At 60.7% G+C, this 49,366-nt stretch carries 55 protein-coding genes and 1 riboswitch (1 of these 56 cut by a window edge); of the genes, 31 read left to right on the top strand and 24 right to left on the bottom strand.

Going from position 1 to position 49,366, the window contains the following annotated elements; all coding sequences use genetic code 11:
* A partial coding sequence (locus RhoBH5_RS14060; protein ID WP_270008433.1) for an acetyl-CoA C-acyltransferase occupies positions 1-686 on the top strand: 686 nt, incomplete at its 5' end.
* Between the two features lie 72 nt (positions 687-758).
* Here RhoBH5_RS14060 and RhoBH5_RS14055 read toward each other — a convergent pair.
* On the bottom strand, positions 759-974 hold the full coding sequence (locus tag RhoBH5_RS14055) for a BldC family transcriptional regulator (RefSeq protein ID WP_003945782.1): 216 nt from the start codon (positions 972-974) through the stop codon (positions 759-761).
* A gap of 111 nt (positions 975-1,085) precedes the next feature.
* On the opposite strand from RhoBH5_RS14055, the gene RhoBH5_RS14050 reads away from it, so the two are divergent.
* Entirely contained in the window at positions 1,086-1,493 is a 408-nt protein-coding gene (locus RhoBH5_RS14050) for a RidA family protein (protein WP_047269303.1), read from the top strand.
* Positions 1,494-1,515: 22 nt separating this feature from the next.
* Here the strand turns inward: RhoBH5_RS14050 and RhoBH5_RS14045 are convergent, their stop codons facing one another.
* Positions 1,516-1,785, bottom strand: coding sequence for a DUF4235 domain-containing protein (locus RhoBH5_RS14045; RefSeq protein ID WP_064112966.1), 270 nt, complete (start codon positions 1,783-1,785; stop codon positions 1,516-1,518).
* A gap of 187 nt (positions 1,786-1,972) precedes the next feature.
* Between RhoBH5_RS14045 and RhoBH5_RS14040 the strand changes: the two genes are divergently transcribed.
* Positions 1,973-2,188, top strand: coding sequence for a hypothetical protein (locus tag RhoBH5_RS14040; protein WP_003945874.1), 216 nt, complete (start codon positions 1,973-1,975; stop codon positions 2,186-2,188).
* A 7-nt stretch (positions 2,189-2,195) separates the two neighbouring features.
* Here RhoBH5_RS14040 and RhoBH5_RS14035 read toward each other — a convergent pair whose 3' ends face one another.
* From RhoBH5_RS14035 to RhoBH5_RS14020, 4 genes are all read right to left on the bottom strand, one after another.
* Complete coding sequence (locus tag RhoBH5_RS14035) at positions 2,196-3,353, bottom strand: AI-2E family transporter (protein ID WP_042453495.1); 1,158 nt, start codon at positions 3,351-3,353, stop codon at positions 2,196-2,198.
* A gap of 64 nt (positions 3,354-3,417) precedes the next feature.
* Complete coding sequence (locus RhoBH5_RS14030) at positions 3,418-3,894, bottom strand: hypothetical protein (protein WP_003945539.1); 477 nt, start codon at positions 3,892-3,894, stop codon at positions 3,418-3,420.
* A 135-nt stretch (positions 3,895-4,029) separates the two neighbouring features.
* A complete protein-coding gene (locus RhoBH5_RS14025; RefSeq protein ID WP_003945564.1) occupies positions 4,030-4,185 on the bottom strand; it encodes a DUF6131 family protein in 156 nt (51 codons plus the stop codon).
* Positions 4,186-4,349: 164 nt separating this feature from the next.
* The gene (locus RhoBH5_RS14020) at positions 4,350-4,751 is read right to left on the bottom strand and encodes a nuclear transport factor 2 family protein (protein ID WP_270008432.1); all 402 of its coding nucleotides are present in this window, start codon (positions 4,749-4,751) and stop codon (positions 4,350-4,352) included.
* A 101-nt stretch (positions 4,752-4,852) separates the two neighbouring features.
* Between RhoBH5_RS14020 and RhoBH5_RS14015 the strand changes: the two genes are divergently transcribed.
* Positions 4,853-6,193, top strand: a complete 1,341-nt coding sequence (locus RhoBH5_RS14015; RefSeq protein ID WP_270008431.1) for a DUF1254 domain-containing protein — start codon at positions 4,853-4,855, stop codon at positions 6,191-6,193.
* 50 nt (positions 6,194-6,243) lie between these two features.
* Here RhoBH5_RS14015 and RhoBH5_RS14010 read toward each other — a convergent pair whose 3' ends face one another.
* Together RhoBH5_RS14010 and RhoBH5_RS14005 are read right to left on the bottom strand one after the other, a co-directional pair.
* A complete protein-coding gene (locus tag RhoBH5_RS14010) occupies positions 6,244-7,035 on the bottom strand; it encodes an SDR family NAD(P)-dependent oxidoreductase (protein WP_054187942.1) in 792 nt (263 codons plus the stop codon).
* A 166-nt stretch (positions 7,036-7,201) separates the two neighbouring features.
* Positions 7,202-7,360, bottom strand: a complete 159-nt coding sequence (locus RhoBH5_RS14005; protein ID WP_155419158.1) for a hypothetical protein — start codon at positions 7,358-7,360, stop codon at positions 7,202-7,204.
* A 156-nt stretch (positions 7,361-7,516) separates the two neighbouring features.
* Between RhoBH5_RS14005 and RhoBH5_RS14000 the strand changes: the two genes are divergently transcribed.
* From RhoBH5_RS14000 to RhoBH5_RS13980, 5 genes are all read left to right on the top strand, one after another.
* On the top strand, positions 7,517-8,374 hold the full coding sequence (locus RhoBH5_RS14000; protein WP_270008430.1) for a siderophore-interacting protein: 858 nt from the start codon (positions 7,517-7,519) through the stop codon (positions 8,372-8,374).
* A gap of 41 nt (positions 8,375-8,415) precedes the next feature.
* A riboswitch (cobalamin riboswitch) is annotated at positions 8,416-8,596 on the top strand.
* 58 nt (positions 8,597-8,654) lie between these two features.
* A complete protein-coding gene (locus RhoBH5_RS13995) occupies positions 8,655-9,668 on the top strand; it encodes an ABC transporter substrate-binding protein (RefSeq protein ID WP_042452430.1) in 1,014 nt (337 codons plus the stop codon).
* Positions 9,669-10,421 (top strand): class I SAM-dependent methyltransferase, encoded by a 753-nt coding sequence (locus tag RhoBH5_RS13990; RefSeq protein WP_042452433.1) that lies wholly within the window; start codon positions 9,669-9,671, stop codon positions 10,419-10,421.
* Positions 10,418-11,458, top strand: a complete 1,041-nt coding sequence (locus RhoBH5_RS13985) for a FecCD family ABC transporter permease (protein ID WP_042452436.1) — start codon at positions 10,418-10,420, stop codon at positions 11,456-11,458. Before RhoBH5_RS13990 ends, RhoBH5_RS13985 begins: the two co-directional genes overlap by 4 nt.
* A complete protein-coding gene (locus RhoBH5_RS13980; protein WP_007734693.1) occupies positions 11,455-12,228 on the top strand; it encodes an ABC transporter ATP-binding protein in 774 nt (257 codons plus the stop codon). The genes RhoBH5_RS13985 and RhoBH5_RS13980 overlap by 4 nt, the downstream gene beginning before the upstream one ends.
* 15 nt (positions 12,229-12,243) lie before the next feature.
* Here the strand turns inward: RhoBH5_RS13980 and RhoBH5_RS13975 are convergent, their stop codons facing one another.
* Positions 12,244-14,604 carry an arylsulfatase gene (locus RhoBH5_RS13975; protein ID WP_118605155.1) on the bottom strand — a complete coding sequence of 787 codons (2,361 nt, stop codon included), beginning with the start codon at positions 14,602-14,604 and terminating at the stop codon, positions 12,244-12,246.
* A 177-nt stretch (positions 14,605-14,781) separates the two neighbouring features.
* Here RhoBH5_RS13975 and RhoBH5_RS13970 point away from each other — a divergent pair, with 177 nt between their 5' ends.
* The 3 genes from RhoBH5_RS13970 to RhoBH5_RS13960 are packed head-to-tail and all read left to right on the top strand — an operon-like array spanning position 14,782 to position 17,107.
* Complete coding sequence (locus RhoBH5_RS13970; protein WP_270008429.1) at positions 14,782-15,759, top strand: HAD family hydrolase; 978 nt, start codon at positions 14,782-14,784, stop codon at positions 15,757-15,759.
* Positions 15,760-15,771: 12 nt separating this feature from the next.
* Positions 15,772-16,638, top strand: coding sequence for a hypothetical protein (locus RhoBH5_RS13965; RefSeq protein ID WP_162114352.1), 867 nt, complete (start codon positions 15,772-15,774; stop codon positions 16,636-16,638).
* A 55-nt stretch (positions 16,639-16,693) separates the two neighbouring features.
* Complete coding sequence (locus tag RhoBH5_RS13960; protein ID WP_162114351.1) at positions 16,694-17,107, top strand: PPOX class F420-dependent oxidoreductase; 414 nt, start codon at positions 16,694-16,696, stop codon at positions 17,105-17,107.
* 18 nt (positions 17,108-17,125) lie between these two features.
* Here RhoBH5_RS13960 and RhoBH5_RS13955 read toward each other — a convergent pair whose 3' ends face one another.
* Complete coding sequence (locus RhoBH5_RS13955; protein WP_054825821.1) at positions 17,126-18,502, bottom strand: WS/DGAT/MGAT family O-acyltransferase; 1,377 nt, start codon at positions 18,500-18,502, stop codon at positions 17,126-17,128.
* 369 nt (positions 18,503-18,871) lie between these two features.
* On the opposite strand from RhoBH5_RS13955, the gene RhoBH5_RS13950 reads away from it, so the two are divergent.
* The 3 genes from RhoBH5_RS13950 (at position 18,872) to RhoBH5_RS13940 (ending at position 21,267) form a co-directional block, all read left to right on the top strand.
* Positions 18,872-19,744: a hypothetical protein gene (locus RhoBH5_RS13950; RefSeq protein WP_007734676.1), complete on the top strand. Its 873-nt coding sequence runs from the start codon at positions 18,872-18,874 to the stop codon at positions 19,742-19,744.
* Between the two features lie 70 nt (positions 19,745-19,814).
* Positions 19,815-20,603, top strand: coding sequence for a hypothetical protein (locus RhoBH5_RS13945; protein ID WP_021333197.1), 789 nt, complete (start codon positions 19,815-19,817; stop codon positions 20,601-20,603).
* Between the two features lie 49 nt (positions 20,604-20,652).
* Entirely contained in the window at positions 20,653-21,267 is a 615-nt protein-coding gene (locus tag RhoBH5_RS13940; RefSeq protein WP_047269291.1) for a hypothetical protein, read from the top strand.
* Positions 21,268-21,392: 125 nt separating this feature from the next.
* Here the strand turns inward: RhoBH5_RS13940 and RhoBH5_RS32680 are convergent, their stop codons facing one another.
* Positions 21,393-21,851, bottom strand: a complete 459-nt coding sequence (locus RhoBH5_RS32680) for a MarR family winged helix-turn-helix transcriptional regulator (protein WP_174519521.1) — start codon at positions 21,849-21,851, stop codon at positions 21,393-21,395.
* A 62-nt stretch (positions 21,852-21,913) separates the two neighbouring features.
* Between RhoBH5_RS32680 and RhoBH5_RS13930 the strand changes: the two genes are divergently transcribed.
* Positions 21,914-22,789 (top strand): haloalkane dehalogenase, encoded by an 876-nt coding sequence (locus RhoBH5_RS13930; RefSeq protein ID WP_007734671.1) that lies wholly within the window; start codon positions 21,914-21,916, stop codon positions 22,787-22,789.
* Between the two features lie 168 nt (positions 22,790-22,957).
* A complete protein-coding gene (locus tag RhoBH5_RS13925; protein WP_037132380.1) occupies positions 22,958-23,596 on the top strand; it encodes a PAS and ANTAR domain-containing protein in 639 nt (212 codons plus the stop codon).
* Between the two features lie 139 nt (positions 23,597-23,735).
* Here RhoBH5_RS13925 and RhoBH5_RS13920 read toward each other — a convergent pair whose 3' ends face one another.
* On the bottom strand, positions 23,736-23,882 hold the full coding sequence (locus RhoBH5_RS13920; protein ID WP_164490549.1) for a hypothetical protein: 147 nt from the start codon (positions 23,880-23,882) through the stop codon (positions 23,736-23,738).
* Positions 23,883-24,063: 181 nt separating this feature from the next.
* Between RhoBH5_RS13920 and RhoBH5_RS13915 the strand changes: the two genes are divergently transcribed.
* The 4 genes from RhoBH5_RS13915 (at position 24,064) to RhoBH5_RS13900 (ending at position 27,297) form a co-directional block, all read left to right on the top strand.
* Positions 24,064-25,251 (top strand): zinc-dependent alcohol dehydrogenase, encoded by a 1,188-nt coding sequence (locus RhoBH5_RS13915; protein WP_270008428.1) that lies wholly within the window; start codon positions 24,064-24,066, stop codon positions 25,249-25,251.
* A 112-nt stretch (positions 25,252-25,363) separates the two neighbouring features.
* On the top strand, positions 25,364-25,891 hold the full coding sequence (locus RhoBH5_RS13910) for an SRPBCC family protein (protein WP_270008427.1): 528 nt from the start codon (positions 25,364-25,366) through the stop codon (positions 25,889-25,891).
* A gap of 51 nt (positions 25,892-25,942) precedes the next feature.
* Complete coding sequence (locus RhoBH5_RS13905; protein WP_007734655.1) at positions 25,943-26,530, top strand: TetR/AcrR family transcriptional regulator; 588 nt, start codon at positions 25,943-25,945, stop codon at positions 26,528-26,530.
* Positions 26,527-27,297: a glucose 1-dehydrogenase gene (locus tag RhoBH5_RS13900; protein ID WP_007734653.1), complete on the top strand. Its 771-nt coding sequence runs from the start codon at positions 26,527-26,529 to the stop codon at positions 27,295-27,297. Before RhoBH5_RS13905 ends, RhoBH5_RS13900 begins: the two co-directional genes overlap by 4 nt.
* Before the next feature lie 13 nt (positions 27,298-27,310).
* Here RhoBH5_RS13900 and RhoBH5_RS13895 read toward each other — a convergent pair whose 3' ends face one another.
* From RhoBH5_RS13895 to RhoBH5_RS13880, 4 genes are all read right to left on the bottom strand, one after another.
* On the bottom strand, positions 27,311-28,060 hold the full coding sequence (locus RhoBH5_RS13895) for an enoyl-CoA hydratase/isomerase family protein (RefSeq protein ID WP_099696961.1): 750 nt from the start codon (positions 28,058-28,060) through the stop codon (positions 27,311-27,313).
* 23 nt (positions 28,061-28,083) lie between these two features.
* On the bottom strand, positions 28,084-29,331 hold the full coding sequence (locus tag RhoBH5_RS13890; protein ID WP_007734649.1) for a CaiB/BaiF CoA transferase family protein: 1,248 nt from the start codon (positions 29,329-29,331) through the stop codon (positions 28,084-28,086).
* A gap of 38 nt (positions 29,332-29,369) precedes the next feature.
* On the bottom strand, positions 29,370-30,968 hold the full coding sequence (gene mhpA, locus RhoBH5_RS13885) for a bifunctional 3-(3-hydroxy-phenyl)propionate/3-hydroxycinnamic acid hydroxylase MhpA (protein ID WP_042920183.1): 1,599 nt from the start codon (positions 30,966-30,968) through the stop codon (positions 29,370-29,372).
* Positions 30,969-31,129: 161 nt separating this feature from the next.
* The gene (locus RhoBH5_RS13880) at positions 31,130-31,819 is read right to left on the bottom strand and encodes a DAPG hydrolase family protein (protein WP_054187957.1); all 690 of its coding nucleotides are present in this window, start codon (positions 31,817-31,819) and stop codon (positions 31,130-31,132) included.
* Positions 31,820-32,001: 182 nt separating this feature from the next.
* Here RhoBH5_RS13880 and RhoBH5_RS13875 point away from each other — a divergent pair, with 182 nt between their 5' ends.
* The gene (locus RhoBH5_RS13875; RefSeq protein WP_082654944.1) at positions 32,002-33,237 is read left to right on the top strand and encodes an MFS transporter; all 1,236 of its coding nucleotides are present in this window, start codon (positions 32,002-32,004) and stop codon (positions 33,235-33,237) included.
* A gap of 113 nt (positions 33,238-33,350) precedes the next feature.
* Here RhoBH5_RS13875 and RhoBH5_RS13870 read toward each other — a convergent pair whose 3' ends face one another.
* From RhoBH5_RS13870 to RhoBH5_RS13855, 4 genes are all read right to left on the bottom strand, one after another.
* Positions 33,351-34,088, bottom strand: a complete 738-nt coding sequence (locus RhoBH5_RS13870) for an IclR family transcriptional regulator (protein WP_042452480.1) — start codon at positions 34,086-34,088, stop codon at positions 33,351-33,353.
* A 2-nt stretch (positions 34,089-34,090) separates the two neighbouring features.
* Positions 34,091-34,498 (bottom strand): nuclear transport factor 2 family protein, encoded by a 408-nt coding sequence (locus tag RhoBH5_RS13865; protein ID WP_042452483.1) that lies wholly within the window; start codon positions 34,496-34,498, stop codon positions 34,091-34,093.
* Positions 34,495-35,502: a DUF3500 domain-containing protein gene (locus RhoBH5_RS13860; RefSeq protein ID WP_270008426.1), complete on the bottom strand. Its 1,008-nt coding sequence runs from the start codon at positions 35,500-35,502 to the stop codon at positions 34,495-34,497. The genes RhoBH5_RS13865 and RhoBH5_RS13860 overlap by 4 nt, the downstream gene beginning before the upstream one ends.
* Before the next feature lie 251 nt (positions 35,503-35,753).
* On the bottom strand, positions 35,754-36,473 hold the full coding sequence (locus RhoBH5_RS13855; RefSeq protein WP_231782999.1) for a FadR/GntR family transcriptional regulator: 720 nt from the start codon (positions 36,471-36,473) through the stop codon (positions 35,754-35,756).
* A 99-nt stretch (positions 36,474-36,572) separates the two neighbouring features.
* Here RhoBH5_RS13855 and RhoBH5_RS13850 point away from each other — a divergent pair, with 99 nt between their 5' ends.
* Positions 36,573-37,424, top strand: a complete 852-nt coding sequence (locus RhoBH5_RS13850; RefSeq protein ID WP_058228150.1) for a fumarylacetoacetate hydrolase family protein — start codon at positions 36,573-36,575, stop codon at positions 37,422-37,424.
* A 31-nt stretch (positions 37,425-37,455) separates the two neighbouring features.
* Here RhoBH5_RS13850 and RhoBH5_RS13845 read toward each other — a convergent pair whose 3' ends face one another.
* Positions 37,456-38,010, bottom strand: coding sequence for an RNA polymerase subunit sigma (locus RhoBH5_RS13845; RefSeq protein ID WP_270008425.1), 555 nt, complete (start codon positions 38,008-38,010; stop codon positions 37,456-37,458).
* 384 nt (positions 38,011-38,394) lie between these two features.
* Here RhoBH5_RS13845 and RhoBH5_RS13840 point away from each other — a divergent pair, with 384 nt between their 5' ends.
* From RhoBH5_RS13840 to RhoBH5_RS13830, 3 genes are all read left to right on the top strand, one after another.
* A complete protein-coding gene (locus RhoBH5_RS13840) occupies positions 38,395-39,282 on the top strand; it encodes a class I SAM-dependent methyltransferase (RefSeq protein WP_270008424.1) in 888 nt (295 codons plus the stop codon).
* 184 nt (positions 39,283-39,466) lie between these two features.
* Positions 39,467-40,873, top strand: a complete 1,407-nt coding sequence (locus tag RhoBH5_RS13835) for a serine hydrolase (protein ID WP_270008423.1) — start codon at positions 39,467-39,469, stop codon at positions 40,871-40,873.
* A 1,165-nt stretch (positions 40,874-42,038) separates the two neighbouring features.
* Positions 42,039-43,217, top strand: coding sequence for a carboxylate-amine ligase (locus tag RhoBH5_RS13830; RefSeq protein ID WP_064074098.1), 1,179 nt, complete (start codon positions 42,039-42,041; stop codon positions 43,215-43,217).
* On the opposite strand, the gene RhoBH5_RS13825 is transcribed toward RhoBH5_RS13830, so the two are convergent.
* Positions 43,211-43,366 (bottom strand): DUF6131 family protein, encoded by a 156-nt coding sequence (locus RhoBH5_RS13825; RefSeq protein WP_003945912.1) that lies wholly within the window; start codon positions 43,364-43,366, stop codon positions 43,211-43,213. The two genes, RhoBH5_RS13830 and RhoBH5_RS13825, sit on opposite strands and share 7 nt — an antisense overlap.
* 145 nt (positions 43,367-43,511) lie before the next feature.
* On the opposite strand from RhoBH5_RS13825, the gene RhoBH5_RS13820 reads away from it, so the two are divergent.
* The 3 genes from RhoBH5_RS13820 to RhoBH5_RS13810 all read left to right on the top strand — a co-directional run bounded on the left by RhoBH5_RS13820 (position 43,512) and on the right by RhoBH5_RS13810 (position 46,111).
* Positions 43,512-43,715 carry a hypothetical protein gene (locus RhoBH5_RS13820; RefSeq protein WP_003945456.1) on the top strand — a complete coding sequence of 68 codons (204 nt, stop codon included), beginning with the start codon at positions 43,512-43,514 and terminating at the stop codon, positions 43,713-43,715.
* A 77-nt stretch (positions 43,716-43,792) separates the two neighbouring features.
* Complete coding sequence (locus RhoBH5_RS13815) at positions 43,793-44,875, top strand: M48 family metallopeptidase (protein ID WP_042452503.1); 1,083 nt, start codon at positions 43,793-43,795, stop codon at positions 44,873-44,875.
* Positions 44,876-45,076: 201 nt separating this feature from the next.
* Positions 45,077-46,111: a baeRF2 domain-containing protein gene (locus RhoBH5_RS13810; RefSeq protein WP_007734628.1), complete on the top strand. Its 1,035-nt coding sequence runs from the start codon at positions 45,077-45,079 to the stop codon at positions 46,109-46,111.
* Between the two features lie 40 nt (positions 46,112-46,151).
* Here RhoBH5_RS13810 and RhoBH5_RS13805 read toward each other — a convergent pair whose 3' ends face one another.
* Positions 46,152-47,318 (bottom strand): MinD/ParA family ATP-binding protein, encoded by a 1,167-nt coding sequence (locus RhoBH5_RS13805; RefSeq protein ID WP_003945525.1) that lies wholly within the window; start codon positions 47,316-47,318, stop codon positions 46,152-46,154.
* Positions 47,319-47,627: 309 nt separating this feature from the next.
* A complete protein-coding gene (locus RhoBH5_RS13800) occupies positions 47,628-48,335 on the bottom strand; it encodes a hypothetical protein (protein ID WP_064112938.1) in 708 nt (235 codons plus the stop codon).
* A gap of 220 nt (positions 48,336-48,555) precedes the next feature.
* On the opposite strand from RhoBH5_RS13800, the gene RhoBH5_RS13795 reads away from it, so the two are divergent.
* Both RhoBH5_RS13795 and RhoBH5_RS13790 read left to right on the top strand, forming a co-directional pair.
* On the top strand, positions 48,556-49,086 hold the full coding sequence (locus RhoBH5_RS13795) for a hypothetical protein (protein WP_270008422.1): 531 nt from the start codon (positions 48,556-48,558) through the stop codon (positions 49,084-49,086).
* Positions 49,087-49,194: 108 nt separating this feature from the next.
* Positions 49,195-49,366, top strand: the start of a protein-coding gene (locus RhoBH5_RS13790; protein WP_007734624.1) for a PepSY-associated TM helix domain-containing protein. The gene runs 1,259 nt beyond the window's last position; only the first 172 of its 1,431 coding nucleotides appear in the window; its start codon is at positions 49,195-49,197; the stop codon falls past the right edge of the window.

Genomic DNA, 49,366 nt, shown 5'->3' with positions numbered 1-49,366 from the left:
CCCACATCACCCGCGCCGAGCAGGACGCCTTCGCCGCCGCCTCACACCAGAACGCGGCCCGCGCCTGGAAAGACGGCCTCTTCGACAACGAAGTCGTCCCCGTCTCCATCCCCCAACGCAAGGGCGAGCCCATCGTCTTCGCCCAGGACGAAGGCATCCGCGCCGACACCACCACCGAATCCCTCGGCAAACTGCGTCCCGCGTTCAGCAAGGACGGCACCATCACCGCCGGCTCCGCCTCCCCGATCTCCGACGGCGCCGCCGCCGTGATCGTGATGAGCAAAACCAAAGCCGAAGAACTCGGCCTGACCTGGATCGCGGAAATCGGCGCCCACGGCGTCGTCGCCGGACCCGACTCCACCCTCCAGTCCCAACCCGCCCGGGCCATCGCCAAAGCCTGCGCGAAGGAAGGCATCGACCCCACCGACCTCGACCTCGTCGAAATCAACGAAGCATTCGCCGCCGTCGGGATCGCCTCCACCCGCGAACTCGGCCTCGACCCCGCCAAGGTCAACGTCAACGGCGGCGCCATCGCCGTCGGCCACCCCCTCGGCATGTCCGGCGCCCGCATCGCCCTGCACCTCGCCCTCGAACTGCAACGCCGCGGCGGCGGCATCGGCGCAGCCGCACTCTGCGGCGGCGGCGGACAAGGCGACGCACTCATCGTCCGCGTCCCCAAGGCCTGATTACTTTCTGCTGACCAGACAGGTCGCCGAGCCCTCATCATGCTCGGCGACCTGTCTGTTTCGTGCCGGAGGTTATTGGTGATCGAGCGTCGTCGAGCGGTTACGCAGCAACGTCTCGATCTCCGATCGCCGGTACCTCCGATGCCCGCCAAGCGTTCTCAGAGTGCCGACTTTGCCCTCCCTCGCCCATCTGGACACCGTGGTCCTGTCGACGTGGAACAGTGCTGCAACCTGTTTGGTCGTCAGCCACTCGTCGACAGGTGCTGTGTGCTCTTCTTCTCGGCTCATTGGCAGTCATTCGTAGCTGCCGACTGAATGGATGGGTCCGACGATGAATTGGCAACCCCTGGCGTGCTGTGAAAGACTCGCTGCAAAACTTTACTATTCCTTGGGGAAATAATGTCGAAGTCGGTAACTCTGATCCGTTCCACGTCACTCTCTTCGGTGGCTGAATATGCCTATGCAGCAACGGCTCCCGCCGATGCACGGCTGATCTTCCTGGCCGGATCCTGTCCTCTGAACGCGGACGGCTCTACTGCCGCCATCGGTGACTACGCAGGACAGGCAGCCAAGGCCGTCGACAACCTGAGAACAGCTCTCTCGGACGCGGGCGCGTCCATCACCGACGTGATCAACACCCGCGTCCTCGTGGCGTCGAGCAATCAAGCCGACCTGGTTGCGGCGTGGGAGGTAGTCCGCGACGCGTTCGGTGATCACGACGCCCCGAGCACTCTGATGGGTGTGACCGTTCTCGGTTACGACGATCAACTGGTCGAGATCGAGGCAATCGCGGCCGTCGTCGACTGAACTCGAACCGAACCGGGCGTTCCTACCGAGGATCTTCATGAGCAAGGGCCCGGTAGCCCTTTGCCCCCGCACGATCCACTGCGGCTCGCACAACAGCGAAGATGGCTCCCTGCAGGGCTGCGGCGATCAGGACTTCCTTGCTCGACCTGCTCAAGTCTTTGGGCTCGGGCGCATTCTTGTCGTCACCGATGCGCTTCCACACCTGTTGGAAGACAGCGCCGGCCACGATGCCGCCCAGGACGCTGGTCGCCAGTGAGAGTGGCTTGTACATCGCTTTCGATACTGCGCTCATTGCGCGGATCCTCCGTGGTTCGATACGTACCGCCTGAGCGGCTGACCGACTCTCACTACCCAGCAGGCGAGGTGTCGAAACATTGCACCGGCAAGGCACGAAGACGACTGTCGCACGTTGTGTTCCACGGGTTTGCCACTTCTCGAGCCGGGTAGGATCGTCTTAGCGAAAGAAGGTTGTGTAAGTCATGGAAAACTACAGAATCGAACTACCGGACGGTACAACGGTGATGGAAGATTTCGTCTCGGATCGCGCCGCAATCGCATACGCGGTCGATCTGAATCACGGTTGTAGCGAGAAAGTCTCGGTATTCCGTATCACCGCCGAGGGAGAAACCATCCCGACTCGGATGTGCCCCAAGCCGAATCCTGGTTCTCGGCGTCGCGCGCGAAGCGTCCGATAGAAGCCGGTCAAGAAGCGTCGAGGCGCGGAAAGAGCGTCTCCCTTGCAAGCAGCAGCAAGGCCGCAGCGACCGGAATCGCCAGCAACGCACCGACAATACCGAGCAACGCTCCACCCAACAGAACCGCGACAACGGTCACCAGTGCCGGGACCGCCACCGTCTTCCCGATGATCTTCGGAACGAGCAGGTAGTCCTCGAGCAGACGTAACGCAATGAAGAACGCAACTGTCGCCAATGCCGTTGGGACAGAGACTGTCAGGGAGACCAGGGCGACGACAACCCCTGCGATCGTGGAACCGACTATCGGGATCAGATCGAGCAGAGCGACCAGCAGCGCCAGGATCAACGGATACGGCACGTCGAAGATCAACAACCACGCGAAGGTGCACACTGCGGTGATCACGGAGATCAGAACATTGCCGAGGACGTACCCACCCACACCTGCCAGTATCTGATCACCGATGGCGATTGCTCGTGGCCGCCGCGAATGTGGCACCAGCCGATACAGATTCGTGCGGATTCGTGGATAGTCGATCAAGAAGTACGTCGTCAGTACCGCAACGATTCCAGCGTCGGCGACTGCGCTGAACACCGCGCGCCCCGCTCCGAGCAAACCCGTCGCGAGCGCAGACCCCGAACCGTCCAGTTGGGTGGTGAGGTGCTCCTCGAGGTGATACTTCTCGTCGAGGTCGCTGACGATCGGATACCGGTCACGAATGTGTGTCAGAAGTTCGGGAGCGTGCGATGCGAACTGACGTCCCTGCTCGACCAGCGGAGTGATCGCAGCAACGAGAAACAGCGCGAGCATCACCGCAATTCCGAGGAGTACCACGGTGACCGCGATCCAGCGCCGGAAATGTCTCCGCTCAAGCCAGACGATCATCGGTTCGATGCCCACCGCGAGAAACAGCGCGACCACGATCAGGATCAGCATGCCTCGCGCCGCCAGGAGCACTTCGATCACCGCGTACGTCACGGCAACACCGGCCGCCGCGCTCAGACCGATGAAGAACGGTGAACGACGATCGAACCTCGGCCCCGGTTCGCCCAGCGGCCGGACGGGCGTCGCCAATGCTGCGGCTTCACGTTCGGCTTCCGCCATCGGATCTGCAGCTTTGACTTCACTGTCGGAATCCGGTGAGGTGTCCGCGGAACTGGGATCCATTCAAGCCACCTCACGATCCGCGCGACTTCCCGGCACGGGAGTGAGTACCCGTGCCGTGGCCGGATCAACCTCGAGGCTTCTCCGCTCCGCTTCGGGTCAGCGCGAGACCGGTTCCTACCACTCCGATAATCGACACAGCGATGGCGATGCTGGGCCAACCGTCGCTCTGCCAGTAGACGTCGTCGAGAGTGATCAGTAACGCAGCCTCGTCGACGATGAGCCCGAGTGCGATGCCCAACGCGATGCCCATCCATGTTCTTGCGCGAGGGCTTCGGTCTACGAGTCCGAAGATCGCCACCCCGGCCAACAGCAGAATTCCCCATAAATAGTGATGCAGATGAGTGCCACCGGCGCTGATGTCGCCGACGTCTCTGGTGTCGATCTGGATCAACCACGTCACCAGACGTGCTCCGCCGAACGTCAACGTGAAGGCCACCCACGCCAACACCAAACCGCGGCGCGATTCGTCAACCTGATTCCATCTGCGAGGGAATCTGAATCGCTCGGCAGATTTCTCTTCGTCATGGTCTCGAGAAAGCATCCTTCATGTTTACCCGATGCCGCTCAGATCGATAATTTGGGGTAGAGAGACCGAAAACCAGTTGGAGCACAAAAAGCGGTACCCGATCTCCGAAGAGATCGGGTACCGCCTTCTCAGCTACTCGCGCAGTATTGATCAATACCAGACTTTTCGTCCGCCCACTGCGCGCCCGGTAGCACCGAGGATGGACAAAACTGCACCTACGACGACCAAGATGATGCCGACGGTGGTCAGAATGCTCAACCCCGTGAAAAAGCCGATCAACGCCAGAATAATGCCGAGAACAATCATGTGAGAACCTCATCCGGTATGCGTATCAAAATGATCTACTCAACTGACGCTACTACAGAAACTTCACAATCGATAAATCCGATAAATACATTCATAAATGCGAAACTCGTATTACTACCCAATAGCGCCTCCGTTAAAACATCAGCCTTTCTCTTATCTCTACCTCACAGTTCCACGTCCTCGATCTTCGCCTCGACCGCCGGCGTGATGTGGCTCAACACGCAGCACCAACGACCGTCTCGCCGCGCAAACACGTCGGTGGTCCACTCGTCGGCGTCGTATTTTCTGCCGCCGTAGTGCGCGGTATTGACGATCCGCGTGGTGAACAGTGCGACGTCACCGAAGAAACGCACGCGAGCGCTCCCGACGCGGTCCATCGCCGAATGAGTCAGGTCGCCCGAGGCCACGAAGCCCAGGAACTCCGCTTTGGTCGACACTCCGGATTCCGAGACGATCACCCAGTCGTCTGCCATGAAATCGCCGATCCGTTCGGCGTCGTTCGAGCACATCGCGACGTTCCACTCGTCTGCGACAGCGACCAATGCCGCACTCTCCTGATCCGACATGTCTTCTCCCTCTACCGTCGTCACCCTCGGCGGGTGATGCCCCGACGGCAGGGTTCCCGCAGGGTGGACTTCGAACCGACGTGCACGACGAGAGGGCAGAGATGACAGACACCAGTCGCACCGAGCTTGCAGCTCAGGCGTATATCTACGGATTTCCCCTCGTTTTCAATCTCGACCAGGTCCATCGGTATGTTCACAACGGTGTCGGAGCGAACCCCGCCGCACCTTTCAACACCTTCAGCCACGCGCGCACACTGGCCGGGCCGGCAGACACTTTCGTCACGATCAACAACGACACCGTGTATTCCATGGCGCAGATCGATCTCTCTGTCGGCCCCGTTGCGCTGCACGTCCCCGATACCGATGGCCGTTACTACGTCCTCCAGTTCGTGGACGCCTGGACAAACAATTTCGCTTACGTCGGGCATCGGGCCACCGGCACGAAGAGCGGAGACTTCCTTCTCGTCCCACCCACCTGGACGGGAACCCCGGCGGATCAGACCACGGTGATCAGATTTCCCACGAACATTGCGTCGATCGTGGGCCGGTGGGCATGCGGTGGCGACGACGACCTCCCTGCGGTGCACGCCTTGCAGGACGCCACCACGCTGACCGTCGTCGACTCCACCGGAAACTCGGCGGGTCTCCCAGTGCCCGAACCCGGGGTAAGCCAGGACCTCCTGTTCCTCGAGAAACTCCGCATCTGGTCACAGGCGTTTCCGCCGGCCCCGCGCGATCGAGAACTCCAGGATTCCTTCTCCCCGATCGGAATCGACGAGCCCGGGGCCTCTCCCTACGTATCGCTGTCTGCCGACGAGGCAGCCGCGTTGGCTGACGGATTGACGATCGGTGAGAAGAACCTGCTCGAGGCCCTCACGAAAGGCTCCAGCCCCGAAGTCAACGGATGGAAGCTCACATTCCACGCCTTCGACTACAACCTCGACTACTTCGAGGTCGGCACAATCGACGATCCACAATTCAAGATCGCCGATCCCAAGTTGCGCATCGTCGAACGCGCCGCGGCTGCCAAGGGCGGGCTGTGGGGCAACCACCCTTACGAAGCGGCGTACATCATGACCTACGTCGACGATCAGGGCGAGCAGTTGAACGGAAACCAGACCTACACAATAAGACTCGACCCCACTCCGCCGGTGAGCGCCTTCTGGTCGCTGACGATGTACTCGGTGCCGGACTTCTTCCTCGTGGCGAACCCCGTCGACCGATACTCGATCGGCGACCGCACTCCAGGAATCGTCCACGACGCCGACGGTACGTTGACGATCACGATCAGCCACGAGGAGCCGAAAGATCCCACGGCGAAGGCAAACTGGCTGCCCGCACCGCGCGGGGATTTCCGACCGGTACTGAGAATGTACGAACCTTCGCCCGCCGTGCTCGATCAGTCCTACGTCGTCCCCGCCATCACTCGCTCGCAAGAATGACGGCTCGCGTCTGACGGCCTGCCTGTGCGGGCCGTCAGACGGACTCAGAATCAGGCGTGTGTGCCGCCGTCGACACGGATCTCCGTGCCCGTGATGAAGGCACCATCGTCGGATGCCAACATCGCGATAACTCCCGCAACACTTTCCGGCCCGGCCATGGGGGCACCACCGGACTCCAGATCAGTGCTCAGAATCGGTGACAACTTGCCGAAGAGCGACCAGTCGGTGTCTTCCGGCAAGTACGACGCCGTAGTGTCGGTGATCCCGCTCTTCACACTGCCTGGAGCCACCGCGACGGCACGCAGACCCTGCTTGCCGTATTCGAGAGCCAGTGCGTGAGTGAAGGACTGGATTCCTCCCTTACTTGCGGCGTACGCGGCCATGTACGGGTGCGCGAAGGCCGCGGAGGTGGAACTGAAATTCACCACGACTGCGTTGGCGGTGGCGAGGAGAGCCGGCAGTGCCTGGCGGGTGACGAGGAAAGTGCCCGTCAAATTCACGGAGAGCACCTGATTCCACAGGTCCAGCGAGGTCTCGTGGGTGTGCCCACCACGCAGTATCCCGGCGGCGTTGACCAGTACGTCCAATCCCCCGAGAGTCGAAATCGCCTGACCCACAACCTTGATGACGGAACTCTCGTCACCGATATCGACGACGACGGTGTCGAGGCGATCCTCCGTCGAAGCATGTTCTGCCGATTTCCGGGTGTTCGCCAAACCCTGCTCGGAGATGTCTGCAGCGACCACGCGGCCACCTTCGGCGAGCAACCGCAGCGCGGTGGCCTGCCCGATTCCAGATCCTGCGCCGGTGACGAGAATACGACGACCTTCGAAACGATTCATTGCTGTGTACCTTTCACGAAAACGAGTTGGCTGGCATTCCAGGCTCGGTGGCGCCGACACTCACAACTCACCCGCGAGAAACTTCAGGTACGGGAAATGCGCAGCACTGCAACAGGTGTGGCACTGCGAAATCTCGGCGAGGCAATGCTCGCCGAAGTGGCGAATGTCAGACGGATCCGGCCGGTGCGGCCAAGGCTCTTTCGATCCAGACAAGACCGGACGGGCGGCGGTCGATCGCCTTACGCCCACGTCGGAAAGTCGCTACGCCGAATCGGGCCGTGCGCAGTGCACGGCCGGAAGCGAGAGAACAGCGGCGTATGGACATCACAGGCACGGTAGCAGCGCCGGCACCACTCGCTCAACCGCGTCGTTTCGAGACCCGAATCATTCAGGTAATCAGATGTCACTTCTGGACAACTCGCTCGACTTAGGCAGCACTAACCTGGCGGCATCCCGAAAACCCGATCCAGGAGCACAGTCGATGACACATGCAGACGCCTCGCGCACAACAACTCCCCCGACGACCGTCCTAAGGACCGCTGACCACAATCGCGGACTCAACGACGTTCTCGCGATCGTCGAAGCGATGGAGCGACCGAGCGATTACCTGCTGCGGATCACGGCTCGTTTGACGGAGTCGACCGACGATCCGATCTGGTCACGCCCGAATGTGACCGTACGCATGAATCTCGGGCCGGCCTTCGACGACGCTTCGCGCGTGTACACGGTGCGTTCCTACGATTCAACGAGCGGATCGATCGTCGTCGATGTGGTCCTGCACGGACAGACCAGTCCGATGATGAGGTGGGCAGCAACGTTGGCCGTCGGTGACACCTTCGGCCTCACCGGTCCGCGGCCACACTTCTTGATCCCTGATGTTCCTGGTCGACGTATCGCACTTTTTCTGGACGGCACCGCAATACCCGCATTGCACTCGATCATCGAGCAGTTACCTACCGACGTCGTCGGAATCGGCTGGGTCACAACAGATGACGAGGTCGCCTTCGCCGAACTGCCCGCCCTCCCCGGCCTGGAGCTTCACCGCGTGAGCGCAGATCCGGCCGAGCCCGACGGCCCACTGGCGGTACGAGCACGCGAGCTCGCCAATCCCGCGAGCTACGTCGTGTGGGGCGCCGGTGAACGCAACGAGATGCGCGCAATCCGGAAGCACTTTCGATCGACCGTCGGACTCGACAAAAACGACGTCGCGATATTCGGATATTGGAGGGAGGGCGTCAGCAACACCGAAATCGACCTCCGTCGACGCGAGAACTACGAGCGCATCCTCGCCGACGGCGGAACCCTCACCGACATCGACGACCTGGCCATCGAGATCTGATTGCCTCACACCAGCCGACCTGACCGGCGGTGCACTGCGGTGATAAGTTCCTCTGTGCCAGCGGACCTCCACACAGGGGGTCAGGGAATCCGGTGTGAATCCGGAACTGACGCGCAGCGGTGAGGGTGACCGCCCGGGCTTACGCCACTGGATGAGAATCTGGGAAGGCGCTCGGGTGGGGCGATCTCGAGTCCGAATACCGGCTGGCAGCAGGGGTCAACAGGCGCCTGTTCACACGGTAACGGGCTCCGCGAACGAGCCCCTGCGAGAACGAGATTCCATGCGTCTGTCCAGACTTCGCCTACCCGCCGCCGCCGTCGCTGCCCTGTTGAGCGCGTCGTTGGTTGCCTGCTCCTCCGACGACAGTGCTGCCCGACAATCCAACTCTTCCGAACAATCGCGCGTGACAGTCCAGAACTGTGGCCGAGACGTCACGGTGGAGCGACCGATCGAACGGGCAATCGCGGTAAATCAACCTGCAGCAGAGATGCTGTTCGCACTGGGAGTGCAGGACCGGATGGCCGGGTACGCCATGAGCGATGACGATGTCCTCCCAGAACTGCGCGAGGCGCGTGGTCAGGTCCAGGCGTTCGACACCGAGTTCCCGTCATTCGAAAGTGTCCTCGAACGCGAACCGGACATGGTCTACACGACGTTCAACTACACGTTCACCTCGGAGGGCATCGCCGACCGGATCAAGTTCACCGACCTCGGTGTCGCGACATATCAGTCACCCAGCGAGTGCACCGGTCAGGATGCCGAGCAGAGCAAGGCCCTCACGCTCGACGACTTGTACGACGAAATCGACGACGTGGCAACACTGTTCGATGCCAAGGACAAAGGTGTCGAGCTCACCGAGAGTTTGAAGGATCGCGCGGCCACCGCCACGGCGGCACTGGGAGCTGAGAACGTAACGCTGGCGTGGTGGTACGCAGCCACGAAGACTCCGTACTTCGCCGGGTGCTGCGGTGCACCGGGAATCATGACCGACGCGGTGGGTGCGAAGAACGCCTTCGACGACAACAAGCAGTATTGGCCCGAAATCGGTTGGGAGAGTGTCCTCGATCGAGACCCGACCGTGCTGGTGCTCGCAGATCTCGACCGCGGTGGAGACGGCGACAGTGCCGCAGACAAGATCGCGTTCCTCGAATCGGACCCGGTCGCCAGCAAGCTCACCGCAGTGAAGAACAAGCGTTACATCATCCTCGAAGGAACGACGATGGATCCCTCGATCCGCAATGTCGGTGGCATCGAACAGCTCTCCGACGGGCTGCGCCAGTTGGGTGTGGTCTAGATGTCCGCGGAGATCTGTGAACTGGTGCGTCGGTGGGACGACCAGCAGGCGGCATACATCGCCGACCGTGAGAAGCGCTTCGACGTGATTCTCGACGTTCTCGAATTGCAGCACGCGCACACCCCGTTCACGGTTGTCGACCTGGCCTGCGGGCCGGGTTCACTGAGCGCCCGAATTCTCGAGAAGTTCGAGCATGCGAGCGTTGTGGGGATCGACTACGACCCGATGCTGCTGGAGCTCGCCCGCCAGTCGTCGACGCGTTTCGGTGACCGACTGCAGCTGATCGACGCAGATCTGGCGGGAGCCGATTGGCCGAATTCGGTGGCTGCGCCGGTTCAGGCGATAGTGTCGACAACCGCGCTGCACTGGTTGCAACCGCAGCAGCTCGTCGAGGTGTACCGGCAGTGCCGCGAACTGCTGAGTCCGGACGGAGTCCTGCTCAACGGTGATCACTTTCGTTTCGACAGCCGCTTCCCTGTCATCGGGCGATGGGCGAAGGCTCACGACGAGCAGACGCAACGCTCCGCCTTTGCTGCGGGCGCTCCCGAGTGGGACAGCTGGTGGGACGAGCTGCGGGCCACTCACGGCATCGGGGCACTGACCGACGAGCGTGAGCGCAGATTCGCCGGACGTGACGCCACCGCGCCCACAGCCGTCGACTTCCAGTTGGCGGCGCTCGCGCAAGCAGGTTTTCGGGAGTCGGGGACGGTCTGGCAACTGTTCGACGACTACGTGGTCTACGGCGTGAGATGACGACAAGAGTTCGGCTGCGTGACAACCCGACGACCGTCACCCTGCTGTGGATGATCGGTGTTGTCACGCTGGCCGGATCAGCCGCCGTTGCCATCACGTTGGGGCCCGCCGGTCTGTCGGTCGGTGAGGTGGCTTCGATCGTCGTCGGCCATCTCGGCGGTACCGCGGCGGACGTCACCCCTATCCGTGACGGCATCGTCTGGGACCTCCGTCTGCCGCGTACCCTGCTCGCCGCGCTCTGCGGTGCCGGTCTCGGGTTGTGCGGTGCGATCATGCAGTCGCTGCTTCGCAATCCACTGGCCGATCCGTTTGTCCTCGGTATCTCGTCCGGCGCCTCGACCGGTGCCGTACTGATCGTGATCCTCGGAGTCGGGTCGGGAGTGATCGGCTTGTCGAGCGGCGCCTTCATCGGCGCGGTGATCTCCTTCGCCCTTGTGTTGCTGCTCGCCCATGCGGCCGGCGGCACGCCGGATCGGGTGATCCTGGCCGGTGTCGCCGCGACCCAACTGTTCTCCGCGCTCACCTCGTTCATCGTCATCACCTCGGCCGATCCCGAGCAGACCCGCGGCGTGATGTTCTGGCTCCTGGGTTCACTCGGCGGCGCCGACTGGCTCGACGTCGCACTCTGCGCTGCGGTGGTCGCAGTCGGCCTCGTGGTCTGTCTGACTCACTCCCGCGCACTCGACGCCTTTGCCTTCGGCGAGGACGCGGCGTCGTCGCTGGGGGTGAACGTGTGGCGGGTGCGTGTGACCCTGTTGTTGGCAACAGCCTTGATGACCGCGGTGATCGTGAGCGTCGCAGGCGCCATCGGCTTCGTGGGCCTGGTCCTCCCGCACGCGGCGCGGGCTCTCGTCGGTTCGAACCACCGCCGACTCCTGCCTGCGTCCGCACTGATCGGCTCCATCTTCCTTGTCTGGGTCGACGCAGTAGCACGCACAGCCATTGCGCCGCAGGAACTCCCGGCCGGTGTGGTGACCGCGCTGGTCGGTGTGCCTGCGTTTGCCGTCATCCTCTGGAGACGGAAGGCCAGGCCATGACACTCGAAGCTGCCGGCGTCAGTTGGCGGGTCGGCGGGGCGCTCATAGTCGACGACCTCGACGTCTCGCCGACAACCGGAAGTACGGTGGGGCTTCTCGGCCCCAACGGTTCGGGGAAATCGACGCTGCTGAAACTGCTTGCCGGGCACAATCGTCCGACGTCCGGTGTCGTGACCCTGGACCGAACCCCGTTGTCCGACTGGAAACGCCGCGACGTCGCGCGTCGGATCGCGACCGTTGATCAGCACAGCAACACCGAGATCGATCTGACGGTCGCGGAGGTAGTCGAACTCGGACGCACACCGCACCGCGGACTGTGGGGTGGGCAATCGGATTCCGATCGCGACGCCGTTCGGGCAGCGATCGAACACACCGACCTCGCCGGCATGCTGGACCGGTCGTGGCACACCCTGTCCGGCGGGGAGCGCCAACGCGTCCAGATCGCGCGCGCCCTCGCTCAGGAACCGCACGAGTTGCTACTCGACGAGCCGACCAATCACCTGGACATCAACCATCAACTCGAATTGCTCGCGCTCGTGCGACGCCTCCCCACCACCACGATCATGGCATTGCACGATCTGAATCTGGCCGCCATGTTCTGCGATTCGATAGTGATGCTGAACCGGGGATCCATCGTTGCCCACGGAAGCCCGACCGAGGTCCTCACCGCTGACCTGATAGCCGAGGTCTACCAGGTCGACGCCGAGGTTCGCCTGGACGGTCCCGGCGGAGTACCTACCGTGCGATACCTTCCGCCCGGCTCGAACTAGACGCACTCGGAACTGTCATTCACGCGAGAGCATCGCCACTGCTTCGCGTTCGAGGTCGACGTACGGTTCACCACTGACGTCGATGGCCACCCGGTTGAGCGTTCCACCCGTGAACGCCCATGGCGACGTACCCGGGTAGTCGTCGGTTACGGGCTCCCCGCTGTCACGGCCTGCATTGAGCCCTTCGCCGCCGCCGATGCTGAACTTGCCTGGCTGAGTGCGGATTCTGCCCTCACCGACTTTCCGATCGCCGTAGTAGAGGCCGAGCACCCCGTGCGCAGTGCCCGGCGGATCCTCGCCTTCCTTCTCGAAAGTTGCTGCCAAGATTATATTTTCGCCGATCGGAAGGTCTTCGGTGGCATCGATCTTCTGCTGTTCACTGCCGAGGAAGTTGTACACGTAATGCAGGCGGTTGTCCTTGACGTACAGCGAATGCCCACCGAACCTGCCACCATGCGAGAAGAGCACACCGGTCGCACCTGGTTCGGCCAAATCGACAACTGCCCCGATCGAGAATGAACGATTACGAAGGTTGACGGCGACGGCTTCCGGTACCTCGGCTCCGCCCGGGCGGTAGACATACCGGTTTCGGGGCGGGGCCAACTGGGGGCGAGGCGTGGTGAGGAGTTCGACACCGGACCGATCGTCCAGTGGCAGAGCTTGATTGGCACCGGCCTCGTGGAACCACAACCCCACCAGCTCTGCCAGCCTGCCGGGTTCTTCATCCGCAAGGTTCCGGAGCTCGGCTCGGTCCAACTCTGTGTGGTAGAGCTCCCAGGTGTCTTCCGAGAAATGGCCCCACCCGCTCAGAGTCGGGTGCGTGGTGACGGCCTTCCAGCCGTCATGCCAAATTCCTCGTCCTCCGAGCATCGAATAGAACTGGGTGTGCTTGGCGGTGGGGATGTTGCCGGCATCGAAGCTGTACCGCATGCTCACGCCTTGAATCGGGTGCTGGGTGTACCCCTTCACCGTGTCAGGCAAGTCGACGCCGACGCAGTCGAGCAGAGTCGGGACGACGTCGATGGCGTGATGGTACTGATCTCGAATCTCGCCACGGGCATCGATGCCCTCCGGCCACGAGATGATGCATGGGTCGCAGGTTCCACCGTTGAACGAGTAACGCTTCCACATCTTGAAGGGCGTGTTGAACGCCATCGCCCACCCGTTGGGATAGTGGTTGTACGTCTCGGTGCTGCCCAACTCGTCCAGCTTCGCCAGGTTCTCGGCTAGGTCGTCGGGTACGCCGTTCGCAATCTTGTTCTCGTTGACAGATCCGTCGGGTCCGCCCTCACCGCTGGCACCGTTGTCGGAGACCACCACGATGATCGTGTTGTCGAGCTGCTCGATTTCTTCGAGGTATCCGAGCAGGCGTCCGATCTGATCGTCACAGTGCGAGAGGAAGCCCGCGTACACCTCCGCCATCCGTGAGAACAGTCGCTGCTCGTCAGCGGAGAGGGTGTCCCAGGGGCGGGTGAAATCCAGCGGCGGGAACGGTTCGCCGTCGGGCCCGGTGCGGGTCTCAGGAGTGCCTATCGGGTTGAGTGAGGGCAGGGTCGTGTCTTTCGGGACAAGTCCCATTTCCTTCTGTCTGGCCAGAATCTCGTCCCGCATGGCTTCGTACCCTGCGTCGAACCTGCCTGCGTAGCGATCGGCCCATTCGCGGGGCGCGTGATGCGGAGCGTGTGCGCACCCGGGTGCGTAGTAGAGAAATACAGGCCGGTCCGGAGCTATCGACTTCACGTCGCCGATGTATTCGAGCGCTCTGTCGGTGATATCGACGCTGAAGTGATACCCCTCTTCGGGCGTCGACGGCTGTTCGACGGGGTGGTTGTCGTGGACGAGATCGGGATACCACTGATTGGTCTCGGCGCCGAGAAAGCCGTAGAACCGCTCGAATCCGCGGCCGACCGGCCAATTCCGTTTCGTGGAAGCAAGATTCATCTCGTCTTCTGCGCACAGGTGCCATTTGCCGACCATCGCGGTGCTGAATCCCTGCTCGACCAGAACCTCGGCGAGCGTGGCACATTCGGGAGGGATGTGACCGTTTCCGCCGGGAAAACCGACCGCGCACTCGCTGATGCAGGCCATGCCGTTGGTCGTGTGGTTTCGCCCGGTGAGCAGACACGATCGCGTCGGGGAGCACAGCGCTGTGGTGTGCCACTGCCCGTACCGCAATCCGTTGCCCGCGATGCGGTCGATGTTCGGCGTCTCGATCGGTCCCCCGTAACAACCCATGGCGCCGTATCCAACGTCGTCGAGAACGATGTAAAGAATATTCGGTGTGCCGGCGGCGGCCTTCGGCTGCTCGTACGGGCTCCAGTCGGGAATCGAATCGCGAATATCGAGGTTGACGACGCCTTTGAATGCGTTGGCCATGATCTGGCTCCTTGTAGGTCCTCTGATTTCCAGCCTCTACGGCCGCATGGTGAATCGCATACCCCGATTGTGGTCACCGAACCGCTGTCGCCCGAAATGGGCGATGCCATTTTCGGCAGGAGATCCGAGTATGAGAGTGCCGGATTTGTCATCGACTCACTGGAAGCCAGGGACCACATGAGCAGTCAATTCGTTGAAGTCTCCACCTCCGACACCTGCGACCCGCTACCGAGCTGGCAAGACGGCCCGCCGAAGCAGGCCGTCCGGCAATTCGTCGAACGCGCGACGACTGAGGGAAGTCCGGACGAAATCGCACCGGAAGACAGGATCGCAGTCTTCGACAACGACGGAACCCTGTGGTGTGAGAAGCCGATGCCGATCCAACTCGACTTCATCCTGCGCCGCCTCGTCGAGATGACCAACCAGGATCCGTCTCTTCGCAACCGTCAACCGTGGCAGGCTGCGTTCGAAAAGGACTACGCCTGGTTGAACGAAGTGATCTCGAAGCACTATCGCGGCGACGACAGCGCACTGAAGGTGCTCGCGGCCGGTGTCCTGGCGGCATTCGCCGAAGTCACGGTCGACGAATTCGAAACCCACGCCGATACCTACCTGCGCACTGCTTCGCACCCCACTCTCGGTCGCGAGTATCTGCACTGCAGCTATGCACCCATGGTGGAGTTGCTCGATTACCTTGCAGCCAAGGGATTCTCGAACTACATAGTCTCTGGAGGCGGACGTGACTTCATGCGTCCGATCAGCCAGGAGGTCTACGGCATCCCCCGAGATCGCGTCATCGGCAGCGGCGTGGCCTTGACGTGGAAGGACGACGGGCACAGCGGCACAATTCTCCGTCAGCCCCAAACCGATGTCGTCGACGACGGGCCGGCCAAGCCCGTACAGATCTGGAACCGAATCGGCCGACGACCTGTCATCGCGGCCGGAAACAGCAACGGTGACCTACCTATGTTGAAGTTCGCCGAACACCCGAACGTTCTGGCACTTCGCCTTCTGGTGCTCCATGACGATCCGGAACGCGAGTTCGACTACGTGGACGGGGCCGAGCACGCACTCGACATCTCGCGCGCAAACGGGTGGACGGTGGTGAGCATCAAGAACGACTGGAAGACAGTCTTCGAACGATTCGCCGAATGACAGTATTGATACGTGACCCTCGATGATGTCGCCGACGAACTCTACGGCCTCGACCCCGGCGAGTTCGTAGAGGCGCGTACAAAGCATGTGAAGGCTGCCCGGGACGACAACGACCGCACACTGGCCGCAGAGATCGGAAAACTTCGGAAGCCGACCACCGTGGGGTGGTTGGTCAATCTCATCTCGCGCGATGCACCAGAGGATCTGGATGCACTTCTCGCGCTTGGCGAATCGCTACGCGACGCTCAACGCCATCTCTCGGGCCCGGACTTGCGACGGCTGACGACACAGAGGCAGCAGGTGGTGCGGAGTCTCGCCCACAAATCCGGTGAGATCGCCGCTTCACGGGGAAAAAGCGTCGGCGAGGATTCGTTGCGCGATGTCGCGCAGACTCTCAATGCCGCCCTGGCCGATGAGGAGACTGCCGCGCAGGTTCGACTCGGACGGGTCGTGACCGCTGCGAGTTACAGCGGTTTCGGGCCGGCGGGACTTGCTGTAGTGGAGGAGGATTCTGCACAAGACGCCCCTGCGATCCACACCGAAGAACACGCTCCGGCCAAGTCCACTGCTCCGGATCGCAAGGCCGAACAAGCCAAGGCGAAAGCAGAATTGAAGGAAGCCAGGGCAGGCGTCGAGAAGATCCGACGACGGGTCAAGGCCGAGACCGCCCAGTTCGAGGATGCCAGGTCAAAGCTGTCCGACCTCGACCGTCGCATCGAAGAACTCCGCGCCGATCTCGAACACGCAGAACAAGAACGACAGTTCGCCAAGAACACCGAGAAGGCTGCCCGCGTCGCAGTTCGAGAGTCCGAGGAGGAACTTCGCGAGGCCGAGTGGCGGGTCGACGAAGCAGAAGAGGCCCTCGACGAGATGGAATGAGTTGTACGTTCGGAGATCTTGACCTCTACAGCAGTTCAGGTTCTAGCGTAATTTCATGACATTCACCCGAATCGAACTCGACTACCTGGCCACACAGACTCTCGGTCGCCTCGCGACGGTTCAACGGAACGGAACGCTGCAAGTCAGTCCGGTCGGGTTCCACTACAACCCGGATACAGCCACGATCGACATCAGCGGTTACAACATGACGGGCAGCCGTAAGTTTCACAATGTCGCAGACAACGGTCGGGTCGCGTTCGTCGTGGACGACATCGCATCCGTAGATCCATGGCAGGTCAGGTGCGTCGAAATCCGTGGACGGGCAGAGGCTTTGGATGCTACAGGTGCTGCTGCGCATGGTCTCGACGCGCCGATCATCCGTATCCACCCCGAACGCATCATCAGCTTCGGCCTCGACGACAAAGAACTGGACGTCCACCAGTTGGTCGTGAACGGACGTGACGTCTGAATGCCCAAATCGAATTGATCAGCCTGCGGCGGCTTCGAGCTCACTCAGTGATTCCTCGAGGTGACCGAGAAGCCGCTGCAAGTGCGGAACATTGCGGCGGCAACCGACGAGACCGAACTGCATGGTGTCCGCGTAGCCGATGACGGTGATGTTCATCGCCTGCCCGTCCAACGGAATCGATGCCGGGTAACAGCTCTCGAGCTTCGCGCCATTCCAATAGCGCGTCGTTGTCGGGCCGGGGACGTTGGAAATCACCAGATTGAAGACTGGACGCCCAGTGATCAGTCGGGATGAACCAGGGATCAGCGGCAGCCCGAGACCCGCGACGTTCAATGCACTGAGCGCCGTGATCTGCAGGGGCGTCAGGCCCGACATCAGGGACTTGGCGCTACTCATCGAGTCGTGAACTCTCTGAAGTCTGGCCGCCGGATCCGCCAATTCGGTTGCCAGATCACACAACACCGCACCAACAGCATTGCCGGAAGCCTCACCCTCATCGCCTTTACGAAGTGATACCGGCACCATCGCGATCAACGGTTTGTCCGGCAACTCGTCCAGTTCGATCAGGTAACGCCGCAGCGCGCCCGCGCACATAGCCAACACCGCATCGTTGAGCGTCACGTCTGCAACGCAACTGACCTTGCGCAGGCGCTCGATCGGCCACGACTGCGCGGCGACACGCCTCGCGCCGGTGATCGGGACGTTGAAGATCGATTTCGGAGCAGCAAACGGCAACGGTGCGACGTGGTCCTTCACCGCCGAGGCAGCGGCGTTCACAATCGCTGGGCCCACCCCGACCACATCTTGCACGGTCTCGATCACGGAGCCCACCCGCCTCTGCAGGTCCAGCCCGCGACCGGCACGAACCCGCCCCGAAGAAGGTCGTTGCGCCCACGGAGGCATCGAATGTCGATCGTGCGGATCCGACGAGAGGCTGCGGTACCACGCCTGAACAGCAGACACACCATCCATGAGCGCGTGGTGCGTCTTCATGTACACGGCAACTCGGCCGTCGGCGAGACCTTCGATCACATACGCCTCCCACAGCGGCCGATGCCGATCGAGCAGCGTGCCGTGGAGCATGGAGGTCAGCTCGAGCAACTCGCGGACTCGACCCGGCTTGGGCAGCGCGAGCAACCGGACGTGATACTCGAGATCGACGTCTGCGTCCTCCGTCCAACGCACCGGCGCGAAGTTCGACAAGAACTGCACCGGCTTGCGACGGAAGAGGGGCCGAATCGAGTCGACGTCGGTGAGCGAACGGTAGAGCGATCTGGCGAATTCGCCGTCGTCCCCTTCCGGCGGAACGAAAAGCGACAGGCCACCGACGTGCATGGGATGCTCCCGTGACTCCATCAGAAGGAACATCGAGTCGAGCGGCAGCATCAGCGTCATGGCGATCCGTTCTCTCGGGCAGCTGCCCGGAGTACCGATCAGCCGCTGTTCGACAAAGTTACTCGCCCTGACTTCCCTCATTGGCGACTCCGACAAAACATTGCCCCCTCGATTTCGACAGGAGTCCGATATTCCCGTCGACGAACGCCTTTTCGGGTCGAAGCACCTCACAGCGATTCGCGGGTGAATGACGAGACACAGAGCACTGCAACAAATTTCAATCCTCACAGCCACAAGTAGTAGCGGAGGCGATCGCAGTAATACTTTTGTCGGAATTGTTTCAAATTGTCTGTACATCCAAGTCACACGTGACTACCGTCACTCATCATCACAATCCCGACTGGTCGGTTGTACCCAAAGGAGAAATACATGTCCCGACGTTCGACGTCGCGTGGGCTTTTCGGCGCACTCGCCACCGCAACTGTGTTCGCCACCGCCGCTGCGGTGGGAAGCTTGTCAGCAAGCATTGCAGGAGCCGCCCCGGCAGCGGAGATCCCCTTCGGCGGTTGGGATTCATGTCCGATCGACAATCCCGAGACCAGCACCTGTATGGACGTCACGGTCACCGGCGGAAACATGAAGATCGGCAAGCTTTCCGTCAGCATTCCCGCCGGGGCGATGCGCATCGCAGGCGGAGTTGCATACCGGGAGAATCCAGAGGCTGAATTCGGATTCGACCAAGTATTCATCCCGCCGAACGACAACAGTCGGGGGATCTACGCCAAACCCATCGACATCCCCGGGGGCGCACTCGGAATCGACCTGCCATTCAACAATCTCTTCGGACTGAACAAGGCTTCGGCCACCGTAGAGTCGACGTCTGCACTCCCCACCGTGGATGCATTTCAGCTTGGTGTGAAGCTACCCGTCAAATTGAAGATCGCGAACCCTCTCCTCGGCGGCAAATGCTACCTGGGCTCGGACAACAACCCCGTCCAACTCAACTTGGATGTGACCGAATACGGTGTCCTCGAAGAGGTTCCAGGTTTCCCGGATACTGCCGTCGTTCGAAACACCGGGCACACCGGACAGCCCTTCGCGGTCCCGACAGCTTCCGGGTGTGGCCCGTTCGGCGTTCTGAATCCAATCGTCAACTGGCGCGCCGGGCTTCCCTCGTCCACCACGTCCAACTCCCTCGCCACGACGAGTGACGTCTACAACATCGGTGCCGACAGCCTCAGGCCCCAGCCGGCCGGCTCACCCGAACCCGCTGCCGTCGTTGCCGAACGTAGTGCCAACTAGCAATCCAACCCACTGCCACAGAACCGTCATCGACGACAGATTGCCACCTCGAAACGGAGTTCACTTGTCCATGCGCACAATACGATTCAGAGCCGCGCTCGCCGTCGTCGCAGCGGGAGTCCTCACTCTCGGGGCGGTGTCAACCGCGACGGCGGCCCCGCTGCCCAATGCGCCGTTCGGGGGCTGGGGAAAATGCCCGATAGCCAATCCGGAGACAAGCACCTGTGTCGATGTCGTCGTCAAAGGCGGCGAAATGAACATCAACGGGCTCAAAGTACCGATTCCTTCCGGCTCGTTGAATATCGCCGGCGGTGTCGCCTATCGCGAGAACCCCGACGCTGAATTCGGGTTCGACCAGATCTTCATTCCTCCCACTGACGGCACCAAAGGCGTCTATTCCAGCCCCATCGAGGTACCAGGAGGAATCTTCGGGCTCGGTATACCGTTCCCCGGCGGCTTGACCACCATCAAGGCAACAGTCGAACCGGTCGCGTTGCCAACAGTCGACGCATTCCAACTCGGTGTCACACTTCCGGCAAGATTGAAGATCTCCAACCCCTTGCTGGGCGGCAACTGCTATCTGGGTTCTGCGAGCAACCCGATCATGTTCAAACTCGGAGTTTCCGAAAATGGTGTCCTGGAGGAAGTTCCAGGATTTCCGGATACCGCCGCCGTCAGAAACGTGACGCACGCCGACCAGACGTTCGCGGTGCCGGGCGCATCTGGATGTGGACTGTTCGGCGCACTGAATTGGGCCGTCAATCTTCGCGCCAACGTTCCGTCTTCGAGTGGTCACAACTCGTTGACCACCACAAGCGATGTGTTCAACATCGGCGCCGACAGCCTGCGGACGCAGTAGAGCAAGCACCGGCGACTCACGAAGTATCACCGACAACAAGGAGATATCGATGACCCATGCAGTTCGCCGCACCACCATCGTCACAGCTGCCGCCGCAGCCGCGATTGCGGTCGCAGCCGGCACCGCTCTGGCTTCGACCGTCGTCACTCCAGCGGGTCAAGCCGTGACTGCTTCGAGCAGCAATCTCAGTATCAAGACAGGAACGATCACACTTACCTGCTCCAGTACGACGGGCTCCGGGACCATCCCATCCGCGCCGGGTAATTCCAACACCGGCACCGGCGGAGTCAACGTCAATATCGGCACCCCCAGCCTGACCGGGTGCAAGGCTAACGGCCTACCCGCTGTGGTCACGACCTCCGGCTCGTGGCTATTGAACGTCTCGGCAGACACCGGATCGGCTCAGGGATCCCTGGTCATTCCTGCAGGAGGCGCAGTCGTCACGATGCCCGGATCAACATGCACAGTCACCGTCGGGGCCAGCACTGTCGGACCGCTGCCATTCGATATTCCCAACCAGCGCGTCGTGGCAAGCAACACCGGCACCGTGAACTACACACGCACCGGCACCGGACCCGTCTGCCCCGCCGCAGCCACTGGCACGGCAACAATGTCGGGCACACTGCAGTTCGCATCGGCCACACCGATCAACGTGACACCGTGACGATCGACAGCTAGACAATAGGGCTCGTTGGGGGATCGACGCTTCCGTCGGTCCTCCAACGAACGTCCTGTGGACCGGGTCCGCACACGATCGCCTTCGGTTGCGCCACGAAGCGGACCGGCGCATTATCCATCTGCTGCTTCGGTGGCGTCGAGTAACGCGTCAAGGGCGCGGTGGAGCTCGGCGAGTTCCCGCCCTCCGGTTTTCGTCAGCACTTCCGTATTCTTTACATCCAATTGGCGGACAATGTCTTTAGCGAGCTCTATGACTCGTTTGCCCTCGTCACTGAGATCGAGGCGAACGGCTCGCGCATCGCGTCTATCGCGTTCACTGACAACAAACCCGCTCTTCTCCAACGCTCGCACGAGCTTGGATATGTAGATTCGCTGCAATCCAGTGTGCGCTGAGAGTTCTCGCTGACTCGGCCTCTCCCCCGCACTCACCAGACCATGCAGAGACGCGAGCACTGAATACTGGGCGTGAGTCAACCCCAGGTGCGCGATCGCTCGGTCAACCCCCGCCCGCCAGCGCAAGCCAAGGTGCCACACCAGCGACCCTGTCGTCCATGTTTCTCGATCTTGCATACAAATAGAATACATGGCTACTATCTCAATTAGAGTATATGGAAACTATTTGAGGAGTCGCAATGCCCACAATTCCCGTGCTCGACTCGACCATGGCCTACCGCTCGCGCGGTGAAGGAACACCCTTCGTACTCATCCACGGAAACCCCACATCCTCGCACTTGTGGCGAAACATCCTGCCGCAGATAGGAAATCTAGGCCGCGCACTTGCCCCTGACCTCATCGGAATGGGGCGGTCAGGCAAACCGCCAATCAACTACGGCTTCCTCGACACCGCCCGCTACCTCGACGCCTGGTTCGACCAGATGGAACTCGACGACGTCGTACTCGTCGGACACGACTGGGGCGGGGCACTTGCACTGGACTGGGCTGCCCGCCACCCCGATCGCGTCCGAGGTGTGGCCTTCTTCGAAACGATCCTTCGTCCGATGACCTGGGACGAACACTTCCCGGGAGAGGCACGGGCACGGGTGGAAGCTCTGAGGGACTCCGACACAGGAGAGACAAAGGTACTCGACGAGAACTTCTTTCTCGAAATAGCGCTTCACAGAACGGTTCTCGGTGAAATGACCGAAACCGATGCCGAGGCCTATCGCTCCCCTTATCCGTCACGAGAGAGTCGCCGACCCCTTCTCGAGTGGCCACGATCCTTCCCCATCGAAGGAACTCCCGGTGACGTGAATGCACGTGTGGCGGCGTACAGCGATTGGCTCGCAGAAAGCACCGACGTACCCAAACTTCTTCTCACCTTCAGCGGCCCCGCAGAACTTCTCATGATCGGACCTGACGAAGTCACGTGGAGCCGATCGAATATCGCAAATCTCGAGGTGGAACAGTGCGGTCCCGCAGGACATCTCGCCCCCGAGGATCAGCCTGCGGCCATCGCGGCGGCGATCACCGAATGGACAGAGCGGCAACACTGTTTCAACCGCGAGTGACGTGGGACCGTCGCCAAGTACTCTGAGCGCCGGTTTCCCCGACCCATGCGGTAGCGATCCAGACGATGCTCCGAAATATGGGACCGACACCACCTCCGCCGGATTTGTCCGATATAACTAACTGGCGAGTACGCCGGTTGGGACGAGGTCGAGAACGAGGGGGCGTGTGTGGTGAACGAGGACGGGTTGGGGCGAACGTCAGGATCGGGGGCTCCACACCGGGTGGGCGGCTTTCTCTATCACCGCAACGGCGACCGGTGGGAGTGGTCGGACGAAGTTGCACGGATTCACGGATACGAACCCGACCAAGTAGCTCCGACGACAGAATTGATGCTCTCGCACAAGCATCCCGACGACCGAAGACACGTTGCCCAGACACTGCACGCCATCCGCACTTCAGGCGGACCGTTCAGCAGCCGCCACCGCATCATCGACACTGCAGGGGATACTCACTCGGTAATCGTCGTCGGCGACAGCGTCGTGGACGAGTCGGGTGCCGTGGTCGGCAGCTCAGGCTTCTACATCGACGTCACCGAAACCCTCGACAGCACGGTGAAAGCGTCTGTCGACGTGCTGGTCAACGAAATCACCGCTTCTCGCGGAGTAATCGAGCAAGCCAAAGGCATGCTCATGGTGATCTACGGCATTTCGGCCGATCGCGCCTTCGACATACTCGTGTGGCGTTCTCAAGAGACCAACGTGAAACTCCGGGATGTTGCCGAGCAGTTGATAGTTCGAACGCTTGACGACTTCCGGGTCCCGACACTACTGCGGACCCGATTCGATCACGTGCTGTTACAGGGTTGAATGACAACAGGGTTGAGGGATCTGCTCAAGGCGGTTCCCGTGGCTGGCTGCTCAACCTCGAGGAACCTCGCCCGCATTGATTCCGGGACGGTCCGATGCGGCCTATCCCCGTTGTTACCCAACGCGGAGTAAAAGGAAACTACTCGTCGTCAGACTTCTCGCCGGAGGTCTCCTCGACCAGTTCAGGCGCCTGTTCTCGCGTTGCCATTCCCCCGTCGCCGCCCTTGTCCACGGGTCCTGGGTGCCCACCCTTGGGCGACTGGTCGTTGTCGTCTTTGTCGGTCATGCGATCGTCCTCATCATCTCGTCGTCTCAGTCCTGGAGCCGGTGCAAAGAGACCGGGACCCAGCTCCATCTCAATCTAACGCGCTCAGGACTTCTCGCAACCCTCACCGATTTTGTTTGCATTTCAGTGCTTTCGGGCAGGTGACTGCGAACAGCATTTCCACGATGAGAGGTCGATCCCAGTGCGCGCAGTGACTTGGCAAGGCAAACGGAAAGTAAGCGTCGATACGGTTCCGGACCCGAAGATCGTCGAACCCACCGACGCGATCATCAAGGTCACCACGACGAATATCTGCGGATCCGATCTGCACCTGTACGAGACTCTGGGTGCGTTCATGAATGCCGGCGACATTCTCGGCCATGAACCGATGGGAATCGTCGAAGAAGTCGGTTCGGAAGTCACGAATCTCGAGATAGGTGACCGCGTCGTGATTCCGTTCCAGATCTCGTGTGGCAACTGTTTCATGTGCGATTCGAGCCTCTACACACAGTGCGAGACGACGCAGGTCCGCGATCAGGGAACGGGCGCAGCATTGTTCGGCTTCTCCGAGCTCTACGGCTCGGTGCCCGGCGGGCAGGCTGAGTACCTCCGAGCACCGCAAGCACATTTCACACACATCAAAGTTCCCGAAGGTCCCGCGGATTCGCGATTCGTCTACCTCTCCGACGTGCTCCCCACCGCTTGGCAGTCGGTCGAATACGCCGACATTCCGCCGGGTGGGTCCGTGACAATCCTCGGCCTCGGACCGATCGGTGACATGGCGGCTCGTATCGCCCACCACAAGGGGTTTCGAGTAATCGGTGTGGACCGTGTACCCGAACGCCTTGCGCGCCTTGCCGAACGCGGCATCGAGACCCTCAACCTGGACGACTACGGCAGCAAGATCGGCGATGCCATCAGAGACGCGACAAACGGCCGCGGAACCGATTCGGTGATCGACGCTGTCGGTATGGAAGCGCACGGGTCTCCGATCGGAAAGCTCGCGCAGCAGTTCGTCGGACTCCTTCCCGATGCTCTTGCCGCGCCTGCGATGCGTAACGCAGGAATCGATCGCCTTGGCGCTGTCTATTCGGCCATCGACATCGTTCGGCGCGGCGGAACCATTTCTTTGATCGGTGTCTACGGCGGAATGGTTGATCCGCTGCCGCTGATGACCATGTTCGACAAGCAGATTCAGCTCAGGATGGGCCAGGCGAACGTCAAGAAGTGGGTAGAGGACATCATGCCCCTGCTCACTGACGACGACCCACTCGGCGTCGACACCTTTTCCACCCATCAGCTGCCGCTCGATCAGGCGCCACACGCCTACGAGATCTTCCAGAAGAAGCAGGAAGGCGCGGTCAAGATCCAACTGAAACCGCACCTGTAGTTCAACGCCGATCAGGTCGACGGTTCATCCGCCACGTCCGCATCTTGTTCGCGAAACCACCGATCGTCATACTCACCTCACACACGCTCGACAGAAAGAACCTGAAACCGAAATGGCTCGCGAACTTACCGTCTCCGACAGCATCGTCGTCAGCTCCGACGCGCTTTCCCTCTACGAGGTCATCAGCGATCCCACTCGTATGGGTGCCTGGAGTCCCGAAAACATAGGCGCAACCTTGCGGGGAGACCGCGAAAGCGCTTTCCTGGGCATGGAGTTCGACGGGCACAACAAGCGTGGGCGCGCGCAGTGGACCACGCGATGCACAGTCACCGCTGCCGAGGCCGGGAAGCTCTTCGAATTCCGTGTTCACAAGATCGGCCTCGGTACTCCCCGGATCCCCGCCTCTATCGCAACCTGGCAGTACCGATTCTCGCCGGTGCCCGACGGAACCCGAGTTACCGAAACGTGGACCGACGACAGGCGCGGCTGGCCGGACTTCGCCGCCGACATGTTTGACAAAATTGCCACCGGAGGAAAAACCTTCGCCGACTTTCAGCGCGGCAACGTCCGCAAGACGCTCCTGAACCTCAAGAACGCAGTTGAGCAGGAGGTTTCCGGAATCGAAGGTAACGTCGGCTGACCGGCCGACACCATTTGTGGCAGTTTCTGCCACTTTTGGTACAGTGCGGATATGGCAACAGCCCGCCGCACTGCACTACTTCTCCGCGTCTCGCAGAGTTGTGCTGCCGCTTTCGTCGAACGCGGCGACACTTCGACGACCATCGCGGAGCTCGCCGAGCGGGCAGAAATCTCCGAGCGAACGTTCTACCGTTGCTTCGCCACCAAAGAGGAGAGCATCTGGCCGATGCTCGACGAGGGAAACCGCAGTCTGGCCACCGCACTCAGCGCGCAAGCCCGCGAATTCGGGCTCGCAGCGGCTGTGAAGAATGCCTTTATCGCATCGGTCGGCGAGTCCTTCGAGCCGATGACCCGGTCACTGATGCCCATCATCTTCGGTGATGCGGCACTCCGGAGAGTTTGGGAATCAGCAACTTTCGAGACGATGGAACTGATTCGCCCAGAAGTCGCACGCCTGATCGACCGTCCGGAAACCTCGCTCGACACCACAGCGGCTTCGGGCCAGGCAACACTTGCGGTAGTCGCCGCACTGCGTGAGATGGCAGACCTCCGGACGCCCGCACCCGAGGCCATCACCCGCGCGCTCGGGGCGTTCTCGAAGCCATATCTCGCAACACCAACAGGTAAGGAACAATCATGACTCAGGATCTCTCCGGAAAAGTCGTTCTCGTCACCGGCGGCGCACGCGGCCTGGGCGAGGCGTTTGCCCGCGGCATCGTCGCGGGCAACGGCCGCGTCGTCATCGGCGACCTACTCGACGACGACGGTCGAGCAGTGGCCGAATCTCTCGGCGACGCAGCGCGTTACGTTCACCTCGACGTCACCGATCCAGCGTCTTGGAAGTCCGCCGCCGAGTACGCGGTATCCGAGTTCGGCGCGATCAACGGTTTGGTCAACAACGCCGGAATCTCGGCGTCCGGCCAGACAGTCGCCGAGGAACCACTCGAGACGTTCCAGCGCATCATCCAGATCAACCTGGTGTCCGTGCACACCGGTATCCACACGGTGGTGCCGTTCATGAAGGCAGCCGGCGGCGGATCCATCGTGAACATCTCCTCGGCCGCCGGCCTGATGGGCATGGCTCTGACCAGCGGTTACGGCGCAGCCAAGTGGGGCGTGCGTGGGCTGAGCAAGATCGCCGCCGTCGAACTCGGCCGCGACAAGATCCGGGTCAACTCGGTTCACCCCGGCATGGTCCTGACGCCCATGACTGCACCGACGGGCATCAGCCTCGAAGAGGGCGCATTCCCCAACAATCCGTATCGCCGTGTCGGTCGCCCGGAGGAGTTGGTCGGAGCGGTCACCTACCTGCTTTCCGACGATGCCTCGTACACAACGGGTTCCGAGATCGCCGTCGACGGCGGTTGGACTGCCGGCCCGTCGATCGAATACATCGCCGGCCAGTAACAGCCTTGCAGACTCACGTATGCAGAATTTGCGCGATGCCAAGTTGGAGGTCGCGCAAATTCACGGCCGGACCGAGGGTGTGGTGAGGAGGAGGGCCGGTAACAGCAATCAATGCCTCCTTCGCCGCACGCACGGCTGATGTCGGCTGGCGAACAATCTCCTCTACCAAATCCCGAACAGTCGACGCGAGGAGCTCGCCGTACACACACCGATTCGCCAAACCTGTTGTTACCGCGTCCGGTCCCTTCACCAGCCGTCCGGTGTAGTGCAGTTCAGCGGCCACAGCCGGTCCCACAACACGGACAAGGCGCGCCGCGAATGCCGGACTGGGTCGAATCCCGAGACGCGCAATAGGCATTCCGATTCTGGCGGAAGTCGCCACGACTCGAATATCGCACGCGAGTGCCAACTGACACCCTGCTCCAGCTGCTACGCCGGAAATCTGTGCGATGACAGGAACGGGACAAATTTCGATAGCGCGGAAGGCTGCCTCCATTTGCGCGAACGACTCCTCCACGTCCTCGGCACAGGCACCAACCCACTCGGTGACATCGGACCCGGCGCAGAAGGTATCGCCGACGCCGCGAAGGACGACAACACCGAGCGATGCGTGGGTCGAGACGCCAATGATCTGATGCGCGAGATCTTTCCAAGCATCACCGTTCAAAGCGTTTCGACGACGGCCTGTGCCGATCGTCACCGTCGCGATTGGGCCGTCGAACGTCACATCGACCATGCCGGAGTCGCGCCGGCTCGGCCTCATAGCAGAAACCATCGATGTCTGTCTCATCGGCGTGCTTCGCTGAGCCAACCGGTGATAACAGCGTTGTCTGCACCGAGAAGCGGTGGAGCCGAGTGACAGTTCTTCGTGACCTCCATGCCGTCCACAGAGAAGAACCGGAGTGGGGGTCCAGGAAGCGTTATCCGACCTAGGCTTTCGTGTTCGACTTCGACCATCAACCCCTGCGAACGAGTCTGTTCCCAGCGGTACACCTCGTCGATTCCACGAACACGTCCCGCCGGAATACCCGTACGGTCCAGCTCGAGCAGCAGCTCGTCCGTGCCATACTTCGAAAAAATGCTTTCGATAAGCTGGCGGACCGCCTTACTGTTTCGAACTCGTTCGGAGTTGTCTTCCATCCCGGGGGCATCTGGGGCCAACCCGAAGCCCGAGCAGAACCGCTTCCAAAGTCCTTCACTACCAACCGCAATCTGAACTACGCCGTCAGCTGTCGGAAAGAGCCCGTAGGGGCAGATCGACGGATGGTGATTCCCTTGTGCCTTACCAGTTTCACCAGCGACGGTAAATCGAGTTCCTTGGAAGGCGTGGATACCTACTATGCCGGCCAGCAAAGAGGTTCGTACCGTCTGCCCAACGCCGGTTCGCGCTCGCTCCTGCAGTGCCGCGAGTACACCGAATGCGCCGTACATCCCTGCCAGTAGGTCGGCTATCGGAGTTCCGACCTTTTGGAAGTCGTTGGGACCCGAACCTGTCAGCGACATCAGACCCGCCTCCCCTTGTGCGATTTGGTCGTACCCCGCACGTCCGCCTTCCGGTCCGTCGTGACCGAATCCACTGATGGACAGCACGACGAGTCGCGGATTCAGCTCCGAAAGTCGTTCGGCGGTAAGCCCCAAACGATCGAGGACGCCGGTCCGAAAATTCTCCATCAGAACGTCGGCGCGTGAGACAAGGGATTCCAGTAGTGCAAGACCCTCTTCAGATTTCAGATCGAGTACGACTGACTTCTTGTTTCGATTCGTGGACAAGAAGTATGTCGATTCTCGCTGTGCACCTGCAGGTTCCATGAAAGGTGGCCCCCAGCCGCGCGTATCGTCGCCGGTACCGGGTGTCTCGATCTTGATGACCGTCGCCCCCAGGTCGCCGAACATCATTGAAGCGTGAGGTCCCGCGAGTGCGCGCGTGAGGTCTGCAACGACTATGCCTGCCAAGGGCCCTCTTCGAACATCGGATCCGGATTGTTCCGAAGATGATTCGACCGAATCGATGTCGTCGGTCACTGAGTTGAACATGTAACTTCCTGTCGATAGTCGATGTGGCGGTCGCGCTGTCAGGCAAGCGTCCGAGCAGGTTCCGGCACACGCAACCTGTGTAGAAAACCTGCTGCCAGCTCGGTTGCCTGGTGCGTTCCAGCAACGCCGTAGACGTGAAAATCCGGTCTGACCAGAACGACATCTGCGTCCTGATCGTCGAGCCAGCGCGTGTAGGTGAGGTCGACGTCGTCGACAACGGTCACGCCCGCCGATTCGGCACCTCCGAGCGCTACGAGGTCGATCCCCAACGTCGCCAAAGCTGTTCGCGTCGCCTCCGGAACTTCTCGCAGCGCGGCCGATGTGCGTGAAATCAAAGCCCCTGGCCCATCGAACGCATCGTCGAACTTGGCAACTTCGCCATCTCCGACTCGAACCTGACCTTGTAAAGCCAGACTGCCACCGGCAGTCCCGACATGTATCCCTGGGCCGAGCCCTGGTCGTGGCGGAGCAGGAGGCTTCATTCCCGCAGTCCAGTTCGCCACCATGCGGGCATCACGTTCAGCAGCTTGCTGCGGGTCGGACATGCAGATGACTTGACCTAGTTCGGTCGAGAACTGCACAAAAGCTTGTGCGTGCCTTAGTCGTTCTGTTCCATATGTATCGAGCAGGTGGTCGTCCGCTGCCGAACGCAACACCGCATCGAGCTTCCACGACAAATTCATCACGTCACGGACACCAGCACCCAGGCCTTGTCCGGCGAACGGCGGCATAAGATGCGCGGAATCGCCGGCGAGCAACACGCGTCCTTGTCGCCATCGCGTCGCCCAGCAAGCCTGAAACGTGTACACGGAATGCCGTTCAAGGATTGCATTGTCAGGGGTCAGCCCATACGGCTCGAGCAGTTCCCATGCCGTGTCTTCGCGCTGAAGGGATTCTCGACTCTCTTCCGGCAGTCGCATGAACTCCCAGCGACGGCGGCCCGGACCACCGGGAACCATCGTGGAAGGGCGTCGGTAGTCGCAATTCTGCGCGGCAACGTTCGGAAAACTGGTTCCGCCCGAAGGTTTGACGTCCACAACCAACCAATCGTAGAAGTACCCCTCGTCGTGCCAGTCGATTTCGGCCCATTGACGAACGCGACTGTTCGCCCCGTCTGCACCGACAATCCACTGCGCATCGACGGCGACACACCTACCGCTGTCCACGGATTGGACGACTACTGTTGCCAGTGCCGAATTCTGCGTCAATGCCACCGCTTCCCACCCCCTCATCACCCGAATATTGGACAACCCGGCGACAATGGCGTCCAAGGCCTCTTCCAATGCGGGCTGACTGAAGAAATAGGTGTTGTACCAACCGGATTCACCTTTACCACTCCAGTCGACCTCCACCAGTGTCCGCCCGTCACCGTTTCGCCACACATACATGTCGTCATAAGGTTCGGTTATCTCGGGAATGGTGTCCGGCGCCAGCCCGACCGACTGCAGGATTCGCGCGAAATCGGCGCAATGGGTTACTGCTCGCGGCAGAGGGTATCCGACTTCATTTCGATCCACGACGACGACATCGTGGCCCTTCCGAGCGAGTTTGACGGCGAGAAGCTTCCCCACCGGCCCGAAACCGACGATCATCACGTCAGCAGCTATCCTCGTTGCTTCGGCGTTGACACTCTGCACAGCGAATTCCGTTCTGGTGAAATAGCTTTGATGTTGAGAACAAGGATCGGTTCGTTAATTCCTTTTGTCACGGATCAGGTCCCGAAAATCGGGACGAGCCGAAATTCTCGGTGCCGCCGGAAACGGGTGCACGACCCTGGCGGGCACCGAGACAACTGCCGTCACCACGGTGCTCGCGGCGGAGATACGTCCCGGTTTTCGGCTACGTAGAGCGACGGCAGGAAACGAGACAAAAATGTGAACTCGTCGTACGCGTGCTGCAGGAGTCCTTGACCGAACTCCACAGTTGCTTGTGCCGCAATCTGTTCCGCGGTTTGCCCGAGTGTCTCGAGATCGTGTCCGATGAAGAAGTGACTTCGCAGGGCCATCCCCCACTCGGTATCGCGAGCGATGTGCAGCAGCCTGCCGCCGAGCACGCGCCCGTCCGGGAGACGAGGTGGATTGTGGGTGACCCCCAATCGTCCGACAACCACTCCGGACACAGCGCCGGATTCTCTTGCTCTGGAATAGGCGTCTTCGTCGAAGAACTCGGACGGATCCCGAAATTGGATGACCAGATCATCGGCCGGCTGCCCCGAGAAGTATTCGGTGACGACGTGCTCGCTGCCGATATGAGTGTCGTCCGAGAGATTACCCTGCCAACTGCTGTACGTGTGGTCGATGGGATGCCACCAGATGTATTTCTGTGTGTCGCAACGCCAGCGGACCCACCATTCGAGCATCTCGCCGGTGCAACCGTGCATATCCGTACGGACTGCGACGTGCAGCCCTCCAGATGGCAGTCGCTCGTATCCCATCTCCAATTGCAGAGGCTTCGGATCTAGTAGAGCGGTGACTTCTGACAGGTCCATTGATTCAGCTCCTCGGATCGAGTTTTTCCAACGAGCTGAAGGTATGAGCCAGATGTGCTGCGCGTCACCCCATTTGTCCCGGTTTCCGGGACTAAACGGTTACGCCCGAGAAGTCGACATCGGACGATGGCACGCATCACATCGACCGCCCGAATCGGGCTCACTGTCTGGAGAGACAACACATGCATCTCAATGCACCCGCGCGAACCGATGAACGTGGGGAGACTCGATCCCACCCCGCAGTCATCGGGTTGTGCATGGTTATCACCGTGATCGAGGGATTCAACCTGATCGTCTACGGATCTGTTATTCCGTTGCTGTTGGAAGACTCGTACCTGCGCATAACCGATCAACAAGCAGGGCTGGTCGGCGGGCTCGTCTATATCGGAGCCATCGCCGGATCTGTACTGGCCCCTCTCGCTGCCGAGCGCTCCGGTCGAAAGTGGGTTCTCATTGTTGCCATCGCACTGTTCGCTTTCGGAGCCGTGATCACCGGAGCGTCGATCAGCATCGTCATGCTCGCAGTGGGTCGATTTGTCACTGGATTCGGCGTGGGCGGCGCGCTCACCACCGCGATGACAGTCGCTCGCAACAGTGCGGCATCGTCACGGGCGTCGTTGGTCGTCACGATCACAATGGCAGGTATCCCACTCGGCGGCGTCGTCGCGTCACTGCTCGCGATTCCAGTGCTTCCTGCGCTCGGATGGCGCCCGATGTTCTTCATCGGTGCATGTACGGCTCTGGTGATCCTCGCCGCCGTCGTGATAATCGACATCCCGACCGACACTCCCCAGGAGGTGGCGGGGCGTTTATGGTCTGGTCGGCAAAAGATTGCCGCACTGTTCACCGGCCGCGGGTCCACAATCGCACTGGTTGTCGCGGTATGCGCAATCTCCAACATGGTTGCGTGGCAGGGACTCAACGTGTGGGCAGCGCAGTCGATTATTGACTTGGGGTACACGCTGAACACTGCTCTTGTGGTCACCTTTACTCTGACCGGTGCCGCAGTAATCGGTTCCTTTGCCAGTGCGTGGGCGGCCGACCGCCGCGGGGCCTCAGTTGTAGCGGTAGCCACCAGCGCGTGCACGCTCGTCGGACTTCTCGGAATGGTCTATCTGCCGACATCGTTGACGGGGACCATGATTTGTGTGGCACTGATGGGCATCGGCGGCCATTCCACGATGAATCTGGTGCACACGACCACAGCCGATGTCTACCCGTTGCCTGCACGAGCAACTGCCCTTGGTTGGTCGAACGGGACATCATTCGTCGGGGCGTTCTTAGGCCCGGTAATCGGCGGTACCTCCATTGCGTCGGGTGGAGCCGTCGGATTGTTCAGTACGTTCGCGGGTGCCGCGGCAGTGTGCTTGGTCGCGGTCTGTGCACTCTGTTTTGCAGATAGGCGCATCAGACGGTAGGGATACCACTGATCACGAATCAGTTCCCGACCTCCCAGTAGGAGCCGGGAACTGATTCGCGCGATCTGCAGAAGTCACGGGAGCACACAGAAGAAGCTCTCAGGCAGTCGCATTCAGAATTGCGCTCGCGACAAACCCAGATCCACCTGACTGTTCACCACTTTGAGACCTTCGACCGCGAGTTCCTTCTTCGCTTTGAACCGCCCGGACGGAATGACGATGGCGATCGCTTGAAGCGCGCCAGTCGGTCCGATCATTGCAGTAGCCACGGCGCAGATCCCTACGTCGTGCTCCTCGATGTCGACGGAGACGTGGGAGCGACGCACCTCCGCCAGTTCCGCCAGCAGCGCCGCCCGTTCGGTGATCGTCTTATCCGTAAATCGCGGTAGAACCGGTGACAACAACGCAACTGCCTGCTCCTCCGGCAACTGAGCAAGCATGGCCTTCCCGATACAACTCGCATGCAGCGAAAAGCTCTTGCCGACCTTGGTGACGCCTCTGAGCCTTTCCGGTGAGGCAATCTGATCGACGACGACAACCTCGCGACCACTGAAGATCGCCAACTCCACGTTCTCGTTGACGGTACGAGCCAACGTCGCCAGCTGAGATCGATTGGCCGAGAGTAGCCGTAGGTGAGCATTCATCCCGAACTTGAGTAAGCCGGGGCCCAAGATGTATCCGGATCTGTCCGGAACTCGGACCACGTACAACTCACGTTCGAGAGCTTGAATAACTCGGTGCACCGTCGAACGTGGAAGTCCGGTGCGGGTTGCGAGGTCTGTCAGCGTCATCGGCCAGCGACTCTCGGCGATCGAATCCAGAATCACCGTGGCCCTGCCTATGTTCGCCACGACTAACTCCTCGTCCAGGTCCTGGTTACCGCAAGTTCGATGATGCTCCAGTCTCGTTCGTCGACAACCATCGTGTATTCACCGAGGGTGTGCACCGAGGGATCGGGTTCGAACACCCACCGAGTGTAGTGCGCGTGAGCTTTCCACACTCGGGGGCCAGACCCGGCGAGCACCACGAGGTTGCTGACGTCATGGCGATGTGCGACAGGTGATTTCCACAATTCTGCGAAGAACTTCTCCGCATCGTCCGGATGATCGAAACCCGTCCCGGGGAAGCTAACCCGGGCAGAAGCCAGGAGCCCCACAGCACCGTCGACGTCTTTGCGGTCCGCAAAGTCGACGTACGTGTGAAGTAGGTTCGAAATCCAGTGTCTGGCCGAGACGACTCCCTGGAGTTGACTGCAGGTCACGATTCCGTCTGCTCTTGCCACTGTCGAACGTAGGAACGTCCGTAATCGTTGCCATGCGGAGTGCGCATCACCGTGTGAATATGGAAGGGCTGAGGAGTGTCGTAGTCGAGGAAGACACCGCAGTGGTGATCCAGTTCAGCTATCAAGACCGGGGATTGGATGCGGTAGTAGAAGACGTCTCCAGGGCGGTGCCCGCCGATCCAGCAGAACCATGTCCGGTCCAGGTGCTCTTCGATCTCGCGCAGACGAGCAGTCCGAGGTCCCGCGGGCAACAATGCCACGAACTGTTCGGCGATCGCGAGCACTAGTTGGCTGGCACGCGTGTCCATCTGATCGACGGGAATGCCTTCGAAGGGAATCACTCGGTTGTCCTGAAACGCTCCGGCGAGGTGCCGCTCATCCCCGGGGTGCACTCGCCCGGGAGGCATGGCCGGATCGTTCATCAGCCCGTATACAGTGGCCTCACGCCGCTGGTCGTCAGTGAGTGCGGCCATCAGTTCTATACCGAGTTCGATTCGACCAGTGAATGATTCGATGCCGGCGTGGGGACCATCGTCTATCTCGTTGGGTTCCGCGCCGAGAAAGACCGGACTCACAACCATCCGCCCGCCGATGATCAGACAGTTGACCGCGCAGTGGTGACCGTACAATTGCCATCCCCACGGCGAGAGGACACTCGGTTCACCGTACAGAGCGACGTTGTAACTGAATTCGTTGAGTATCGTCTCCAATCCGACAACCTCGCCGAGAAAACCATTGATCAACATCATGTTTCGGACGATTCGAAAACCTTCGGGGCTCAGCGAGGCCTCGACCAATCGCAAAGCCAACTGTCGAACACGTTGCGATTGGAACTCGAGTCGTACTCCGGTGTCGAACTGCATGAACTCGGGGTTCGCCCACGTCTGCCACTCGACAGCATCGATCGGATAACTGATCCTGGAGCGATCGACGTCACTCAACTCCGCAAGTAGATCTCTCGCAGCATCCACCATTTCATCCACCGGAGCCTCTTCACCGTGCGTGACGGCTGTCAAAGGGTAAAGCCCGTCCGTGATCGTGCCGTTTTCGGTGACTCCTCGAAATTCGTTGAGATATAGCGGCTTCCATCCCTCAACGAGATCACCGGTAAAGGTCCCAGGCCGCCTTGACACATCGCGATAGGCGTAGGGATCCAAACCTCGAACACTCGATAGTCGGCGATGGTCGTGAGGAAACAGATGTGAGCGGAACTCACCGGACATGAATCGTCCTTTCAGACTGGAGTGTTGTGCCGTACGACGGCCGCACGTACTGCAGCCACATCGCCGGCGGAGATTGCGTCGACAAGTTCGACGTGGATGTGAAACCTCTCGGTGCGGTAGCCCGCTGCGTCACGCTCGTTGTCGAACTCGGTGGCCGTGCCGTGCAGCGGGCCCAGAGTGCCGATATAGACCGATCGCGCAAGGTCATTGGGAACGATCGTCGCGATTCGCTCGTGCAAGGCCCAGTTCGCTCGGAGGAAGGTGTCCCAGTCGGGGGCGGATTCCATCCGCTTCAGGTGTGCCCCCAAGTCGGCGATGTCGGCCCGGCTTCGATGCCGAGCCGCAGCAGTGTCGATCAAGATTTCGAGGTGATCACGCAACTCGATGGCATCCGCGACGACCGAGGCCCCCTCGGTGACACTCAGCAACGTATGGCGCAAGCGAACCGCCGGGCTTTTCTCTGCGACAAATAAGCCGCCACCTCGCCCCTGGCGGATCTCCAGCACTCCCCGATCACGAAGCAGTCGAACCGCTTCGCTGACAGTCGAATATGCAAATCCGGTCTCGCCGCGAAGCGATTCCAGCGTGCCGATTGGCACACCGGGCTCCAGGTTCTGCTCCCGAATCCGGCTGTCGATCGCCGCCGCCAACTGCTCGGCTCGGGTCCCCCTCCCCACCGCTTTGGACAGCACAGAAATCGGGTCACTCGGCGCAACAGAAATCCGGGGCATGCGTCCGCCTTGTCCATCTGGGGTGTCGTGAGGCATAGTCCTATGAAACCATAAACCTCTGAAGGTTTATAGGTTTAATTCGAACCTGAAAGGCAACTGATGAAAATCGTTGGGATTCAGCAACCCGATCGTGGAGTTCAGGTGGCTCAACTGTCCGAGGACGGCTCCCACGTGAGTGTCGTGTGCACTCTCGAAGAGTTCTGGTCGGATCCCGCCGGCAAGCTCGCGACGACTCCGACCGGGCCACACCTGCCGGTAGCCGACATCGAGTTCGTTCCACCGGTCCTGCCGGGCGCGAGGGTGGTCTGCATCGGACTGAACTATCTTGCCCACGTCGCAGAGGGGAGCTACCGCGCAGATCCTCTACCCGCCTATCCGACTCTGTTCGCCCGGTGGCCCAACTCCCTCACTGTCGGCGACACCGATGTCCCCGTTCCAGCCAACGAGCAGGGTCTCGACTGGGAAGGAGAGGTGGTCGCCTGGGTTGGGCAAAAGCTTGCCGACGCCACTCCCGACCAGGCCCTTGCAGCTGTCGTCGGATACTCGACGTTCAACGATCTCACCTGCAGGCGAGCACAGAAACTCACCTCGCAGTGGATACTCGGAAAGAACGGTGACCGATCCGGCCCACTAGGACCGATGGTTCCTGCGTGCGAAGTCGGCGACCTGCGCGACGGCCTGCGAATACAAACCCGCGTCAACGGCGAAATCGTTCAGGACGCCCGCACCGACGAAATGGTCTATACAGTCGGCGACACCCTCTCTCACATCTCTCAGACCTTCACACTGCACCCCGGCGATCTCCTCGCTACGGGCACACCGTCGGGAGTCGGCTACGCACGCTCACCCCAATGGCTACTACAACCAGGCGATCAGGTCGAGGTCGAAGTCGAAAAGCTTGGTATTCTTCGAAATACATTGGTATCCAGGGATACTCGATTCGAAGGCTGAGCAAGAACGAGGCACCATGTCACGAGAGCCATCAGTCCGAGATGGGCGATCCCCCAGATCGCCCTCGACAGACGCCAGAGTGCCAACCTTCGCCGACCTCACGGGTGATTGTCAATACTTTTCTGATTGCATTCGGAGAAGACAACTTTCGCAGTCGCCGCAGCGCCCGATGCAGGTCGAGCGACACCTCGTCTGTCGTACGGGCAAGCGACGTTGCGGTCGCCTTTGTATCGAGCCCGACGATCAGCCGCAACACCAGGACATCGCGTTCGACAATCGGGAGCGTTGTCGGAGGCGGGAGCGATCCACCGCTGAACCCGTCGGATGCCGCCCGAGCAATCGCGATGCTTGTACTCGCGTACAGCACGCGTAGAAAAGGCTGATACGTCTCCGATCCGTCGCACACTGCCGTGAGAACGGCGACGCACGCGGCATCCGCGGCGGAATCGGAAACGGCCTGATCAAGCTCGGCGCGGCACCGCAGCACAACCATCGGACGAAACGCCGCATACAAACTGGCCATGGACTCACGGCTACCGCTCCGCGCCGCGGCGGCCAATACATCCAGCGAGCCTTCCTGCAACATGGGCTCACATCTCTCTTTCTCGACGGGACATTCGTTGTGCGGTCCGAGAGATCAACTGGAACCGAACGGTCCCACGAAGTGGTTCCGGCGGATGGTCATGCCACGATCAATCCCCTGCCCGAAGGATTCTCGAGGCTCTCTCTCAGCCCTGAGGCACACCCCAGTGAAGTCCTGCATCCTTGCCGCTCACTGGCACTGACCTGGCAAATTCCTGGCAGGATGCTGATTCAAACCGAACGCCTTGCACTGCAGAACTTTTCGATCCGGTCAGCGTGTATTTGCTGCTCCAAGTCCGACCGTTCCGTTCCAGGCGACGAGGGGTCACACGGGCGTAGGGTCGAGAGAGTTCGGCTCAGTCGTCAAGAGCGGAAGGACACCCAGACAATGCGGAGCGATGGAGATACGTGGGACATCGTCAGTAGCGTCGGACTTACCGCGCTGGCAGTGGCAACGTTCCGAGCACTGGAGAGCACCCGTCCGGACGCGATCATCGAAGACAAGTTCGCATTGTGGTTCGTAGAAGCTGCAGCCGAGCCGCATTTCACAGCTCTTCTGAAAGATCCCACGCTCCTCGAGGACACCCCCTTCGGCGGTTTCATGGGGTTGCGAACCAGGTTCTTCGACGAATTCTTCTCGTCGTCAACCGAATCCGGAGTAAGGCAGGCGGTAATCGTTGCAGCAGGGTTGGATTCGCGTGCGTACCGGCTGGATTGGAGCTCAGGATCGACGGTATTCGAAGTGGATCAGCCAAAGGTGCTGGAGTTCAAAGCCGAAGTGCTCGCTGCGCACGACGCCCAGCCGAAGACCGATAGACGCACTGTGCCTACTGATCTGCGAAACGACTGGCCGGCCGCACTCGAGGAGGCTGGTTTCGACCCGAACGAACCCACAGCCTGGTCGGCGGAAGGCCTGCTCGCCTATCTCCCCGGCCCGGCCCACGACGCCCTGTTCGAGCGGATCGACGAACTCTCGGCCACCGGTAGTCGCTTGGCGGTGAACGACTTTCCGGCCGGAACCGACCCGAGCAAGCTTGCGGCCATCAGATCCAAGTACTTCGCCAAGGACCCGTTCGGAGACCTGGACATTTCGCAACTGTTCTACAGCGACAAGCGATCCGATCCGGGCCAGTGGTTGGCTGAACACAATTGGACTGTCCGACGCTTCAGCTCGGTCGAGTTGGCAGAACTGTACGATCGTCGGATCCCCGAACTCCCCGAAGAAATCGCAGCGCTGTCAACGCAACCGTCCTTTTTGGCCGCGACCAAGAACTAGCTCTCGCAGTCATCACGAAAGTTCTTCGAGTGCAGCCTTTCTCCCATTTGTCCAGCGGCAAGGCGCGTGTCACCACTACAAGTGGTTGACGGTACTCCAGGATGAAGCGATTCAGTACCTCAGGCTGAGTATGTCTACACCTTAGACGGACGCGCGCCGAAGAAGATGCTGATGAAATAAGTCCATGAATCTCGAACACACACGCAGGAAAGGCCGCCCGCTCGCGCTGGTAGCACTTGCCTCCGCAGCGGTATTCGCCCTCGCCGCATGTACTTCCGGGACTGATTCCGCACAAACCTCTGAAAACAACACAAAGACCTCCCCCACCGCGGCACCCGCTACGGTCACGATCCCTGACAGCTCCGTCGGCAAGCAGATCACCTGGCTTCTCAGTGCGTTCAACACGAGCACGCCGTTGACCCAGGAAGAAATCGCCGAACACTTCGGGCCCACTGCACCCGTAATCCTGACACCTCCGGACTTCGACTCCATCCGAGCCGGACAGCCTTGGACAACAGTGAATTACAAGGGAGGCGACTCCGACGGCACAGTTTCCATCACCAGCACCACCGGCGGTGCGTTCGACGTCAACGTCGTCGTCGACGGCAACGGGCTGATCCTCGGAATGGCGATCACACCGACCAAGGACGTTCATGTGCCGGCCGCATCTTGGCAAGAACTCGAGGCAGCTGTCAAAGCGCTTCCCGCGCCGACCAATCTGACCGTCACCGAGGTCACCGAAGGAAAGAACGCCGAAGTCTTCAATGTCGGCGACACCTCACCACAGCCCACAGGGTCAACGATCAAGCTGTACGTTCTCGGCGCGGTCGCGACGGCCGTCCAGAACGGGACACTCTCCTGGGATCAGAAGCTCACCATCACCGACGACCTCAAATCGATGCCCGGCGGGACCATGCAGGACCTGCCATCGGGAACTGGAGTCACGGTCCGAGATACCGCCGGCAAGATGATCTCGATCAGCGACAACACCGCCACCGACATGCTGATCGCTGCTGTCGGGCGCGAGCAGGTAGAAGCCGAATTCGCCCCGATGGGCATGGCAAATCCTTCGCTCAACATCCCGCTCAAGCCGACCCGCGCACTGTTCCAACTCGGCTGGGGTGACCAAGGCGCACAACGTATCGCTTGGCGCGACGGAACTCCGGACGAGCGTCGAGCGATACTCGCGGCACTACCTGACGGCCTGGTGGACATCCCGGCGTCTGCATTCACCACCCCCGCATGGCCTTTCGACATCGATTGGTTCGCCTCGCCCGCCGACCTGCGTGCCGCGTTGGTCACGTTGCAAGAGAAGGCGAAGACCGAGAGCGGCGCACCGGTTCGAGACATTCTCGCCGAGGATCCGGCGCTCAGCGACGAGTCCGCGAAATGGTTCACTTACGGCGGATTCAAGGGCGGCAGTTCCATCGGGGTCCTCGCGGGTGCCTATTACGTGGAACACGACGATCGTGCCTGGGTTGTCACCATGCAAACTCATGGTGACGACGCTGCACTGGTTGCCGTCCCGGCTCTGTACTTCGATCCGGTCGACGACGCGATGCTCTTGATCCAGACGGATGCAACCAGTTAGTGCCCAGTGGCGGGCCGAAACCACGCACGCCGATTCATTGCCTTCGCCGATGAAGGCGCCGGATACAGAGAAGCCGCTGCACATCCAGTGTCATCCGGATGCACAGCGGCTTCGCTAAGTCTTAGCCCGTGGGGGTCTCGGTCTCGTCCGACGAGAATCCGTCGAAGAATGCGATGACCTTCTGAAGAAGTGCCGCGATGTCGAAATCTTCCAAGCTACCCATTGCGTTCGTCCTTTCGTTTAACACTGAGGATGAAACGTGCATCTTGCAATTTCCAATGTAAAGCATGAAAAGCATTATTTCTCGACCGCGCGACACTTCGGTTGCGAATACGTCACTCAGCAAGATATGGGCAAATCACCGGAAATAACAGCTCCCACCCGCAATATTTCGGTCTTCCGCAACCCGCTTATTTCCCCAATTCGCAAGTGGGTAAATCTTGAGAAAAATTTCCCGGCGCGTCGATCACGAAAGATATTCCTGGTGAAACTCTCAATCCAAGAACACAAAGACAGAGGAAGCTCCGACACAGCTGACACGCAGTTTTGCCCGCCTTCAAGAGTCGTCATCCACGCACATAGTGGACATTCGTCTGCGATAACGAACCGGTAGCAACACAATCCCAGGCACTTTCTCCCATCTTCTGACTTTTACCCATGACCACTGAAGATTTGCGCTGGTGAAACGCAATACCAGTTCGAAAGTTCCACAACTTCTCCGGATGCTGTGCACGCGATTAACTGATCAAATATCTGTTGACTCACCGAACCCACACACTCCGCCAGAACGCCACATCCGAATGCTGGACGTTAGTTTAGATGGGTTCGCATTCTCGGAATCTGCTCGATAACGGCGGCCCCACGGATAAAGCCGAGACTGCACCACCGCAGGCCGCCAGGTCATGATCCGCGACTCGGCGAAGGGTGTGCGGACAAGTCCACACGAGGGTGAAATAGAGGGTGAGACATGCCTTGGGGTCTCGTTTTACCGAGTCCGACACAGTACGTTTTCCCAGGCACGCCAGTCCCCAGATTCATACGGTGTGCAAGGACTCGTTGACGCTTCCGAGATGTTGGCAAGGCCGACCACAGGCCCCGTTCTCCCGACGAGAACGGGGCTTCCTCGGGTCGGTTTCCGCCTTCGACCGACCGGGTAGACGCGAGCATGGGCGCCACCTGCTCGACCGAATCCACCGCTGGCCGCCACGAATCGACGACCCCGACCGTCGGCGTCGAAGAAGAATTCATCCTCGTCGACCCGACCTCCTGGTTGCCGTCCACCGACAATGCTGCGGTTGCGGAAACCGCGTCGACACTGGGATTGGATCTTCAGCTCGAGTTGTCCCGCTGCCAAGTCGAGACCAACTCTCCCGTGTGCCATGGCATCGACGAACTCCGAACCCACTTGACCGACATGCGTCGGCTCGCGGCAAAAGCTGCCGAGTTGAACGGCTGCAGGCTGTTGGCCGTCGGCGCACCGCTTTCGGGGCCTTCGCGTTTCGAGATCAGCGACTCGCCTCGTTACCGCCGGATGGGCGAACGCTTCGGCGCCCTCGCTGCCGAACAAAGCATCTGCGGTTGCCACATACATGTGGGCGTCGCTGATCAAGTACAGGCCGTGCAGGTCTGCAATCACGTGCGCATCTGGTTGCCCGCCTTGTTGGCACTGAGCGCCAATTCCCGTGTCCACCAAGGAGTCGACACCGACTTCGCGAGTTGGCGGGCGATCCAATGGTCCAGGTGGCCAGTCGCCGGGCCGCCGCCGTACTTCGAGACCACCGGGGACTTCGACACCGCGGTTGCGAAGATGGTGGATTGCGGCGTGATGCTCGACAAGCGGATGGCCTACTGGGATATCCGACCTTCCTGCCACCTACCGACCGTCGAGATCCGAGTCTGCGACGTTCAGCCGACAGCAGAGGATGCAGCGCTACTTGCAACCCTTGGACGGGCTCTGGTGGCAACTGCGTTACGCGCGATAGACCGGGGCATCGAGGCTCCGAACATTTCCCTCGAGAGCCTCCGCCTCGCAACCTGGGTGTCCGCGAAGGAAGGCGTCCTGGGAGCGTCGATCGATCCGATTACCTCACAAAGAATTTCAGCCACGGAACTGTTGCACCGGCTCCTGATCCATGTCCGTGACTCCCTCGACGAGGGAGGCGAGTACTCGAGCGTGGAGTCGGCGCTGCAGCTCAAGTCAGTCACAGGCAACGGCAGCGACTGGCAACAGCGAACGCTGCGCCAGGTCTGCCTTCGGGAACTGATTGCGCGTGCCGTTCAGCGCACCGTACCGACCGCGCCGACTGGCACGGATACGCACGACGAGCCGACAACGGATCAGTAGTAATGCCGCCGACCACCGATGGCGTGCCCGGCCGCGCCCAGCGCGTACAGGATGATTCCGATCACCAGCAAGACGACACCAATCGTCCACAGGATCGGAATGTTCACCACGAAACCGATTATCAGCAGGATCACGCCGAGGATGATCATCACAAGCTCCTTCAGTGCGTTCACTCGGGCGGATACGCCCGCCTCGAGCCGCATACACCGCGGATACCCGTCGGCAGAGCGTTTCATACCCACTCTGACCGGGTATTTCGCTGGGCACCATAATATTTGAAGAATCGAGCCCGCCATGATGAGAATTGTGACTCTGATCGTTCTGATCTGGCTGATAGTCGGGGCCGTCGCGGCCGGCCAACGCGGCTACTACAGCAGTTCGCCGACCAACTGCGCCGGCGTCGGGACCATCGCGCTCACGGTCATCGCGGGTCCGCTGAACTACTTCGGCGTCAACCCCAAAGTCACCGATTGCACGCTCCCCCAGCCCACCGAGTGAGCTGCCGGAAATCCACGCTAAACCGACTAGTCGTTACCCTGGAGGTGAGTCGACACACATCGAAGTGAGGGGCCACCATGACCACTGCACCAGATCGCACCCGAATCGAGTTCCCGGACATCAGCTCGCGTGCGTGGGAACACCCAGCCGATCGGGCTGCATTGGTGACGCTCCGGACGCTTCGGGGGTTCGACACTGTCCTGCGGACGCTGTCCGGACTGCTCCAAGAACGTCAGCACCGCCTCATGTACCTCGCCACGTCGGTGCGAGTCGACGAACGCCAGTTCAGCGACCTGAACGACCTGCGCCGTGACTGCGTCGACATCCTGCAGGCCGACGAGACACCCGAGCTGTTCGTACTCCAGACCCCGATGGTCAACGCCTTCACCATCGGCATGGACAAGCCGTTCATGGTGGTCACTACCGGCCTATTGGACGTGATGAACTACGAGGAACAGCGGTTCATCATCGGCCACGAACTTGGCCACGCGCTGTCCGGTCATGCTGTGTATCGGACCATCCTGATGCATTTGATGCGACTGGCCGGAACCATCGGATGGCTGCCCGTCGGCGGGTGGGCATTGCGCGCGATCATCGCCGCCCTCATGGAATGGCAGCGCAAGTCAGAACTGTCCGGTGATCGTGCCGGACTGTTGTGCGGGCAGGACGTACACACCGCGATTCGCGTCCAGATGAAATTGGCGGGCGGATCCCGAGTCAGTGAAATCGACATCGACGCGTTTCTTGCCCAGGCCGCCGAGTACGACGCCAGCGGCGACCTCCGCGACGGTGTACTCAAGCTCCTCAACATCGAACTGCTCTCTCACCCGTTCTCGGTGCTTCGCGCCGCCGAGCTCAAGAAGTGGGTGGACAGCGGAGACTACGCCGCGATTCTGCGCGGAAACTACCCCCGTCGCGGCGATGACGACGGAGCGAAGATCAGCGACGAGTTCAAGAATGCAGCCAAGACCTACAAGCAGAACTTCGACGAGTCGGAGGACCCTTTGATCCGCATGGTGCGCGACATCGGTAGCGGATTGGGCGGTGCGGTGGGCGCCGTGGGGAATGGCGTCGGCGATGTAGCGTCGGACATCAAGGAACGATTCACCCACTGGCGCAAGAGTTCCGACAGGTCGAAGGGCACTGACGACGCCGAGTAAGCAGAATCGGGACCTGCCGCCGAAGGCAGTCGGCGGCAGGTCCCGGGCTCTTGGCGTGAAGGTGATGCAGGCTTCCCTCTGCACCACCCTCACGTTCACAGACAGTACCAGCAGTCGAACAAACGTGCGAACTGAAAGCGGTCGTGTCGAATCACCGGTTGTCGGGTACGCGGCATAGGACCACTACAGAAGGGAGCCGACATGCATGCTGGGCGACTGAAGAAGGTCGGTTCGAGTGACGGCCCGTTTGCCTCCGTGTACTTCGAAGACGTCCGTAACCGGGAAGATGCGCGCGAGCGCTTCGAACTCGAATGGCGCTCGATGCGCAATCAACTCACGAAACAGGGAGCATCGGAATCGCTGATCGCACGACTGGACGAGGTGAAGGACAACCATCACGGCATCTCAGGTCGCGCCGGACGCGCGATCGTCGCCACTTCCGAGGCAGTGCTGATCGACGATATTCTGCTCGAACCTGCCGGCTCCACTATCGCGACCTTGGGCGAACTGCCCTACCTGATTCCACTGATCGCACACGGATACGACACCGAACCGTTCCTCATCGCCAAGGTCGACCACACTGGCGCGGACCTGTGCGTGCGCGATGCTCGCGGGCGTGACGTGTACGGCGAAACGGTAGACGGAGACGGCTTCCCGGTCCACAAGGCACACGTGGGCGGTCAGGAGCGATACACCGACAGCCAAAGCCTCGTGGAGGAGAATATCCGGAAGAACCTGACTCAGGCTGTGGAGCGCGCGGCGGCGCTCGCCCGTGAACACAAGGTCGCGCTGGTAGTTGTCATCGGAGAAGTACAATCCCGCAAAGCTTTTGCACAGCTTTTGCCGTCGACGCTACGGGTGGTGGACGTCGAAAAGGGTTCGCGTTCAGTCGGTTCGACACCCGCCGAGGTGTCCAAGTCGATTCGTGAACTGATCGACACGCAGCGACTGCGCAGAATGGATGTGGAAACCGAACGCTACGTCGCGGAGCAGGGCCGGGACTCCGGCCTCTCCATCGACGGGACCGCACGCGTCCTCGACGCCCTCGAACAGGGCAAGGTCGAGACGCTGCTGCTCACCGATCCTGACGACAAGGAAGTCACCAGTGGAGAGTTGATCGGGCCCGCCGATCGCGTACTCCCCTACATCGCAATCGGGACCGGCACCGAGTTGGTACAGATCGACGAACGCCTCGTTCTCGCCGACGGATACGGCGCGATACTTCGGCACCCTTGAACGCCAGAGCCTGCTGATCAGATTCGGTGGCGAGCACGTTCTATCGAGAAGCGTGCTTGCCCACCGAGTCCGGGAAACCATCGGCAATTGCTGCGACGAGTTCCAGATATGCCCGTGCCGTGCGCTTGTTCAACAACTTCAAGTCGATCGGACCGCCTTCGCCCAGGTGATCGTCGTAGGGCAACGTCTTGACCGCTCGCACTCCACGCTGAGCGAAAACGTCCTCGAGTTGATCGAGGTCGAGCGAAGACGAACCCGGCCGCGTCGAATTGATCGCCACGACCGACCTGCTCACCAGATCTGCGTATCCGTGCTTGGTCAGCCAACTGAGCGTTGCTGCAGCACTACGGGCACCATCCTGAGCTGTCGGGCTGACGACAACCAAAGCATCTGCTTCGTCGAGAATTCCGTACATGGCCGAGTGCATGATTCCGGTGCCACAGTCGGTGATGACGATGTTGTAGTGCACCTCGAGAATTCGGAGAGTATCGAGGTAGTCCTGCTCGTTGAACGACTCCGAAGTTTCCGGATCTGCCTCACTCGCAAGGATTTCGAGTCGGCTGTCGCCTTGCGAGGTGTAGTAACGAACATCGCTGTACGTACGAATGTCACCGTCGGCCAACAGATCACGAACGGTCAGGTGATGTTCACGTCGTTCGCGATCAGCCAGAGTCCCCAGGTCGGGATTGGCGTCGATGGCTACGATTCGATCCCCACGGATCGATGCGAACGTCGAACCGACAGTTTTGGCCGCCGTGGTTTTCCCCACTCCACCCTTGAGTGAGATGAAAGCAATCTTGTACACGCCGCGCACCGTTCGGTTGGCGCGGCGCACGAGAGCCTGGTGTTCGAGTTCGGCAGCCGACTGCCCAGTGTTGATCCGGCCCCCGGTGAGTTTGAACAACACACTGCCCAAACCGCGTTCGGGTGGACGCTTCGCCCGCTTGATGATGTCCAGGTCGTCGACGGAGGTCATAGGCCTGGGCGTCGAGGTCCGGAAATCGGTCGGCTCTTCACGACGTTGCTGGCGCATCCGCTGACTGGGCAACGGTTTTGCTGCAGGCTCGTCGAATTGTGGTGTGAAGGTGACGGTTCGAATCGACGTTGCATAGCCGTCGTCGGACGCGTCGAAATGGCCGTCGCCCTGAGTCGTTCCGGAGTTGTTCCCCAGGACTCCGTTATTCGAACCGTTGTTATCGCTGCGCACCGTTTTCCTAGGTCGAGTTCGGAATCATTTCGGACATAGCCTCTCGGACGCTATCACTCTGGCGGGCTTGCCGTTCTCTGCTCAATACCGTCGTGGCACAACAGACCGTTACACCCGCACTTCGATGACTTTGGTCCCCAAGCTTGTGCCGATCTCAGCAAATACGAACGTCGTAACGATATGCGGCACAGATATCTTCATCTGCCGCTAGAAACAGCCTTCCGCAATGTCAGGGCAAATCCCTTGGTAACAAACGAGAAAAGGGAGGGCGATCGCCTCGGCGATCGCCCTCCCTTCATGGACAAGTGTTCAGCTGCTGCAGAATTCCGAACTGCCGAGACTTCCGAAAATCGTCGACAGATCCACACTTCCGAACGAACTGCCCGTATCGCAGCCGTCGGCAGTGAGCGCGAAGTCGACACCGGTGACGTCATTCGTGCTCAGATTCACCGGAATTACTGCTGGATCGGCACCGCATCCGCTGCCGGGAACCACTTCTACGGAATAGCCGTCCTTGGCCGGCTTGTACTGAAAGAAGTAGTCACCGGAATCATCCGTCGTTGTCGTCGCGATTTGCGTGCCGGCATCGAGGAGATTCAACGTCACGTCAGACGCGCCGACCCCGTCAGCACCCGGACACCCAGTGACAGTTCCGACGATGCTGAACACCTTCACCAACTCGAAGTCGATCCCGGTCGCGTCGGACGTCGTCAGATCTACCGCCGTCCTGTCGGGTACGGATCCGCATCCAGCCGGCGAGTATGGACTGACCGTGTAATTGCCCGGAGGAACGTTCGTGATCGTGTATCCGCCACCCACCCCGACAGTGGCCGAGGATATCTGCGTCGAGCCATCCCATACGACCATCCATATCCCGACCGGATCGCCAGTATCGCTACACGAGTTGACAAGGGTGCCCGACACGGAGCGTGTGACCGGGTCCGCCGAGGCCACCGAAGACAGGAAGAGACCGAACGCACCCATCAGGGCGAATATCGCAAAGAATCGACGCCTCATGAAACTCTCCTATGTGTTTGCCCTGCCGTCGACCCGTTGCCGGCGACCAGAGCCAAGTCTGGCACCGGAAAATGACCGTCACGTTTGTTTCACCCGGTCCTCGGCAAAGTTTGGCGAATCGGACAAATCCCCCACCTAACGCGTTCGTCGGTCGGCCACCGAAACGATCCCGACCGATCACCTACTAAGCCCGGTAGTAGGCGCCTGTATCCTTTCGCGTATGACGCCGGGTCCGAAAGATGTCGCGCAGCTGCGCGGTGCTTTCGTGGGCGGCACCTCCGGCGCGGTTTCCGTCGCAGCCCACGCGCTCGGTGGTGGCGGCATGGCCCCGTCCGAAAGCGCTGTCGTGTTGCTGATCTTCGCCTGCGCGAGCGTCGGCGCGGTGGTCACGTCCATCGACACCCGTCGCTCCCCCGCGCTCTTGCTCGCCCTCATGCTCGCTGCGGGCCAGGCCATCGGTCACGCGACGTTGACCATCGCTTCGGATCATCAACACGGCCTGCTCCTGTCCCTTCCGATGCTCGCGGCACACATCGCTGCCGTGGGAGTGTGCGCAGTGCTGATCCGCGGCGCAGAACGCGGATACGTCGTGGCCGCATCGACGGTAGCGGCAATCGTCGCCGTTCTATTGCGCCCGTGGGCAGCTGAACCGTCACCGTTCGCTGCACGTACTCGATACCGCGCCAAAGTTGTTCTACGTCAACTTCTCACCTCAGGCCTGGGCACTCGCGGCCCACCGGCATTCGTGTAACTCACCTCCCCTTTCCTTTCACGCACGTGATTACGTGCGCCACTTTGCTGTGCGCCTTTATTAACCGCCCGCGGTTAACAAAGGCGCACAGCGGGATCGAGTACACGCATGTCCGCACCCGAATTGGAGCGCGCACAGACGCGCGCGTCCAACGACAGTTCTCCCCCGAAGAAGCAGGTTGGCGGCGCCAGACCACTGATCCTGCGTCTGCACTTCTACGCCGGCGTCCTGATCGGACCGTTCATCCTCATCGCCGCTTTGAGCGGTGGCCTCTACGCGA

This window comes from Rhodococcus sp. BH5 (assembly GCF_027583855.1).
GTDB lineage: Bacteria > Actinomycetota > Actinomycetes > Mycobacteriales > Mycobacteriaceae > Rhodococcus_F > Rhodococcus_F qingshengii.
This window is presented reverse-complemented; position numbering and strand designations above follow the sequence as displayed.

Bases quoted from the DNA above. Each gene is read 5' to 3' on its own strand.
- RhoBH5_RS14055 (WP_003945782.1), bottom strand. From the start codon at position 974: ATGAGCCGAGAAGAAGAGCACACAGCACCTGTCGACGAGTGGCTGACG.
- RhoBH5_RS14050 (WP_047269303.1), top strand. From the start codon at position 1,086: ATGTCGAAGTCGGTAACTCTGATCCGTTCCACGTCACTCTCTTCGGTG.
- RhoBH5_RS14045 (WP_064112966.1), bottom strand. From the start codon at position 1,785: ATGAGCGCAGTATCGAAAGCGATGTACAAGCCACTCTCACTGGCGACC.
- RhoBH5_RS14040 (WP_003945874.1), top strand. From the start codon at position 1,973: ATGGAAAACTACAGAATCGAACTACCGGACGGTACAACGGTGATGGAA.
- RhoBH5_RS14035 (WP_042453495.1), bottom strand. From the start codon at position 3,353: ATGGATCCCAGTTCCGCGGACACCTCACCGGATTCCGACAGTGAAGTC.
- RhoBH5_RS14030 (WP_003945539.1), bottom strand. From the start codon at position 3,894: ATGCTTTCTCGAGACCATGACGAAGAGAAATCTGCCGAGCGATTCAGA.
- RhoBH5_RS14025 (WP_003945564.1), bottom strand. From the start codon at position 4,185: ATGATTGTTCTCGGCATTATTCTGGCGTTGATCGGCTTTTTCACGGGG.
- RhoBH5_RS14020 (WP_270008432.1), bottom strand. From the start codon at position 4,751: ATGTCGGATCAGGAGAGTGCGGCATTGGTCGCTGTCGCAGACGAGTGG.
- RhoBH5_RS14015 (WP_270008431.1), top strand. From the start codon at position 4,853: ATGACAGACACCAGTCGCACCGAGCTTGCAGCTCAGGCGTATATCTAC.
- RhoBH5_RS14010 (WP_054187942.1), bottom strand. From the start codon at position 7,035: ATGAATCGTTTCGAAGGTCGTCGTATTCTCGTCACCGGCGCAGGATCT.
- RhoBH5_RS14005 (WP_155419158.1), bottom strand. From the start codon at position 7,360: ATGTCCATACGCCGCTGTTCTCTCGCTTCCGGCCGTGCACTGCGCACG.
- RhoBH5_RS14000 (WP_270008430.1), top strand. From the start codon at position 7,517: ATGACACATGCAGACGCCTCGCGCACAACAACTCCCCCGACGACCGTC.
- RhoBH5_RS13995 (WP_042452430.1), top strand. From the start codon at position 8,655: ATGCGTCTGTCCAGACTTCGCCTACCCGCCGCCGCCGTCGCTGCCCTG.
- RhoBH5_RS13990 (WP_042452433.1), top strand. From the start codon at position 9,669: ATGTCCGCGGAGATCTGTGAACTGGTGCGTCGGTGGGACGACCAGCAG.
- RhoBH5_RS13985 (WP_042452436.1), top strand. From the start codon at position 10,418: ATGACGACAAGAGTTCGGCTGCGTGACAACCCGACGACCGTCACCCTG.
- RhoBH5_RS13980 (WP_007734693.1), top strand. From the start codon at position 11,455: ATGACACTCGAAGCTGCCGGCGTCAGTTGGCGGGTCGGCGGGGCGCTC.
- RhoBH5_RS13975 (WP_118605155.1), bottom strand. From the start codon at position 14,604: ATGGCCAACGCATTCAAAGGCGTCGTCAACCTCGATATTCGCGATTCG.
- RhoBH5_RS13970 (WP_270008429.1), top strand. From the start codon at position 14,782: ATGAGCAGTCAATTCGTTGAAGTCTCCACCTCCGACACCTGCGACCCG.
- RhoBH5_RS13960 (WP_162114351.1), top strand. From the start codon at position 16,694: ATGACATTCACCCGAATCGAACTCGACTACCTGGCCACACAGACTCTC.
- RhoBH5_RS13955 (WP_054825821.1), bottom strand. From the start codon at position 18,502: ATGACGCTGATGCTGCCGCTCGACTCGATGTTCCTTCTGATGGAGTCA.
- RhoBH5_RS13950 (WP_007734676.1), top strand. From the start codon at position 18,872: ATGTCCCGACGTTCGACGTCGCGTGGGCTTTTCGGCGCACTCGCCACC.
- RhoBH5_RS13945 (WP_021333197.1), top strand. From the start codon at position 19,815: ATGCGCACAATACGATTCAGAGCCGCGCTCGCCGTCGTCGCAGCGGGA.
- RhoBH5_RS13940 (WP_047269291.1), top strand. From the start codon at position 20,653: ATGACCCATGCAGTTCGCCGCACCACCATCGTCACAGCTGCCGCCGCA.
- RhoBH5_RS32680 (WP_174519521.1), bottom strand. From the start codon at position 21,851: ATGCAAGATCGAGAAACATGGACGACAGGGTCGCTGGTGTGGCACCTT.
- RhoBH5_RS13930 (WP_007734671.1), top strand. From the start codon at position 21,914: ATGCCCACAATTCCCGTGCTCGACTCGACCATGGCCTACCGCTCGCGC.
- RhoBH5_RS13920 (WP_164490549.1), bottom strand. From the start codon at position 23,882: ATGACCGACAAAGACGACAACGACCAGTCGCCCAAGGGTGGGCACCCA.
- RhoBH5_RS13910 (WP_270008427.1), top strand. From the start codon at position 25,364: ATGGCTCGCGAACTTACCGTCTCCGACAGCATCGTCGTCAGCTCCGAC.
- RhoBH5_RS13905 (WP_007734655.1), top strand. From the start codon at position 25,943: ATGGCAACAGCCCGCCGCACTGCACTACTTCTCCGCGTCTCGCAGAGT.
- RhoBH5_RS13900 (WP_007734653.1), top strand. From the start codon at position 26,527: ATGACTCAGGATCTCTCCGGAAAAGTCGTTCTCGTCACCGGCGGCGCA.
- RhoBH5_RS13895 (WP_099696961.1), bottom strand. From the start codon at position 28,060: ATGAGGCCGAGCCGGCGCGACTCCGGCATGGTCGATGTGACGTTCGAC.
- RhoBH5_RS13890 (WP_007734649.1), bottom strand. From the start codon at position 29,331: ATGTTCAACTCAGTGACCGACGACATCGATTCGGTCGAATCATCTTCG.
- RhoBH5_RS13880 (WP_054187957.1), bottom strand. From the start codon at position 31,819: ATGGACCTGTCAGAAGTCACCGCTCTACTAGATCCGAAGCCTCTGCAA.
- RhoBH5_RS13875 (WP_082654944.1), top strand. From the start codon at position 32,002: ATGCATCTCAATGCACCCGCGCGAACCGATGAACGTGGGGAGACTCGA.
- RhoBH5_RS13855 (WP_231782999.1), bottom strand. From the start codon at position 36,473: ATGCCCCGGATTTCTGTTGCGCCGAGTGACCCGATTTCTGTGCTGTCC.
- RhoBH5_RS13850 (WP_058228150.1), top strand. From the start codon at position 36,573: ATGAAAATCGTTGGGATTCAGCAACCCGATCGTGGAGTTCAGGTGGCT.
- RhoBH5_RS13845 (WP_270008425.1), bottom strand. From the start codon at position 38,010: ATGTTGCAGGAAGGCTCGCTGGATGTATTGGCCGCCGCGGCGCGGAGC.
- RhoBH5_RS13840 (WP_270008424.1), top strand. From the start codon at position 38,395: ATGCGGAGCGATGGAGATACGTGGGACATCGTCAGTAGCGTCGGACTT.
- RhoBH5_RS13835 (WP_270008423.1), top strand. From the start codon at position 39,467: ATGAATCTCGAACACACACGCAGGAAAGGCCGCCCGCTCGCGCTGGTA.
- RhoBH5_RS13830 (WP_064074098.1), top strand. From the start codon at position 42,039: ATGGGCGCCACCTGCTCGACCGAATCCACCGCTGGCCGCCACGAATCG.
- RhoBH5_RS13825 (WP_003945912.1), bottom strand. From the start codon at position 43,366: ATGATCATCCTCGGCGTGATCCTGCTGATAATCGGTTTCGTGGTGAAC.
- RhoBH5_RS13820 (WP_003945456.1), top strand. From the start codon at position 43,512: ATGATGAGAATTGTGACTCTGATCGTTCTGATCTGGCTGATAGTCGGG.
- RhoBH5_RS13815 (WP_042452503.1), top strand. From the start codon at position 43,793: ATGACCACTGCACCAGATCGCACCCGAATCGAGTTCCCGGACATCAGC.
- RhoBH5_RS13810 (WP_007734628.1), top strand. From the start codon at position 45,077: ATGCATGCTGGGCGACTGAAGAAGGTCGGTTCGAGTGACGGCCCGTTT.
- RhoBH5_RS13800 (WP_064112938.1), bottom strand. From the start codon at position 48,335: ATGAGGCGTCGATTCTTTGCGATATTCGCCCTGATGGGTGCGTTCGGT.
- RhoBH5_RS13795 (WP_270008422.1), top strand. From the start codon at position 48,556: ATGACGCCGGGTCCGAAAGATGTCGCGCAGCTGCGCGGTGCTTTCGTG.